This window comes from Pseudocoprococcus catus (genome assembly GCF_019734885.1).
Taxonomy (GTDB): Bacteria; Bacillota; Clostridia; order Lachnospirales; family Lachnospiraceae; genus Coprococcus_A; species Coprococcus_A catus.
On record NZ_JAAXCM010000047.1, the window covers coordinates 57672 to 115342 of the forward strand.

General features: G+C 42.5%; 55 protein-coding genes and 1 riboswitch (2 of these 56 cut by a window edge). Of the genes, 32 read left to right on the forward strand and 23 right to left on the reverse strand.

Annotation, left to right across the window (positions count from 1 at the left end; all coding sequences use genetic code 11):
- The 3 genes from HED67_RS13170 to HED67_RS13180 all read left to right on the forward strand — a co-directional run.
- Window positions 1-621 carry the 3' portion of an ABC transporter substrate-binding protein gene (locus HED67_RS13170; protein ID WP_178438475.1) on the forward strand. It extends 477 nt beyond the left edge of the window, so 621 of the gene's 1098 nt are visible here — the last part of the coding sequence; its start codon lies beyond the left edge, outside the window; the stop codon is at window positions 619-621.
- A 223-nt stretch (window positions 622-844) separates the two neighbouring features.
- A complete protein-coding gene (locus HED67_RS13175) occupies window positions 845-2320 on the forward strand; it encodes a lactate racemase domain-containing protein (protein WP_221718583.1) in 1476 nt (491 codons plus the stop codon).
- 20 nt (window positions 2321-2340) lie between these two features.
- Window positions 2341-3603 carry a glucose-6-phosphate isomerase gene (locus HED67_RS13180; protein WP_221718584.1) on the forward strand — a complete coding sequence of 421 codons (1263 nt, stop codon included), beginning with the start codon at window positions 2341-2343 and terminating at the stop codon, window positions 3601-3603.
- Window positions 3604-3636: 33 nt separating this feature from the next.
- Here HED67_RS13180 and HED67_RS13185 read toward each other — a convergent pair whose 3' ends face one another.
- Window positions 3637-4704, reverse strand: a complete 1068-nt coding sequence (locus tag HED67_RS13185) for a LacI family DNA-binding transcriptional regulator (RefSeq protein WP_178438481.1) — start codon at window positions 4702-4704, stop codon at window positions 3637-3639.
- Window positions 4705-4848: 144 nt separating this feature from the next.
- Between HED67_RS13185 and HED67_RS13190 the strand changes: the two genes are divergently transcribed.
- The 11 genes from HED67_RS13190 (at window position 4849) to HED67_RS13240 (ending at window position 17833) form a co-directional block, all read left to right on the forward strand.
- A complete protein-coding gene (locus HED67_RS13190; RefSeq protein ID WP_215631808.1) occupies window positions 4849-5673 on the forward strand; it encodes a sugar phosphate isomerase family in 825 nt (274 codons plus the stop codon).
- Window positions 5674-5762: 89 nt separating this feature from the next.
- A complete protein-coding gene (nagA, locus tag HED67_RS13195; RefSeq protein ID WP_221718585.1) occupies window positions 5763-6929 on the forward strand; it encodes an N-acetylglucosamine-6-phosphate deacetylase in 1167 nt (388 codons plus the stop codon).
- Window positions 6930-7516: 587 nt separating this feature from the next.
- On the forward strand, window positions 7517-8668 hold the full coding sequence (locus HED67_RS13200; RefSeq protein ID WP_178438491.1) for a class II fructose-bisphosphate aldolase: 1152 nt from the start codon (window positions 7517-7519) through the stop codon (window positions 8666-8668).
- 60 nt (window positions 8669-8728) lie between these two features.
- On the forward strand, window positions 8729-9448 hold the full coding sequence (locus HED67_RS13205; RefSeq protein ID WP_221718586.1) for a sulfite exporter TauE/SafE family protein: 720 nt from the start codon (window positions 8729-8731) through the stop codon (window positions 9446-9448).
- Between the two features lie 186 nt (window positions 9449-9634).
- The gene (gene pfkB, locus HED67_RS13210; RefSeq protein WP_221718587.1) at window positions 9635-10549 is read left to right on the forward strand and encodes a 1-phosphofructokinase; all 915 of its coding nucleotides are present in this window, start codon (window positions 9635-9637) and stop codon (window positions 10547-10549) included.
- A 3-nt stretch (window positions 10550-10552) separates the two neighbouring features.
- Window positions 10553-12457 carry a PTS fructose transporter subunit IIABC gene (locus HED67_RS13215; RefSeq protein WP_221718588.1) on the forward strand — a complete coding sequence of 635 codons (1905 nt, stop codon included), beginning with the start codon at window positions 10553-10555 and terminating at the stop codon, window positions 12455-12457.
- Window positions 12458-12539: 82 nt separating this feature from the next.
- On the forward strand, window positions 12540-12797 hold the full coding sequence (locus tag HED67_RS13220) for an HPr family phosphocarrier protein (RefSeq protein ID WP_015513702.1): 258 nt from the start codon (window positions 12540-12542) through the stop codon (window positions 12795-12797).
- A gap of 141 nt (window positions 12798-12938) precedes the next feature.
- Window positions 12939-14591, forward strand: coding sequence for a phosphoenolpyruvate--protein phosphotransferase (ptsP, locus tag HED67_RS13225; protein ID WP_221718589.1), 1653 nt, complete (start codon window positions 12939-12941; stop codon window positions 14589-14591).
- 139 nt (window positions 14592-14730) lie between these two features.
- Entirely contained in the window at window positions 14731-15471 is a 741-nt protein-coding gene (locus tag HED67_RS13230) for a DeoR/GlpR family DNA-binding transcription regulator (protein WP_178439065.1), read from the forward strand.
- A gap of 55 nt (window positions 15472-15526) precedes the next feature.
- Window positions 15527-16591: an ABC transporter substrate-binding protein gene (locus HED67_RS13235; protein WP_178439062.1), complete on the forward strand. Its 1065-nt coding sequence runs from the start codon at window positions 15527-15529 to the stop codon at window positions 16589-16591.
- Window positions 16592-16879: 288 nt separating this feature from the next.
- Window positions 16880-17833 carry an L-lactate dehydrogenase gene (locus HED67_RS13240; RefSeq protein WP_215632467.1) on the forward strand — a complete coding sequence of 318 codons (954 nt, stop codon included), beginning with the start codon at window positions 16880-16882 and terminating at the stop codon, window positions 17831-17833.
- A 122-nt stretch (window positions 17834-17955) separates the two neighbouring features.
- Here the strand turns inward: HED67_RS13240 and HED67_RS13245 are convergent, their stop codons facing one another.
- The 5 genes from HED67_RS13245 to tenA are packed head-to-tail and all read right to left on the reverse strand — an operon-like array spanning window position 17956 to window position 22533.
- Complete coding sequence (locus tag HED67_RS13245; protein ID WP_221718590.1) at window positions 17956-19056, reverse strand: ABC transporter substrate-binding protein; 1101 nt, start codon at window positions 19054-19056, stop codon at window positions 17956-17958.
- Window positions 19057-19111: 55 nt separating this feature from the next.
- Window positions 19112-20290 (reverse strand): M20/M25/M40 family metallo-hydrolase, encoded by a 1179-nt coding sequence (locus HED67_RS13250; RefSeq protein WP_221718591.1) that lies wholly within the window; start codon window positions 20288-20290, stop codon window positions 19112-19114.
- A gap of 54 nt (window positions 20291-20344) precedes the next feature.
- Window positions 20345-21088 carry an ABC transporter permease gene (locus HED67_RS13255; RefSeq protein WP_221718592.1) on the reverse strand — a complete coding sequence of 248 codons (744 nt, stop codon included), beginning with the start codon at window positions 21086-21088 and terminating at the stop codon, window positions 20345-20347.
- A complete protein-coding gene (locus HED67_RS13260) occupies window positions 21085-21837 on the reverse strand; it encodes an ABC transporter ATP-binding protein (RefSeq protein ID WP_221718593.1) in 753 nt (250 codons plus the stop codon). Before HED67_RS13260 ends, HED67_RS13255 begins: the two co-directional genes overlap by 4 nt.
- Window positions 21838-21873: 36 nt before the next feature.
- Window positions 21874-22533, reverse strand: a complete 660-nt coding sequence (tenA, locus tag HED67_RS13265; RefSeq protein WP_178439046.1) for a thiaminase II — start codon at window positions 22531-22533, stop codon at window positions 21874-21876.
- A gap of 412 nt (window positions 22534-22945) precedes the next feature.
- A riboswitch (TPP riboswitch) is annotated at window positions 22946-23042 on the reverse strand.
- Window positions 23043-23262: 220 nt separating this feature from the next.
- Here tenA and HED67_RS13270 point away from each other — a divergent pair.
- On the forward strand, window positions 23263-24174 hold the full coding sequence (locus tag HED67_RS13270) for a LysR family transcriptional regulator (protein ID WP_221718594.1): 912 nt from the start codon (window positions 23263-23265) through the stop codon (window positions 24172-24174).
- Between the two features lie 61 nt (window positions 24175-24235).
- On the opposite strand, the gene atpC is transcribed toward HED67_RS13270, so the two are convergent.
- The 10 genes from atpC to moaC form a co-directional block, all read right to left on the reverse strand.
- Window positions 24236-24661, reverse strand: a complete 426-nt coding sequence (gene atpC, locus HED67_RS13275; RefSeq protein ID WP_117528302.1) for an ATP synthase F1 subunit epsilon — start codon at window positions 24659-24661, stop codon at window positions 24236-24238.
- 17 nt (window positions 24662-24678) lie between these two features.
- Complete coding sequence (gene atpD / locus HED67_RS13280; protein ID WP_178440060.1) at window positions 24679-26079, reverse strand: F0F1 ATP synthase subunit beta; 1401 nt, start codon at window positions 26077-26079, stop codon at window positions 24679-24681.
- 15 nt (window positions 26080-26094) lie between these two features.
- Window positions 26095-26991, reverse strand: coding sequence for an ATP synthase F1 subunit gamma (atpG, locus tag HED67_RS13285; protein ID WP_221718595.1), 897 nt, complete (start codon window positions 26989-26991; stop codon window positions 26095-26097).
- Between the two features lie 23 nt (window positions 26992-27014).
- The gene (gene atpA, locus HED67_RS13290) at window positions 27015-28517 is read right to left on the reverse strand and encodes a F0F1 ATP synthase subunit alpha (protein WP_221718596.1); all 1503 of its coding nucleotides are present in this window, start codon (window positions 28515-28517) and stop codon (window positions 27015-27017) included.
- A 21-nt stretch (window positions 28518-28538) separates the two neighbouring features.
- Window positions 28539-29057, reverse strand: coding sequence for an ATP synthase F1 subunit delta (gene atpH / locus HED67_RS13295; RefSeq protein ID WP_178440054.1), 519 nt, complete (start codon window positions 29055-29057; stop codon window positions 28539-28541).
- Window positions 29035-29487, reverse strand: a complete 453-nt coding sequence (atpF, locus tag HED67_RS13300; RefSeq protein ID WP_221718597.1) for a F0F1 ATP synthase subunit B — start codon at window positions 29485-29487, stop codon at window positions 29035-29037. Before atpF ends, atpH begins: the two co-directional genes overlap by 23 nt.
- Before the next feature lie 57 nt (window positions 29488-29544).
- Window positions 29545-29775, reverse strand: a complete 231-nt coding sequence (atpE, locus tag HED67_RS13305) for an ATP synthase F0 subunit C (protein ID WP_015513717.1) — start codon at window positions 29773-29775, stop codon at window positions 29545-29547.
- Window positions 29776-29819: 44 nt separating this feature from the next.
- Window positions 29820-30506 carry a F0F1 ATP synthase subunit A gene (locus tag HED67_RS13310; RefSeq protein WP_221718598.1) on the reverse strand — a complete coding sequence of 229 codons (687 nt, stop codon included), beginning with the start codon at window positions 30504-30506 and terminating at the stop codon, window positions 29820-29822.
- Window positions 30507-30844: 338 nt separating this feature from the next.
- Window positions 30845-31285, reverse strand: coding sequence for an MOSC domain-containing protein (locus HED67_RS13315; RefSeq protein ID WP_215632475.1), 441 nt, complete (start codon window positions 31283-31285; stop codon window positions 30845-30847).
- A 27-nt stretch (window positions 31286-31312) separates the two neighbouring features.
- Complete coding sequence (moaC, locus tag HED67_RS13320) at window positions 31313-31786, reverse strand: cyclic pyranopterin monophosphate synthase MoaC (RefSeq protein WP_215632476.1); 474 nt, start codon at window positions 31784-31786, stop codon at window positions 31313-31315.
- Window positions 31787-32052: 266 nt separating this feature from the next.
- Between moaC and HED67_RS13325 the strand changes: the two genes are divergently transcribed.
- The 15 genes from HED67_RS13325 to HED67_RS13395 all read left to right on the forward strand — a co-directional run bounded on the left by HED67_RS13325 (window position 32053) and on the right by HED67_RS13395 (window position 48959).
- Window positions 32053-33216, forward strand: a complete 1164-nt coding sequence (locus HED67_RS13325; protein WP_221718599.1) for a CobW family GTP-binding protein — start codon at window positions 32053-32055, stop codon at window positions 33214-33216.
- Window positions 33217-33372: 156 nt separating this feature from the next.
- Window positions 33373-34323, forward strand: coding sequence for a TIGR03943 family putative permease subunit (locus HED67_RS13330; RefSeq protein WP_221718600.1), 951 nt, complete (start codon window positions 33373-33375; stop codon window positions 34321-34323).
- 108 nt (window positions 34324-34431) lie between these two features.
- Window positions 34432-35463 (forward strand): selenide, water dikinase SelD, encoded by a 1032-nt coding sequence (gene selD / locus HED67_RS13335; protein WP_221718613.1) that lies wholly within the window; start codon window positions 34432-34434, stop codon window positions 35461-35463.
- A 22-nt stretch (window positions 35464-35485) separates the two neighbouring features.
- Window positions 35486-36121, forward strand: coding sequence for a sulfurtransferase-like selenium metabolism protein YedF (gene yedF / locus HED67_RS13340; protein ID WP_221718601.1), 636 nt, complete (start codon window positions 35486-35488; stop codon window positions 36119-36121).
- A 45-nt stretch (window positions 36122-36166) separates the two neighbouring features.
- Window positions 36167-36403, forward strand: a complete 237-nt coding sequence (locus tag HED67_RS13345; protein ID WP_221718602.1) for a DUF3343 domain-containing protein — start codon at window positions 36167-36169, stop codon at window positions 36401-36403.
- A gap of 166 nt (window positions 36404-36569) precedes the next feature.
- Window positions 36570-36992 carry a 30S ribosomal protein S12 gene (gene rpsL, locus HED67_RS13350; RefSeq protein WP_015513728.1) on the forward strand — a complete coding sequence of 141 codons (423 nt, stop codon included), beginning with the start codon at window positions 36570-36572 and terminating at the stop codon, window positions 36990-36992.
- A gap of 157 nt (window positions 36993-37149) precedes the next feature.
- Window positions 37150-37620: a 30S ribosomal protein S7 gene (gene rpsG, locus HED67_RS13355; RefSeq protein ID WP_178440010.1), complete on the forward strand. Its 471-nt coding sequence runs from the start codon at window positions 37150-37152 to the stop codon at window positions 37618-37620.
- A gap of 44 nt (window positions 37621-37664) precedes the next feature.
- Window positions 37665-39782 (forward strand): elongation factor G, encoded by a 2118-nt coding sequence (gene fusA / locus HED67_RS13360; RefSeq protein ID WP_221718603.1) that lies wholly within the window; start codon window positions 37665-37667, stop codon window positions 39780-39782.
- Window positions 39783-39952: 170 nt separating this feature from the next.
- A complete protein-coding gene (tuf, locus tag HED67_RS13365; protein WP_221718604.1) occupies window positions 39953-41140 on the forward strand; it encodes an elongation factor Tu in 1188 nt (395 codons plus the stop codon).
- Window positions 41141-41478: 338 nt separating this feature from the next.
- A complete protein-coding gene (locus HED67_RS13370) occupies window positions 41479-41955 on the forward strand; it encodes a very short patch repair endonuclease (protein ID WP_221718605.1) in 477 nt (158 codons plus the stop codon).
- Window positions 41952-43382, forward strand: a complete 1431-nt coding sequence (locus tag HED67_RS13375; RefSeq protein ID WP_330656575.1) for a Sau3AI family type II restriction endonuclease — start codon at window positions 41952-41954, stop codon at window positions 43380-43382. Before HED67_RS13370 ends, HED67_RS13375 begins: the two co-directional genes overlap by 4 nt.
- 2 nt (window positions 43383-43384) lie before the next feature.
- Window positions 43385-44893, forward strand: a complete 1509-nt coding sequence (locus tag HED67_RS13380) for a Sau3AI family type II restriction endonuclease (RefSeq protein ID WP_221718606.1) — start codon at window positions 43385-43387, stop codon at window positions 44891-44893.
- A gap of 90 nt (window positions 44894-44983) precedes the next feature.
- Entirely contained in the window at window positions 44984-46369 is a 1386-nt protein-coding gene (gene dcm, locus HED67_RS13385) for a DNA (cytosine-5-)-methyltransferase (RefSeq protein WP_221718607.1), read from the forward strand.
- A gap of 48 nt (window positions 46370-46417) precedes the next feature.
- Window positions 46418-48067 carry a DUF262 domain-containing protein gene (locus tag HED67_RS13390; protein WP_221718608.1) on the forward strand — a complete coding sequence of 550 codons (1650 nt, stop codon included), beginning with the start codon at window positions 46418-46420 and terminating at the stop codon, window positions 48065-48067.
- A complete protein-coding gene (locus HED67_RS13395) occupies window positions 48051-48959 on the forward strand; it encodes a DNA adenine methylase (protein WP_221718609.1) in 909 nt (302 codons plus the stop codon). The genes HED67_RS13390 and HED67_RS13395 overlap by 17 nt, the downstream gene beginning before the upstream one ends.
- A gap of 962 nt (window positions 48960-49921) precedes the next feature.
- On the opposite strand, the gene istB is transcribed toward HED67_RS13395, so the two are convergent.
- Window positions 49922-50698, reverse strand: coding sequence for an IS21-like element helper ATPase IstB (gene istB, locus HED67_RS13400; protein WP_221718610.1), 777 nt, complete (start codon window positions 50696-50698; stop codon window positions 49922-49924).
- Window positions 50699-50704: 6 nt separating this feature from the next.
- Window positions 50705-52243 (reverse strand): IS21 family transposase, encoded by a 1539-nt coding sequence (istA, locus tag HED67_RS13405; RefSeq protein ID WP_221718611.1) that lies wholly within the window; start codon window positions 52241-52243, stop codon window positions 50705-50707.
- 410 nt (window positions 52244-52653) lie between these two features.
- Here istA and HED67_RS13410 point away from each other — a divergent pair, with 410 nt between their 5' ends.
- Window positions 52654-52782: a helix-turn-helix transcriptional regulator gene (locus HED67_RS13410; protein WP_330656576.1), complete on the forward strand. Its 129-nt coding sequence runs from the start codon at window positions 52654-52656 to the stop codon at window positions 52780-52782.
- Window positions 52783-53380: 598 nt separating this feature from the next.
- Here the strand turns inward: HED67_RS13410 and HED67_RS13415 are convergent.
- The 5 genes from HED67_RS13415 to HED67_RS13435 form a co-directional block, all read right to left on the reverse strand.
- The gene (locus HED67_RS13415; RefSeq protein WP_001255868.1) at window positions 53381-54247 is read right to left on the reverse strand and encodes an aminoglycoside 6-adenylyltransferase AadE; all 867 of its coding nucleotides are present in this window, start codon (window positions 54245-54247) and stop codon (window positions 53381-53383) included.
- 174 nt (window positions 54248-54421) lie between these two features.
- A complete protein-coding gene (locus tag HED67_RS13420) occupies window positions 54422-54967 on the reverse strand; it encodes an AAA family ATPase (protein ID WP_087178791.1) in 546 nt (181 codons plus the stop codon).
- A gap of 232 nt (window positions 54968-55199) precedes the next feature.
- On the reverse strand, window positions 55200-55769 hold the full coding sequence (locus tag HED67_RS13425) for a DNA-3-methyladenine glycosylase I (protein ID WP_005934810.1): 570 nt from the start codon (window positions 55767-55769) through the stop codon (window positions 55200-55202).
- Between the two features lie 39 nt (window positions 55770-55808).
- Window positions 55809-56609 carry a helix-turn-helix domain-containing protein gene (locus HED67_RS13430; protein ID WP_087178790.1) on the reverse strand — a complete coding sequence of 267 codons (801 nt, stop codon included), beginning with the start codon at window positions 56607-56609 and terminating at the stop codon, window positions 55809-55811.
- Between the two features lie 34 nt (window positions 56610-56643).
- Window positions 56644-57156 carry a GNAT family N-acetyltransferase gene (locus tag HED67_RS13435; RefSeq protein ID WP_087178789.1) on the reverse strand — a complete coding sequence of 171 codons (513 nt, stop codon included), beginning with the start codon at window positions 57154-57156 and terminating at the stop codon, window positions 56644-56646.
- A 374-nt stretch (window positions 57157-57530) separates the two neighbouring features.
- Between HED67_RS13435 and HED67_RS13440 the strand changes: the two genes are divergently transcribed.
- A protein-coding gene (locus HED67_RS13440) for a cysteine-rich VLP domain-containing protein (protein ID WP_058722955.1) crosses the window boundary here: on the forward strand, window positions 57531-57671 show its start. Its footprint extends 273 nt past the window's final position; only the first 141 of its 414 coding nucleotides appear in the window; the start codon lies at window positions 57531-57533; its stop codon lies beyond the right edge, outside the window.

The following is a 57671-nucleotide window of genomic DNA, read 5'->3' on the forward strand; positions in this document are numbered from 1 at the left end:
GAAGATCTGAAGGGTAAGAAAGTTGCTTATGCATCCGGTACATCTTCAGAAACAATCTTAAAGAGAGCACTTAATTCCGTTGGCCTGACAATGGATGATATTGAAGCATATGATATGGAAGTCAGCAACATGGTAAGTGCAATCGTTTCCGGTTCTATCGACGCTTGTGCTCCTTGGTCTCCAAGCTCAACAACAATTGCGAACGAACTTGGCGATGATGTTCAGACATTCTGTACAAATACAACATTCTCTGATATCGCAGCTGACTGTGCAAGCTGGATCTGCATGCCAAGCTACGCAGAAACAAACAAAGACGTTCTTGTGAAATTTACAAAGGCTCTTTACAAAGCAATGGATTTCGGTTCAAACCCAGACAACTATGATGAAGTTGCAGGTTATGTTGCTCAGGAATGCGGTACAGACAAAGAAAGCGCACTTGCTCAGACAGGCGACGGTGCTTGGCTTGACAGCGCAACACTTCTTAAATATGTAGGCGATGGTACAATCAAAGGTTACTATGAAGTACAGCAGAAGAACTTCATCGACAATGGTGATGTTGAATCTGAAGTGCCTGTAGAAGACTATGTATTATTCGACGTTATGGAAGAAGCAGGTAAGTAATCTGAATTTTTAATTCTTTACTGCAGGGCAGTATCTGCCATCTTTAACAGTAAAATGGCAGATAAAAGCAGGTGCCTTGTGGCTCATTACCATGAGGCACCTTTTGTATGCCGAAAAATGTCAAATTTCGGTGTACCGGGTGGCGGCCTATCCGCCGGTTTTCCAATTTTCTGGAAACAGACGACTTATAACTCAGATAATATTATAATCGGGAGGAAATAACATGAAACTTGATTTTGAATATGGATTAGGCACAATGCAGGCAGAACTGCCGGATAATACAGATGTATTTATTTCTGGTGAAACAGTGAAGGATCCTGCATGTATTCCGGAGGACCAGTTAGAGGCTGCATATCTTGAAAGCCTGGCACATCCGATCGGCATGCCGACATTAACAGAGCTTGCACACAAAGGTACAACAGTTACGATCATTGTTCCGGACCGTGTTAAAGGCGGCGAGCAGCCAACAAGCCATAGAAAATTAAGCATTAAATATATTTTAAAAGAACTTTATGCAGCAGGCGTAGAAAAGAAAGATATCCTGTTTATCATTTCCAATGGCCTTCATCCGAGAAGTAAAGCATCCGATGCCAAGGCAATTTTCGGGGAGGAACTGTTCAATGAATTCTGGCATTCGGGTCAGATCATCAGCCATGACAGCGAAGATCAGGAACATATGATCTATCTTGGTACAACAAAGCGCGGTGATCCTGTTTATATGAACAAATATGTTTATGATTCAGATCTGCCGATCCTCATCGGTCACGTACAGGGCAACCCTTACGGCGGTTATTCAGGCGGTTACAAGCACAGTGCAACAGGTATCACAAACTGGAGATGTATCGCCAGCCATCATGTGCCGTCTGTTATGCACAGAGACGACTTTACACCTGTTAACGGCGGCAGCCTAATGAGACATAAATTCGATGAGATTAGTATGCATATGGAAGAGAAGATGGGTCATCCGTTCTTCTGCTGTGATGCCGTTTTGGATACTTATTCAAGACAGATTGCGATTTATTCCGGTTACGCTAAGGAAATGATGCCGATCAGCTGGAAACTGGCAGATAAGAGAACTTATGTCCACTGGGCAGAAAAGAAATACGATGTACTGGTATTTGGTATGCCTCAGAAATTCCACTATGGCGACGGCATGGGCACAAACCCGATCATGATGATGCAGGCTTTAAGTGCACAGGTACTTCGTTTCAAGAGAATCATGAGCGATAATTGTGTCATCATCTGTTCATCTGCATGCAACGGCTATTTCCATGATGAATTATGGCCATATCTGAGAGAACAGTATGAGCTGTTCCAGCATGATCATATGAATACACTGCCGGATATCGACCGTTACGGTGAATATTTTGCAACAAATGAAGAATATATCCGCAAATATCGTTTCTGCAATGCGTTCCATCCATTCCATGGCTTCTCCATGATGTCCTGCGGTCATATTGCTGAAATGAATACAAGTGCCATTTACATTGTCGGTGCTCAGGAACCTGGCTATGCAAGAGGCATGGGCTTAAAGACAAGAGCGACATTTGAAGAAGCCCTTGAAGATGCCAAGAAGAAATTTGTTGGTCAGAATCCGAACATTCTGGCGTTGCCTCTGACATACAAGAGAGCAGCTGTTCATCTTTGCATGAAGAACCCTGAAGAGGACTGCATGGATGAATATGGTCATCGTCATTAATACGGAGGCGTTTGAACAATATGATTCAATTTCAGATGTTTGATCATCAGCCGGAGCGCTGTGAAAAATATCATCAGATGCTGACGGACAATCTGCCGGTGCTTGAGGGCATCGGCAGTGAAGCCGATTTTGAAAAATACGGGGATTCCCTCGGATGGTTTGATATCGATACATGGGCCAATGAGGCAGAATTAAGTGCCATTGAAGAACTGGCAGCAAGGGTGCGCCGGGATGCAGATGTTTTTGTTCTCATTGGTGTGGGCGGTTCCAATAATGCAGCCCGCTCAGTGATCGAAGCTTTTCCGGAATGTGATGGACCGGAGATCGTCTATGCCGGCAACTCACTGTCGCCATGGGCGTTTGAACAGGTTATGAACAAGATTCGTGGCAAGTCCGTTTATATTGACTGTATCGCCAAGAACTTCCAGACACTGGAGCCGGGATCGGCATTCAGGGTGCTGAGAGAATATCTCTATGAAACATATGGGGAGAAGGCCAATGAGCGTATTATCGCAACTGGCTCCCGCAATAGTCTGCTGGAAACTATCTGTAAAGAGCAGGGATACAGCTTTGTAGAATTTCCCCAGACAGTGGGCGGCAGATATACAGCGGTAACAGCTGTGGGACTTTTGCCTATGGCTGTGGCCGGCATTGATATCCGTGCCCTTGTTAAGGGGGCAGCCGATATGGCAGCTGAGTTAAAAGGCTGCAGAGACATCACACAGTCTGCTTACCGCTATGCGGTGGCAAGAAATCTCTATTATAACGAAGGATACAGAATGGAAATGCTGGCATCCTTTGAACCGCAGCTTCACTGGTTCTATAAATGGTGGATCCAGTTATTTGCGGAGAGTGAAGGAAAAGAAGATCAGGGAGTTTATCCGATCAGTGGTGAGTATTCAGAGGAACTGCACTCTGTCGGACAGTTCCTTCAGGATGGCAGCCCAGTGATCTTTGAGACATTTTTACATGTGAAAGATCCGCAGGCTTCCATGATCGTTCATCCGGATGGCTGTGTGAAGGATGATTTTGATTATTTGAATGGCAAAGACTTCAGAGAAATCAATGAAGCCGCTTATGGAGCCACACTTCGTGCTCACAGTGAAAAGATGCCATGTATGGTGCTTGAGGTTGAGAAATTAACACCCTACAGTTTCGGAGAGATCTTTTATTTCTTTATGTATACATGCTATGTATCAGCGGGAATTCTGGGCGTGAATCCCTTTGACCAGGAAGGTGTGGAAGCCTACAAACAGCGCATGTTCAAAGCCCTTGGCAAGTAGAGGTACTTGGGCGTTAAAAAGAACAGGCTTCTCTTAATGATGAGCCTGCTGACGTAAGGTTGAGAAAAGTCTGTGGTCACGGTTGATGGGACAGCAGCTGTCACGTTTGGCAATATAATAAGGCAGAAAGGTTTTAAGCGGCATCCGGTGGCCGCCGTTTACACGGTCAAAGAGCATCTTGAAGGCCATTTTGCCCAGTTCATCTGTCGGAATATGAACGGTTGTGAGCATCGGAGACATATATTGTGCAATATCGATATCATCGATACTGATGACAGAAATATCTTCAGGTACACGGAAGTTCAGCTTTTTCAGGGCATGAAGAACACCGATGGCTGTACGGTCATTGGCACAGAGGATGGCGGAAAGGTCATCACATGTTTTGGCCAGCATTTTCATACCTTCGTAACCGCCTTCGGATGTCTGATGGACATTGGCGGTGTTGCGCTGGGCAAATGGAAGATCAAGTTTGGACAGGGCTTCCTTGTAGCCGTTGAAGCGGGGTTCTTTATCCTGTTCACCGATATAGCCGATGGCGGTATGTCCCAGGGATTTCAGGTAGGAAATTGCCGTATAGACAATTTCACTGCCGTCACAGACAACCTGATCGAACTGGAAATCCATTGGGATCAGGCCGGTGTAGACCACATTCTTGCTGAGATTGCTGACCAGAGAAGCGATCCGCTGGTCGTAACGGCCGAGAACAACAATACCGTCAGCGGGAAACTGGGTGAGCTGAGCGGCAGTTTCAGGTCGGCCAAGGTCCTGGGAAGTAAAAGAGTAGCGAATGAAATAGCGACTTTTGATGGCTTCCAGTTCCAAAGCCTTTACGATCTGTGAGAAGAAAGGATCCGACATATCTGTATGGGTTCTGGCATAAACACAGGCAATGGACTTGGGATCCGGATCGCGAAGCTCTGCAGACTGTCCGAGCTTCAGATTGCGGGCTGTTTTATTCGGTGAATAGCCGGTACGACGGATAATCTCCCATATACGGGCCTGCACTTCGGGACTGGCTGCTTTTGTATTTTCCTGATTGATGACACGGGAGACTGTGGATACAGAAACCCCCGCTTCCTTTGCGATTTCTTTAAGTGTCATAAAATAACCTCACTGACTGATGGTGATGCAAGAATCATAGTGTTGTATACTTTGGATATCATATTTGCATGATATTTGACAAAGCGTCTATCTAGTAGTATAGTACAAAATGTTTTTTTTTACAATAAAAGGTGGTAGCATAACATGAAACATGAATATTACCAGTATAATGCAGAGGAGATCCTGTCAAAAGGACCAAAGTTCCCTCTGATTATTATGAAAGACAATGCAGAAGTTTTTAAATCCATGGCAGATGAGATGGCAGATACGATCATCGAGCATAATGCCAAGGGTGAGAAGACGGTATTTATTTGTCCTGTAGGTCCTGTGGGACAGTATCCTTATTTTGTTGAGAGAGTCAACAGCGAAAAGATCAGCCTGAAAAATGTTTGGTTCATCAATATGGATGAATATCTGGATGATAACAAAGAATGGGTCAGCATCGATCATCCGTTAAGTTTCAGAGGTTTTATGAAACGTACGGTTTATGACAAAGTCAATCCTGAACTGGTGATGCCGGAAGAGCAGAGAATCTTTCCTGATCCGAAGAATCCGGGTCACATTCCGGAAGTGATTGGGCAGCTTGGTGGCGTGGATATCTGCTTCGGCGGTATCGGTATCAATGGCCATGTTGCTTTCAATGAAGCAGACGCAAGTCTGAGCAATGAAGAATTCCTGGCACAGCAGACCCGTGTTTTAAAGATCACGCCTGAGACAAGAACAGCCAATGCGATTGGTGATTTCAACGGTGCCCTTGAGGATATGCCGCATTACTGCATCACAATCGGTATTAATGAAATTTCCCATGCACGTAAGATCCGTCTGGGCTGCTTCAGAAACTGGCATCGTGCCGTTGTAAGACGTGCTGTTTACGGTGAACAGACATCTGAATTCCCAGTCAGCTTATTACAGAATCATCCGGATATTAACCTGAAGATTACTGAATTTGTAGCAAGCCTTACAGATTAATATGTTTATCATAGGCGGGGCGTTCAGCAAATGGAAGTATGATTCCCTGCATTTACAGCAGTGTTAAAACAGACAGAGGCGATAACAAAATGAAAACATTAATTAAAAATGGACAGGTTTATATGAACCGCCATTTTGAGAAGAAAGATTTATTGTTGGATGACAGAAGGATTGCCGTGATCGGAGATTTTCCTGAGCCGGAAGATGCTGATACAGCAGTATATGATGCGGAAGGTTGTTATGTCACACCGGGATTTATCGATGTGCATACACATGGCGGTTTTGGCGTGGATGTCAATGCAGCCACACAGGAAGATTACGAGAAAATAGGTCATTTCTTTGCGAAGGAAGGCACCACATCCTGGCATTGTTCAATTTTGACAGATACCGAAGAGCAGACAGACTGGTGTATCAAAGAAGCTGTGAAGCATCATGAAGCCAATACAGAAGCAGGACAGCCGCATGGTAATTGTGCAGATCTGATGGGAATCCATTTGGAGGGACCATTTCTGGCATCGGAGTACAAAGGTGCGATGCCTGAATATCTGCTTCGTACAGCGGATATGCAGCTGTTAAAGCACTATCAGGAGACAGCAGGCGGGTTCATTCATTACATAACCGTATCACCGGAGGTTGCAGGTATTCCGGAGCATGTCAAAGACATCACTGAGATGGGCATCAAAGTGGCTATCGGTCATTCTGGTGCGGATTATGCCACATCCTGGAAATGTATTGATGCCGGTGCAGCAGCTGCAACTCATACATTTAATGCGATGCGCCTGTTCCATCAGCATGAGCCGGCCATCATGGGCGCGGTTCTTGAATCGGATGTATACTGCGAAGCTATTTGCGATGGCCGACATCTTCATCCGGGTTCAGTCCGTTTCCTTTTGAAAATGAAGGGTTATGACAGAGTCATTGCTATCACAGATTCCATCATGGCTGCAGGACTTCCGGACGGCAACTACAAACTGGGAGTCAACGATGTCATCGTTGAAGAGGGCGATGCCAAACTTAAAGACGGTACAAGAGCCGGCAGTACACTGACAACGGGACAGGCCTTCAGAAACCTGATGAAATTCACTGGCGAAAGCCCTGAGAAGATTCTTCCGTTGCTGACAGAGAATCCGGCTACTATGCTTGGCCTGCAGAACAGCATTGGCTTCATCGGCGAAGGCAGAGATGCCGATGTGCTGATCATGGACAGCGAATTCCAGATAAAAGATACATTCGTCAAAGGACGTCGAATTTCTTGATTGGCCTCTCGGACGGATCTCTTAATCTGATGTGAGCGAACAATGCAGTGTAAACAAGGCAATTTTCTCGTTTTACTGCGTCGCTTATTGCCGGCTTTTACGTGCGAACTCGCCCTTCGGGCTCAAACAGCCCTCCAAAGCCAGCGCTATGCTCGTAAAACCGCGAAAATTAGCCTAACGTTTACACTGCATTGCCGTCACATCATCATTAAGAAATCCTGCTGACAGGCAAAAAGGAAAATCCATACAGGTGAATATAAATTAAAAAAACGAATAAGAACTTTATTACTTGTTGAAAACTGCTTATAGAAAGGCACAGTCTCCTTTAACTCAGGTAGTTTTTAAAAGTACTATAGTTTATCAATAACAGCGAAACGCCCCATGAACTTTGGATAAATATATCCATTTATCAGATTCATAGCAGGTGCTTCAATCGCGGCCGGTACTTAGCTGGTGTTTTTTACCAGCTTATGTACCGCTGCCAGCGATTGGCAACGAGAGTGTGCCTGCTATGAACTGATAAAATGGATATATTTTCAAAAACCATTTGCGTTTCGCGTCAATTGAAATAGAGAGGAGTTTTAAAAATGCCATTAATTCCATTAAGACCTTTACTTGAAACTGTTGATAAATATCACTATGCGCAGGGTGCTTTCAATGTCAACGCTGTTGCGCAGGCAAAAGCGGCCATTGAAGTGCATGAAATGTTCCGTTCCGCAGCAATCCTGCAGGGTGCAGATCTGGCCAACGGATTTATGGGCGGCCGTACAGATTTCCAGAATGCAACTCTGGAAGACAAGAAGATCGGTGCTAAAAATATTGCCAATGCCGTCAAGAAATATGCTGAGGATTCGCCAATCCCTGTTGTTCTGCATCTGGATCACGGCAAGAACTTTGATTCCTGTAAAGCAGCCATCGAAGGCGGTTATACATCTGTTATGATCGACGGTTCTTCACTGCCGTTTGATGAAAATGTAGAGCTGACAAGAGAAGTTGTTAAATATGCCCATGAAAGAGGCGTTTCTGTTGAAGGTGAGCTGGGTGTATTAGCCGGTGTGGAAGATCACGTATTTTCTGCAACATCAACATACACAAACCCATTAAAAGCTGTTGAATTCTTTAAGAAGACAGGCGTAGATGCTCTGGCTATTTCTTATGGTACAATGCACGGTGCGTCTAAAGGTAAAAATGTTAAACTGAGAAAAGAAATCGTTATTGCCATCAAAGAGTGCCTGATGCATGAAGGTATCTTTGGCGTTTTAGTTTCTCACGGTTCATCGACTGTACCAAAATACATTGTTGATGAGATTAATGCCTTGGGCGGCAATATTCAGAATGCCCATGGTATTTCTGTAGATGAACTGAAAGCAGCTATTCCTTGTGGTATCGGCAAGATCAATGTTGATACAGATATCCGTCTGGCTGTTACAAGAAACATGAAAGAGTTCTTCCATAACTATCCGGAGAAACGCAACAGCCCATCCATCGGCGGTGTCTATAAACTGCTTGAAGAGAAGAAAGATCAGTTTGACCCTCGTGCATTCCTGCCTCCGATTATGGATACTGTTATGTACGGCAATATTCCTGATGAAGATGTTGCTGCTCTGGTTGCTGTCATCGAAAAAGGTGTCAAAGAAGCTATTGGTACACTGATTGTACAGTTTGGTTCATTCGGCAAAGCACCGCTTGTTGAGCAGGCAAGTCTTGATGAAATGGCTGAACGCTACAAGAAGATGTAATTGCATCAATCATATATAATTGCGTTAATATTATAGAAGGTAAAGAAGGAATTGTACAACATGGTCTGGCTGATTGTTGCGACACTTGCTGCCAGTTTTATTAAAGGTGTCTGTGGATTTGCCAATACCCTTGTATTTACCACGATATTGAGTTTTTCGTTCAATAACATTCAAATTACGCCAATGGATCTGATTATCGGCTACCCGGCCAATATGATCATTGCCTGGAAAGAGCGCAGGCAGATTAACTGGCGAATCAGCTTGCCGGTGGCGGCGCTGGTCATTCTCGGCAACATTCCCGGTATTTTTATGCTGAAGAATGTGGACACGCGAACCATCAAAGTGATTTTCGGTTTTTTCATTATTGCCATGGGCATTGAGATGCTGATGCGGGAGAGAGCCGGAAAGAAGCAGAAAGAATCCAAAATCATACTTGGATTGATCGGTGTGCTTTCAGGTCTATGCTGTGGACTTTATGGTGTCGGTGCACTGCTGGCGGCGTATATGGATCGTGTGACTGAGGACAGCCATGCATTCAAAGGCAATCTTTGTTTGGTATTCTGGATTGAATGTACATTTAGACTGATTGTCTATCCATGCATTGGCATATTGAACTGGCAGATCTTTTGTCAGGCGATATGTATGATTCCGTTTATGGTGCTGGCGCTGGTTTTTGGCATGAAATGCTGCGGACATTTGAACGAAACGGTCATCAAGAGGCTGGTCATTATCGTGCTGATATTGTCAGGTATTGCACTTGTTATCCAAAACCTTTGTTAAAATATTTTATGCCCAATCACTTTTCATTATACAAGAGGTGTCGGTTGTGACTGATTCGGTCACGCCGACATCTTTTTTTGTGCATGTTCAACCAAAATCGGTCATTAATTTTGTGAAGTAGTTTGATTGAATTTGATTGAATTTGGCGTTATAATATGAACATAATAAAGAGCAGGAGGTAACAAGATGATTTATACAGTGACTTTTAATCCATCACTGGATTATATCGTTGCAGTAGACGATTTTCAGCTGGGACTTACCAATCGAACAAGTTCAGAATTAATCCTTCCTGGAGGAAAAGGCATTAATGTTTCAACATTATTAATGAATCTTGGTATAGAAAGCACAGCGCTTGGTTTTATGGCCGGTTTCACAGGTGATGAGATTGTCCGCGAGCTGCAGGAAATGGGTGTGAAATCCGATTTCATTCGTATTGATGAAGGTATTTCAAGAATTAATCTGAAGTTGAAATCCATTGATGGCACAGAGATCAACGGCAGTGGACCGGCAATCAGTGCTGACAAAGTTGAACAGCTGATGGTTCAGCTGGATGCACTTGGTGAAGGCGATGTTCTTTTCCTGGCAGGCAGTATCCCATCATCTATGCCGGATGATATGTATCGCCGTATTATGGCAAGACTGGAAGGCAAAGGCGTGATGATCGTTGTGGATGCAACGAAAGATTTATTGCTGAATGTTTTGGAGTACCATCCATTTTTGATCAAACCGAATAATCATGAGTTGGGTGATATTTTTGGTGTAGAGTTAAAGACAAGAGAAGAAGTTGTTCCTTACGGCAAAAAGCTTCAGGAAATGGGGGCACGCAATGTGCTGATCTCCATGGCCGGCGAAGGTGCCGTTCTGATCGCAGAAGACAGACAGGTATTCGATAAACCTGCACCGAAGGGCCATCTGGTGAACGCAGTAGGCGCGGGCGATTCTATGGTCGCAGGTTTTATGGCTGGATGGATGGACAAACAGGATTATGAGCATGCCTTCTGTATGGGTATTGCATCAGGAAGTGCCAGTGCATTTTCGGAATATCTGGCTACAAAGAGCGAAATTGAAGCAATTTATAAACAGGTAAGAGTGGAGGATTAAACCATGAGAATTACAGACTTATTGGATAAGCAGAGTATTTCCCTTAATGGTGCGCCGAAAGATAAGAAAGAGGCGCTTGATCAGGTCGTAGATCTGATGGCCAAAAGCGGCAAGATCAACGATGTTGAAGCTTACAGACAGAGAGTTTATGCAAGAGAAGAAGAGAGTACAACCGGTATCGGGGAAGGTATTGCCATTCCTCATGGTAAATGCGATGCTGTTACAAAACCGGGACTGGCAGCTATGGTTGTCAAAGACGGTGTGGATTTTGATTCCCTGGATGGTGAACCGGTGCATCTGATCTTTCTTATTGCAGCTCCGAACACAGAAGATAATATCCATCTGGACGTATTGAGTAAATTATCAGTTCTTCTGATGGATGAGCAGTTTACAGCAGATCTGCTGAATGCCAAATCTGTGGATGAATTTCTTGAAATTGTGGATAAGGCTGATGACGAGAAGAGCGATATTGATGAACGTCTGGCAGATACCGGTGAAGCTGAAGGTGCACAGGCAAAACTTCTGGCAGTAACAGCCTGCCCGACAGGTATTGCGCATACGTATATGGCGGCAGAAGGCCTTGAGAAGGCTGCAAAGGCAAAGAATTGTTTCATCAAGATTGAGACAAGAGGATCTGGCGGTGCAAAGAACGTGATCACCGATCAGGAAATTGCTGAAGCAGACTGCATTATCGTTACAGCGGATACTCAGGTACCGTTGGATCGTTTTGACGGTAAGAAAGTCATTATCCGACAGGTGTCCGATGGTATCAGCAAGGCGGATGAACTGGTAGATCTGGCGCTGTCAGGCAATGTACCTGTTTACCATGCAGCTGAAGGTGCTAAGACAGAGGTTAAATCTTCCGGCGGCATCGGCCATCAGATTTATGCACAGCTGATGAATGGTGTTTCACATATGCTGCCATTTGTTATCGGCGGCGGTATCCTGATCGCCATTGCATTTCTGATTGATGGTCTTTCAATTGATATCAATTCACTGCCGGCGGATCAGAGAGCCAATTTTGGTACGATCACACCGATTGCGGCGATGTTCAAACAGATTGGTGGCGTGGCATTCGGATTTATGTTGCCTGTCCTTGCCGGATTTATTGCGATGGCGATTGGTGACAGACCGGCACTGGCCCTTGGTTTTGTGGGCGGTATGATGGCTGCAAGCGGCAAATCCGGTTTCCTGGGAGCTTTGGTTGCAGGTTTTGTTGCCGGTTATCTGATACTTGCACTGAGAAAAGCATGTGACAAACTGCCGACAGCACTTGAGAAGATTGCACCGGTTCTGATTTATCCAGTGGTGGGTATTCTGGTAATGGGACTCTTTATGCTGTTCATTGTAGAGCCGATCATGGGTGGTATCAATACAGGTCTTAACAATGCCTTGACAGGTATGGGAAGTTCAAGTAAAGTGGTATTAGGATTAGTTCTCGGCGGCATGATGGCCATCGATATGGGCGGCCCATTCAATAAGGCGGCTTATGTGTTCGGTACAGCAGCTATTGCGGCGGGCAATTATGATATCATGGCAGCGGTTATGATCGGCGGTATGACACCACCTTGTGCCATTGCACTTGCAACACTCCTGTTTAAAGATAAATTTACAAAAGAAGAAAGAGAATCCGGCCCGACAAACTTTATCATGGGTCTGGCCTTTATTACAGAAGGTGCCATTCCATATGCGGCTGCGGATCCGCTGCATGTTTTACCAGCCTGCATCGCAGGTTCAGCTGTTGCAGGTGCGATTTCAATGTTCTTCGGCTGTACACTGATGGCACCTCACGGCGGTATCTTCGTATTCCCGGTTGTGGGCAATGCATTGATGTATCTGGTTGCGCTGATTGTAGGTACGGCAGTTTCTACAGTATTACTTGGTTTGTTAAAGAAAAAGGTTGCTTAAGTTAAAGATTGAAATAATCGAAATAATAAATGATGATTGTCAATAAAGTCAACGAATAATATGAATTGAGGAGGAATTTATCATGAAGGAATTTAAGTATGTGATCACAGACAAAGAAGGTATCCACGCTCGTCCAGCCGGTGAACTGATCAAAGTTGTTAAAGGATTCAACAGCACGATCAAGATTGCCAAAGACGGCAAAGAAGCAGACTGCAAGAGAATGTTCGCTGTTATGGGTCTTGGCGTTAAGAATGGTCAGGAAGTTGTCTTTACATTTGATGGTGAAGATGAAGATGCTGCATGTGAAGCAGTCAGCAAATTCATGAAAGAAAATCTGTAATTTATAATTATTGGTAACGACGGCGTTACAAGGAGTTAAACGTGTTCCCGTATCGGCGGGGCGAATTGAAGAGACTGTTGCATGATGGGTGCCCTGTAATGGGTTATGCAGCAGTTTTTTCTTTAACGGAGGAGAATCAAGATGCAGATATATAAAGGTAAAAGTGTTTTTGGCGGTATTGCCATTGGTAAGATCAGTGTTTACAAAAAAGATGAACAGCTTGTTAAGCGTGTCAAAATTGAAGATGCAGATGCAGAAATGGAGAGATATACAGCTGCCCGTAATATTGCGGCTGCACAGCTTCAGAAGTTGTATGATAAAGCGTTAAAAGAAGTAGGAGAGGCTAACGCTGCTATTTTTGAAGTGCATCAGATGATGCTTGAAGATGAAGATTACAATGAATCTGTTGAGAATATTATTCATTCCCAGATGGTGAATGCGGAATATGCGGTTGCCTCCACAGCAGATAATTTTGCCCAGATGTTTGAGGCCATGGACGATGATTATATGCGCGGCCGTGCGGCAGATGTCAGAGATATTTCAGAACGTGTGATCACTGTTCTGGCAGGCGGTGCAGGCAGCGGAATTGATTCTGATGAACCTGTTATCATTGCGGCAGACGATCTGGCACCATCAGAAACCGTTCAGCTGGATAAGGATAAGGTTTTATCCTTCGTTACAGCCCACGGTTCAGAGAATTCCCATACGGCCATCCTTGCACGTACCATGGGTATTCCGGCATTGATCGGTACCGGTATTGATCTGGATGAGACCGTTGACGGCAAGCTTGGTATTGTAGATGGCACCAATGGTGTTGTTTATGTTGATCCGGATGCTGAACTGTTGGAAGAAATGAAGAAGAAACAGCAGGAAGAGCAGGAGAAAAAACGTCTTCTTCAGACATTAAAGGGCAAAGAAAATATTACACTTGACGGTCAGAAAGTGATGCTGTATGCTAATGTAGGTAACATCAAGGATCTCGGTATTGCGCTGCAGAATGATGCAGGCGGTATCGGACTTTTCAGAAGTGAATTTATTTATCTGGGGCAGGATCATTATCCGACAGAGGAGGAACAGTTCCAGATTTATAAGACTGTGGCAGAGACTATGGCCGGAAGAAGAGTTATCATCCGTACACTGGATATCGGTGCTGACAAGCAGTGCGATTACTTTGAATTGGACAAAGAGGACAATCCTGCAATGGGGCTCCGTGCCATCCGTATCTGTCTGACACGTCCGGAGATTTTCAAGACACAGTTGCGTGCGCTTTTCAGAGCCAGTGTTTACGGCAATATCAACATTATGTATCCGATGATTATCAGCGTTGATGAGGTCCGTCAGATTAAAGCCATTGTTGAAGAAGTGAAGGCCGAACTGGCAGAACAGGGAATTGAATACGGCAATCCGGCACAGGGGATCATGATCGAGACACCGGCCTCTGTGATGATGAGCCGGGAATTGGCAGAAGAAGTAGATTTCTTCAGTATCGGTACCAATGACCTGACACAGTATACACTGGCCATCGACCGTCAGAATTCAAAACTTGACAAGTTCTTTGATTCCCACCATCCAGCAGTCCTTCGTATGATTCAGATGACCGTTGAGAATGCTCACAAGGCAGGTATCTGGTGTGGTATCTGCGGTGAATTGGGCGCTGATCAGGCACTGACAAAGGATTTCCTGGCGATGGGTGTCGATGAGCTTTCTGTATCTCCGGGAAGTATTCTTCCGCTTCGTAAGATTATCCTTGAGACCGATGTCGAAGCGTATAAGAAGTCAAAACAGACAAAATAGGAAAACGTTTAACAATATGTGGTTTCGATTGCGTCATCTCTTGGTGGCGCAATCTTTATAACAGATGGCATATAGTTTCTATCTGTTATATGCTCCGTACCAGGACTAGGTGACGGATTCTGTAAGGGAAGGTGAAATTATGCTGACAGAGCAGCGATATGAAACAATTTTAAGAATGCTGGATGAAAGAGGAAGTGTGACTGTTACAGAGCTGAAGGATCTGCTGGATGCTTCGGAATCCACTGTACGACGGGATATCACTGCCCTTGGCAGAGCCGGCCGTCTGATCAAGGTTTTTGGTGGTGCCGTTGCAATGGAGCGTATTATGACAGGCAGTGAACCGACAGTTGCCCAGAAAGTAGAAGTCAATAAGGAAGAAAAATGCAGGATAGCAGCCTATGCAGCCGGACTGATTGAACCGGAGGATTTTATTTTCCTTGATGCGGGTACGACAACAGGATACATGCTGGATTATCTGACGGAGAAAAATGCAACATTTGTAACCAATGCTGTTGCACATGCACAGAAACTGGCAGAGATGGGAATGAAAGTGCTGCTTGTGGGAGGTGAGCTGAAGAGCTCCACAGAAGCGATTGTCGGGGCCCAGGCGACGGAGATGATTCACAAGTATCATTTTACCAAGGGTTTTTTTGGTGCCAATGGTGTAACGAAGAAAACAGGATTTACCACACCGGAAGCCAGTGAGGCGGTTGTCAAAGAAATTGCTATGGCCCACTGCCGTGACCGCTATGTTCTGGTGGATCATGACAAATTCGGCAGTGTCAGTTCCGTGACTTTCGGAGCTTTTCAGTCGGCAATCATTCTGACGGACCGCAAAGTGCCGGGACTTGAGGATACCGGGAAGGTCATTGTTGTATAGGATGTTATGTGGTATAATGAACATATCATATTGATATCTTAGGAGGAGAAGGACAATGAAAAAAAGATTTTTTGCAGCAGTATTGACTGCTGCAATGGTTATAGGTGCACTTTCTGGTTGCGGTCAGTCGAAAACACAGAAGACGGATACCGCATTAGAGACAGAGATAGCGGCGGAGGCATCCGAAGAAGAAACCGGATATAATGAAATCACGCAGGTGCGTGTGGCGTATATGCAGAATTATGCATCTTTGTGGGAAGTGGCAACAGCCATCAACAAAGGCTATTTTGAAGAACAGGGATTAGATATCAAGCTCTATGCTTTTCAGGACGGTCCGACAGAGATCAATGCCATGGAATCTGGGTCTATTGATGTGGCCTATATCGGACCTGGTGCCCATAAACTGTGTATTCAGGGACAGGCATCCATTTTCTGTTTTTCTCATTTAGGCAATGCAGATTGCGTGATGGGATTGAAGTCTCATGGGGTGAATTCTCTAAAGGATCTGAAGGGCAAGAAAGTTGCGTATGCATCAGGGACAGCATCAGAGACGATATTGAAGCGAGCATTGTCATCAGTAGGTTTGACAATGGATGATATCGAAGCTTATGATATGGAAGTCAGCAATATGGTCAGTGCTATGGTTTCGGGTTCTGTAGATGCATGTGCAGCATGGTCACCAAGCTCATCAACGATTGTCAGTGAACTGGGGGATGATGCACAGATTTTCTGTACCAATACAACATTTGCAGACGAAGCTGCAGATTGTGAAGGATGGGTATGTATGCCGGGTTATGTGGAGGCGAACAGTGATATTCTTGTAAGATTTACAAAGGCGCTTTACGAGGCCATGGATTACGGTTCACAGGAAGCAAATTATGATGAAGTAGCCGGTTATGTGGCAGAAATCTGCGGAACAGACAAAGCAGCTGCATTGGAGCAGACAGGAGACGGTGCATGGCTTGACAGTAAGACATTACTGAAATATCTGGAGGATGGTACACTGAAGCATTATTATGAAGTTCAGCAGAAGAACTTTATTGATGCCGGTGATATTGATAAAGAAGTACCGGTTGAAGATTATGTTTTATTTGACATCATGGAAGAAGCCGATAAGTAGTAAAACCTGAAATATTCAGAGAAAGAGATGAATGGATCAGAAATTGATTTGTTTGTCTCTTTTTTTGTGTGGAAGTATAACCCATTTGTAATGATTCTTATATTGAACCAGGGAATCTGTATGTGAGAGAAAAAATGTGCAAAATTGAATACATAATACAAAATACGAATACACATATTGAATACTGTATACAATAATGATATAATCAAATCATAAAAGAGATCAAGTTCGGAGCGGCAATCCACTTCGGCTGAGATAAAACAGTATTGAACATAAGGAGGTACCATTATGGGTAGAGAAATTAATCAGAGAAAAGCAGCGATTATTGGTTGTGGTTTTGTTGGTTCAGCAACAGCATTTACATTGATGCAGAGTCAGTTATTCTCAGAGCTTGTGCTGGTGGATGTTGATTTTGATAAAGCAGATGGAGAAGCAAAAGATATTGCTCATGGTATTCCTTTTGCCGGTCAGATGAAAATACATGCAGGCACATATGAGGATCTGAGTGATGCAGCGATTATTATTGTAACTGCAGGAGCAGGCCAGAAGCCGGGAGAGACAAGACTTGATCTTGTGCATAAGAACGTAGAAATTTATGAAAGCATTATTCCGAGAATAGCAGAGCAGAATAAAGATGCTATTTTATTGATCGTATCAAATCCGGTAGATATTTTGACATATACTGCATTGAAGCTCAGTGGTTATCCTGAGAATCGCGTGCTTGGTTCAGGGACTGTGCTGGATACAGCACGATTAAAATATGCCCTTGGTGAACATTTAAGTGTAGACAGCAGAAGTGTCCATTCATTTATTATCGGTGAACATGGGGACAGTGAGATCGCTGTATGGAGCAGTGCCAATGTTGCAGGTGTGCCTCTGGATCAGTTCTGTGAGATGAGAGGACATTATAATCATGAGACAGCTATGAAGGAAATTGCAGAATCTGTCAAAAACAGTGCTTATGAGATTATTGCAAAGAAGCATGCCACCTATTATGGTATTGCCATGTCTGTCAAGCGTATCTGTGAATGCATTATGCGTAATGAGAAGTCAGTGATGCCGGTATCTTCCATGATGCACGGTGAGTACGGTATTGAGGGAATGTGTCTGAGTATGCCGGCGGTTGTGGGAAGCGAAGGTGTCGAAACCCATGTGCCGATTACGATGAATGCAGAGGAGACACAGAAACTGCAGGAATCAGCAGCAACTCTGAAAGAGATTATTGAAGATATTAAGTTGTAAAAAATGTTATCGTAACTGTGAATGCAGTGAACAGCTATATAGCCGATGATAGTGTCATAAAGCAGGCCGGGAGAACACATTTTGTGAAACTCCCGGCCTGCTTTATACTAATTATAGATATTTTACTGTGGAATATCCGCCACCAGTGCATCGATATCAGCAGCTTTTGTGATGATGCCCATCTTCAGCAGCCAGTCAGCTGTATTCTGCCAGCTTTCTTTATTGATGGTCAGAAAGTCAGTGCTGTTGTCAGCCATCAGAGGCAGAAGGATTTCCATACTCTTTTCTTCAACTTCTGAATCCAGAGGATAGTTGGCTTTGTCCTGATTGTTCAGGAGAATCTGCAGGCAGCCCTGTGGATCGTCAAGGACATCCTGGAAGCCTTTTCTGGAAGCACGGATGAATTTTGCCAGTTTGTCACTTTCGTTTTTGACCTGATTTTCACCAGTGACAAGGACAAGCTCTTCATAATCCGGACAACCCTCTTTTGTAATATCGAAATAAGTCACGTCATAGCCCTCTTTCTGAAGAGCTGGATATTCGTGGTTAATGTAGGTACCGATGACAGCGTCCACATTGCCGCTGATCAGGGATGTATTGAGGTCGAAGCCCACATCCTGCATGGTAACATCATCATAGGAGAGACCATTGTGCTCCATCATCGCTTTGACAAAATATTCATTGTCAACGGTTCCCGGATAGCCGATGATTTTGCCTTTCAGGTCTTTGGCACAGGTAATGTTGCTGGATTTCATAGACATCACGATGTTCAGCGGATGCTGTACAATCGTACCGAGAATCTTGACAGGAACATCCTGATTTGTTGCAGTAGAGATGATGTTTGGCTGGTAGTAGAGACCGGCATCCGCCTGTCCGGCCGCTGTCATGGTGATGGCATCATTTGTATTGGCCGGGAACTGTACATGCACATTCAGTCCTTCTTCCGCATAATAGCCCTTCTCGATGGCAGTGTAGATAAAGGAATGAACAGCATTCGGATACCAGTCAAGGACAATATTGAAATCTTCAAGGTCACCGTTGGATGCAGTACTTTCAGCAGCTTCTGAAGATGCTGTGTCAGTTTGTGTTTCAGCAGTACTTTCTGAAGCATTTGAAGCAGCCTCAGTAGTGGATGTGCCTGCGGAAGAATTGCCGCAGGCAGCCATGGAAAGCGTCATAGCAGCAGTCAGTAAAAGTGCAGAAAATTTTTTCATCTTTTTCATAATATAACTCCTTTTTTATTAGTGATCGCTTAGAATTGACATCTAAGCCATTGAATTACTGTTCTTCTTTCATAATACCCAGCATAGCCGCAAAAAGTGCGGTTTTCTCGGTGATTGTCGGAATATAGACCTTTTCCTCGGTTGTGTGCATACCGGATTCCACAGGACCGAATGCGTCAACGGCCGGCACACCGAAGGAATAGAACCAGTTGGCATCTGTTGCTGTCGGTTCGGCAATTTCTTCCATGGTAACACCAAGGAGCTGACCTGCTTTTTCAGCAATCTGGAAAGCTTTGTGGCCCATTTCGTTCTTCTCAAGGGCAGGGAACAGAATACGGTGTGAAACAGTTGTTTCACATACAGGATCTTCGTTGGAAGCAGCCAGAGATTCGATATTGGCTTCGGCTTCAGCAAAGGAGGGACCATTGTCAGGAAGACCTGCTACACAGAATTCCATGTGGGCATCACCGGCAACGATACCATTCGGACGTCCGCCGGAGATTGGAGCTACATTATAGTAGATCTCTCTGTCATAGTCATTGAAGCTGTACAGCTTGAGAATCTTATGCGCCAGTTCTTTGACGGCACTGTGTCCTGCCATATAAGCACCGCCTGCATGGGCTTCAACACCCTTGATATCCAGAGCGCCCAGGATAACACCTTTACGCTGGCTGACAACACCGTAACCTTTGTCTGTTTTGGCTGCGCTCTCGAAGATGTAAGCACATTCTGTACCGGGTGCTTCTTTCTCGAAGACCTTGCGGCTGGTAATGGAACCGATTTCTTCATCGCAGCTGTAAAGCATAACGATTTCTTTGTTTGGCAGTAAGCCTAATTCGCTGGCGATCTTGACAGCATAGGCAGAAACGGCGAACCCGGCTTTGCAGTCACCGCTTCCCAGGCCGTGGAGCCAATTGTCTTCATCTACATAAGGCGGGAATTTGGCAGCATAGCCAACAGGGAAGACAGTATCCATATGAGAATTCAGGATGATTTTGCCTTCCGGATGTTCCGGTTTAATGCGGGCAATCAGGTGTGTGCCGCAGCCTTCAAAGAACATTTCTTCCATTGTCACACCGGGGATGGTTTCAAGGACAGCCCGGGCCATATCGATGACCTGCCTATTGCCTTCCACATAATTCGACTCACTGTCAACAGAGGTGAAGCGCATCAGCAAATCTACCTGCTCCTGCAGATAACCTTCTGCTAATTCTTTGATTTTGTTGATATCCATTTGTAAAACTCCTTTCATAGAGAGTGCTGTTCTAAAGCTGTTCAATCATTGTATTTACAGTTCTTTTCGCCATGGGATCGCAATTCTTTCTATAATACCGACAATCGCGACGATCAACATAGCCACTGCGGATAATAAGACAATCGGGGCGAAGACACCGGCACCATCTAACTGGGTCAGCATACGTTTGCTGAAATAACCAAGACCGCTCTGGGCACCCAGCCATTCTCCGATGGCCGCACCAATGATACTGATCGGAATCGCCATTTTGATGGCTGAGAAGAAATAAGGCAGTGCATTCGGCAGTTTCAATTTCATGAAAATATCCATTTTGCTGGCATTGAAACTGAGCATCAATTCCTCCATTTCACGTTTCGTGGATTGAAAACCATCATAAACTGTAATGGTGATCGGGAAAAAGGTCATCAGTACAGTTACCAGAACTTTGCTCCAGATGGAATAGCCGAACCAGAGAACAAACAGCGGTGCAATGGCTGTTGTCGGGATTGTCTGGGAGGCGATGACCAGCGGGTAAAGGGTACGGCGGACGCCTTCATGCATATCCATGGCAATAGCCAGTGCCAGACCCAGGACGATGGAGATGCCGAGACCGATGAAGGTAACGGACATGGTAGCCGGCAGATGCACCGTGAACAGCGGTTCACGCAGTTCCCATAACTTCTGGATAACCTGTATCGGTGTGGGAAGAATGTAGGCAGCATTGATGCCAAGCGCTAATGCTTGCCAGCCGATTAAAAGAAGAAAGAAGAGAATCAGCGGCGGTAAATATTTTCTCATATAATCACCTGCTTTCTCAACTGATCGATCAGATATTCTTTTAATTCGACAATCTCCGGTCGTCCCATATCATTGCGGTTTCTAGGATAATCCATAGGAACATTCAGAACTTCCAGCTCATGGATCGGTGTCTGCTTGACCAGGTAAATTTTGCTGGACATAAAGATGGCTTCTTCTACATCATGGGTGATGAACATAATTGTTTTGTGGAAATGCTGCCATTGCTTCAGCAGCCATTCCTGCATGCTGATTCGGGTTAATGCATCCAATGCACTGAAGGGCTCATCTAAGAGCAGAAGATCAGCATCTGTTAAAAGTGTTCGGGCAAAAGAGATACGTTGACGCATACCGCCAGACAAATCCTTTGGATACTTGGCGGCATAATCAGAAAGTCCGACTTCCTTCAGAATATCAGAAACACGCTGTATCTGTTCTGACTGAGGAACTTTGGCAATTTCCATAGGGAGACACAGATTCTTCTCAATGGTGCGCCATGGAAAGAGCAGGTCCTTCTGGGGCATATAGCCTGCAGCATGTTTTACAGAAGCAATATCCTGCCCGTTCAGAAGGATATTGCCGCTTTTTCTTTTCAAAAGGCCGTTGGTCAGCTTGAAGATCGTACTCTTTCCGCAGCCGCTGATACCGATAATGGAAATAAACTCCTCGGGTTCCACGGTAAAGGAAAGATCGTCAATGATATTGAAATCTTCGCTGTCATATTGAAAGGTGACATGTTGAAATTCTAACATTTTAGAATACTCCTTGGTAAAAGTTTTGCGTGCGGTCTAAAGCGTCATATTCCAGGCCATATCCCAGAAAAGTGATTCAAAACGGCTGCATGTCCTGAAGATATCTTTGAGGTGGGCGATATCCGCTTCGGAACAGTGTTCACCGAGACGATCAACTGTATTCAGGATGCTCTGGTTGCAGGCCACATATTCTTCAGAAACATAGCCTTTGATCCAGTCACCATAGAATGGATGGTCAGCGGCCCCCGGAATTTGATTCAGTGCTTCTCCGATCATCTGATAGCTCCATGAGCAGGAGAGAATGGAAATAAGCAGTTCCAGAATGCCTTCATTGTATCCGACTTCCAGCATGTAATGAGTGTAGGAGGTGTTCATAATGGAAGGTTTGACAGCAGCAACTTCTTCCGGTGAAATGCCAAGGCGGGCCATATAACCGCGGTGGATGTCCATTTCTCCGTTTAATGTGTCGTTCACAAGCTGTGAGAAAAACTGCATCATTTCAGGTTCACGGGATTTGACAATGCCCAGGGCATAAACTCTGGCATAGTCATAGAGATAAAGATAGTCCTGAAGCATATAAAAACGAAAACGCTCTATGGAGAGACTGCCGTCACCGATGCCGGAGACAAATGGGTGCTTCAGATAGCCGTCCCAGATATCTTTGACGTCTTCGTATAAGATTTCTGTTAATTTCATAAATTTCCTCCTTAAAGGTTTAACGAGATAATTGCGAAACAGAAAGTTTTTGGGGCCTGCATCAATGCATAAGTCAACGCAGGCACACTTGCGTTGCCCAATGCTGGCAACGGTACATAAAGTGGTAAAAGACACCACTTAAGTACCGGCCGCATTGGAAGCACCTGTGTTAACTTATGCATTGATGCAGGCACTTCTCAAAGCTGGTGTTAGTTTCGCAATTATCATCAAGTGCTTAGAAATAGTATGTTATGAAACATTTGATGAGTGGTTATCAGCTGCAAAAAAATAAAAAGAGCTCTGCTAAGAAATGAAGCAGAACTCCCGATTAGATACATGTGTATTCATTACTTATGGTTGCTTATAAAAAGATAATTGAGGCAATCAATCATCATAGCATATAACCATAAATAGTTCATTTACATTGCTTTCCTGCGTTGGGATTATCCACATCAAGTTCAAAGGGTCGGCACAGGCCTCTCAGCAATTAAGCACCCCTAGCAAATTCAGTTTTATTATACAGTATTTGTATACAAAAGTAAATAAAAAAATGAATTGTATTTCATCAGTACATTGAATGGAATACATCTGTTTGGGTAATTGACGAAAAAAGGTGTTGTCTGTTTTGAAATTTTGTTTTATACTTTGCGTTATGAGAAGGTTAAGGGAAAATAGATCAAAGCAATATAACATCAAGCAAGGCTTGAACGTTAGAGAGGAATTGACAGAATGAATCTTGATTATTATAAAACCTTTTATTATGTGGCTTTGAGTAAAAATTTTACGAAAGCGGCAGAGCTTCTTGGCAATAATCAGCCGAATGTAACCCGTTCGATGAATAATCTGGAGGCGGAGCTTGGATGCCGGCTGTTTGCGAGAAGCAACAGAGGGGTATCATTGACACCGATTGGAGAACAACTATTTCAGTATGTGTCGGCAGCTATGAATAATCTGGAACAGGGAGAAGAGGAGATTAAGAAGACGCTGAATATTGAGAATGGGCTTGTGACTATCGGAAGTAGTGAGACGGCTTTAAGGTTAATGCTTTTGGAGCGATTAGGCAGTTTTCATGAAGAACATCCGAAAATCCATTTTCGAATTTCCAGTTATTCTACACCGCAGACTATACAGGCACTAAAAGAAGGCAAAATTGATTTTGCTGTGATTTCCACACCGGTGGACATAAAGAAACCGCTTCATAAAACACCGCTGGTGACTTTTCAGGATGTTTTAATCGGCGGCTCGAAGTACAGAGAGCTGGCATCGAAGACGCGCAGTCTCAATGAATTGATGAGCTATCCCTTTGTCTCACTTCCACCGGAGACTGGGACAAGAATGTTTTATACACAGTATTTTATGAATCAGCATTTATCTTTTCATCCGGAGATTGAGGTGGCAGCCACAGACCAGATTCGCCTGATGGTTCGATATAATCTGGGTATCGGTTTTTGCCCGGATGACCTGGCAGCAGATTACATTGCAAGGGGAGAGGTGTGCCAGATCCATCTTCAGGAAGAAATCCCAAAACGCCAGATTTGTCTGGTGACGGATGAATCAAAGGTATTAAGCTCTGCAGCCCAAAAGCTGAGAGATGCACTGGCAGAGGATGCCAGCTACAGGCCTTTTTTCTGTGATTGCTGAAGCGAAAGAACGTGTATAATACAAAGAAAGTGTATATAGCTATTGAAGAGACAGCCGCCGGTTAAATACGGATCTTGCCGGCTGTCTGCCTTGATGTTTTCAAACGAGCCATGGCTCTGGCCAGTGAAGCGCTGGAATGGTAGTATTCCTGAATACTCTGTTTCTGACGCAGCTGTTCCAGAGCCCTTTCTTTGGCTTCTTCGGCACGGCGAACGTCGATTTCTTCCGGCTTTTCTGCACTTTCTGTCAGCAAAATGACACGGTTGTTGGCAATCTGGACGAAACCGCGGCCAACATAACCGATATGCCAGGTACCATCTTCCGTTTTATAACGCATTTCTCCGTCCGTGACGGCAATAACCATGGCTTCATGGTGGGCCAAAACCTCTTTCTCACCGTCAAAAGCGGGAACAATCAGAGAGAGGCAGGGACCTTCATAGAAGACCCTGTCTGCTGCGATGATTCGCAGATTATACATATCACTCATTAGAAACGCCTGCCTTTCTATTTGACAGAAGCCTGCATTTTTTCAGCTGCACGTTTCACATCATCGATGGTGCCAACGTTAAAGAACGCATTTTCAGGGTAATCATCCATTTCACCGCTGATAATGGCTTTAAAACCACGAATGGTTTCTTCAATAGGTACATAAACACCTTTGATGCCTGTGAAGTTTTCTGCCACGTGGAATGGCTGAGAAAGGAATTTCTGGATCTTACGGGCACGATAAACGGTAATCTTGTCTTCATCGGACAATTCTTCCATACCAAGGATAGCGATGATATCCTGAAGGTCTTTGTAGCTCTGAAGAATTTCCTGTACCTTTCTGGCAACTTCGTAATGCTCTTCACCGACGATGTCCGGTTCAAGAATTCGTGAGGAGGATTCAAGAGGATCGACGGCCGGATAGATACCCTGTTCAACAATTTTTCTTGAAAGAACAGTTGTTGCATCCAGATGGGCAAATGTTGTTGCAGGTGCAGGGTCCGTTAAGTCATCGGCAGGTACATAAACAGCCTGTACAGAGGTAACAGCACCGTTTTTGGTGGAAGCGATTCGTTCCTGAAGTTCACCCATTTCAGTAGCCAGTGTCGGCTGATAACCAACGGCAGAAGGCATACGGCCAAGCAGCGCGGACACCTCGGAACCTGCTTGGGAGAAACGGAAGATATTATCGATGAACAGAAGGACATTTCGGTGCTCCTGATCACGGAAATATTCAGCCATTGTCAGACCGGTTTCAGCGACACGCATTCTGGCACCAGGCGGCTCATTCATCTGACCAAACACCAGGGCTGTTTTTTCGAGAACACCTGAAGCTTTCATTTCGGACCAAAGGTCGTTGCCTTCACGGGAACGTTCACCAACACCGGTGAAGATAGAGTAGCCACCCTGTTCAGCTGCGATATTGCGGATCAGCTCCTGGATCAGGACTGTTTTACCAACACCGGCACCGCCGAACAGACCGATTTTACCACCTCTGGCATATGGTGCCAGAAGATCGATAACTTTGATACCTGTTTCAAGCACTTCAGCTACAGGATTCTGATCTTCGAAAGCAGGAGGATCTCTGTGAATAGACCATTTCTCAACATCTTTTAATTCTTCGCCGCCATCAATGGTTTCACCTGTGACATTGAAAAGACGGCCAAGGGTCTGTTCGCCGACAGGAACTTTGATTCCGCCGCCGGGAGCAATAACTTCCATATCACGGTAAAGACCTTCACTGGCGGAGAGCATAACACAGCGGACTGTGTGATTACCGATATGCTGTGAGACTTCCATGATACATTTCTGGCCATTATTATCAACTTCAAGGGCATCTTTGATATATGGAAGATCATCATCTTCGAATTCTACATCGACAACAGGTCCCATGACCTGTACAATTTTTCCTTTTTTCATATCGGACACCTCCTTTTAATTTTTTCCTTTTTTCTGAGCCTTGGCACCGGCAATGACCTCAGTGATTTCCTGAGTAATAGCGGCCTGACGGGCTCTGTTATAAAGTGTTCCAAGCTCCTGAAGAATAGCAGATGCGTTATCAGCGGCAGCCTGCATAGCCATCAGACGGGCATTCTGCTCGCTGGCATAAGCCTCTACAAGGGCACTGTAAATATAACCGACGATATAATCCGGTACGATCTGTCCCATGACGGCTTCCGGTGACGGTTTCATGGCGATGTGTTCCATCGGAAGATCGACGGGGATATCTTTGATCATGAAATCCGGACGTTCAAGGGGAAGAAGACGCATGAACTGTGCTTCCTCTGTCATGGCATTTTTCATGCTTGTGTAGATCAGATAGATTTCATCTACCTTTTTCGTACGATAAGCATCGATCAGTGTCTCAGAAATATTTCTGGCACGGCTTAATGTCGGATTCTGAATGGTATAGTGGAACTGGTGAGCAATCGGTATTTTCTTCTGCTGGAAATAATGTCTGCCGATTTCACCAATGACATATAATTTTGCGTTTTTATCGTTTTGAATATGCTCTTCAGCCAGCTTGAGGATATTGTGGTTGTAGGCACCGGCCATACCTTTATCCGCAGTGACAACCACATAGGCACGGCGAATGGGAGTCTCATCTATGACAGCATTCGGATCACGGAAGTATTCTGAATGCATTTCGGGAAGATGACGAAGGATTCGGCTCATGGTGGACTGAAGGGTATAGAAATACGGTTCTGTATTTGCTAACGCTTTTTTTGCTCTTCTCAGTTTCGACGAGGAAATCATATACATGGCATTGGTGATTTTCATTGTGTCCTGTATACTTCTCATTCTGTCTCTGATTTCTCTGGCATTTGCCATATCAGATACGCCTCCTTCCTGTCTTACTGCTGTTTGAAGGCTTCAGCGGCTTCATCAATCTGCTTTTTCAGCTCATCTGTCAGCTGACCGCCTGTCTGAATGGCTTCACATATATCTGCATGCTGCAGATCAAACCATGCCAGAAGATCATTCTGGAATTTCTTGACAGATTTAAGTTCCACATCATCAAAATAACCTTTGTTAGCCAGATGAAGGGTAATAACCTGCTGGTTCAGCTGAAGCGGTTTGCCGAGGGGCTGTTTCAAAAGCTCAAGAAGGGCATGGCCGTGTTTTAACTGTTGCTTTGTAATATCATCCAGATCAGATGCGAACTGGGTGAAAACTTCCATCTCACGATACTGCGCCAGATCGATACGGATACTGCCGGAAGCTTTCTTCATAGCGCTTGTCTGAGCAGCACCGCCGACACGGGATACAGACAGACCAACGCTGACGGCAGGACGCATACCTGAGAAAAACAGATGGCTTTCAAGGAAAATCTGACCATCTGTAATGGAAATAACATTGGTTGGAATATAAGCGGATAAGTCACCGGCCTGTGTCTCAATAATAGGGAGGGCTGTTAATGATCCGCCACCAAGTTTTTTACTGAGTCTGCTGGCACGTTCCAGAAGACGGGAATGCAGATAGAACACATCACCGGGATAAGCTTCACGTCCAGGAGAACGTTCCAGCAGAAGGGAGATGGCTCTGTATGCAACGGCATGTTTGCTCAGATCATCATAGACGATCAGGGCATCCTGACCTTTGTACATAAAGTATTCTGCCAGTGCTGTACCTGCGTATGGTGCGATGTACTGAAGTGAAGATGAGTCGCTGGCCATGGAAGCCAGGACGATGGTATATTCCATGGCACCATGTTTTTCAAGGTTGTTGACAACTCTTGCAACGGTAGAAGCTTTCTGACCGATGGCAACGTACACACAAACAACGCCTTTGCCTTTCTGGTTGATGATTGTATCTTCTGCAATAGAAGTTTTACCTGTCTGACGGTCACCGATGATCAATTCACGCTGACCACGGCCGATTGGGAACATGGAGTCAATGGAAAGGATACCTGTTTCCAATGGTGTATCAACAGGCTGACGATCAATGATCGCCGGTGCCGGTTCCTCGATGGCACGATATTCAGTGGAAGCAATATCACCTTTGCCGTCGATAGGTTCACCCAGGGCGTTGACAACCCTTCCTTTAAAGGCATCACCGACGGGAATGCCGGCTCTTTTGCCTGTACGGATGACCTTGCAGCCTTCACGAATGGATTCGTCGTGGCCAAAAAGGATACAACCGATTTCATTTCGACGGATATTCTGTACCATACCTTTGACGCCGCCATCGAAGACAACGATTTCGCCGTACATCGCATGGTCGATACCGTAAACTGTGGCAATACCATCGCCGACCCAGATGACTTCACCGGTCTCTTTGGCTTCATTGTCCCAGTCGTAATTTTCTATTTCATTTTTTATAATCGATATAATATCGTCTGCACTAATGACACTCACATTATCACCTCTTTCAGAGTTTTAAATCTGTCCAACGGCATCCTTCAGCTGACGGATGCGTGCTGCAAATGTCCAATCGTATTCTTCGTTGCCGATACGGATGCGCACACCGCCCAGGAGAGAAGGATTTATGCTGATCTGATAAATCAGTTTTTTGCTGGGATACTTCCGTGAGAGGAAAGCTTTTATTTCATTTTCTTTTTCAGGGGATGGTGTTTCGGCAAAAACACATTCAACCCGTACACGGTTATGAGAAGTATCCCAGATTTTCTGCCATTCAGCATAGATGTCTGCCAGTTCTTCAATTCCGCCGTCATTGCACATGACCTTGTAAAAGTTGATCAGATGGCGGGGGAGACCAGAGCCGTCGAAGACGCGTTCAATCAGATGATGTTTTTTCTCAGATGTCACAAGGGGACTCCGAAGAACGTTCAAAAGTGCAGGAACTTTTTCTGTGATCTCACGGGCAGTCTGAAGTTCTTCAGACGTAATACCCAGCTCATACAGAACAATTGCATTATTTACCGCTCTTTGCGTCATACTGATCACCTGTCATAATAATTTTCTTTGCAGCCAGCATGGCAATATCCATGATCTGTGACTGCAGTTCTTTCTTGGCATTTGCCTGTTCTTTTTCAATATCTTCACGGGCCTGTGTGAGCATTTTGACTCTTTCAGCCTCTGTATCAGCAATCGCCTTGCTGTGTTCTTTTTCGGAACGTGCACGGGCAGCTGCGATAATATCGGCGGCCTGTTCTTTAGCAGTGTCAAGCTGCTGCTCATAGTCGGCTTTCATTTTGTTGGCTTCATCCTGCGTTTTCTGTGCAGCATCAAATTGCTGCCTGATCATTTCGTTTCGCTGCTCGATCACACCCATAACCGGCTTGATCAGAAAATGCCGAAGTGCAACAAAAAGGATAAGGACATTGACGACGGTCCAGAAGATTGTCCAGGGTTCCAAACTTAACATAGCTGCACCTGCCTCTCATTCTTACTGTTCCATAAGTTCTATTAAATATCGCAATAATTATTTCAGGAAAAGAATGATCAACAGGGCAATAACGAAACCGTAAATAGCCGTTGCCTCGGCAAGGGCACAACCAAGAAGCAAAGATTTACTGATTTTGCTTTCTGCTTCAGGCTGTCTTGCGATAGCGTCTACTGCGGAAGAAGTTGCTTTACCGATACCAACACCGGCACCAATACCTGTTAATACTGCAATACCTGCACCAATTGCTACGAATAATGTTGCTGACATAATAACTCGCTCCTTTTCTTTTAAAATTGACGGATCATTGAGGATCAGTCGATAGCTTCTTTAATAAATAATGCGGTCAGGAATACAAAAACGTATGCCTGGATCAGCCCGTCGAATATATCGAAGTAGCAGCTGAATACCGCCGGCAGGATGGCCGGGACGACCATCTTCAGCAATTCCATAATGACAAACGAGCCAAGAACGTTGCCGAATAATCGCATACATAATGAAAGCGGTCTGATGAAAATCTCAAGGATGTTGATCGGTAAAATGACAACCATCGGTTCTGCAAAGCTTTTCAGCCAGCCGCGGCCGCCTTTAGCCAAAACATCAGACAGCTCGATCAAAATGATGCTGAGAATTGCCAGTGAAGCCGTTACATTGATATCCTTTGTCGGTGGTTTGAAACCGAGAATGCCGATGAGATTGGCAATACCGATATAAATTCCCACACTCATTAAATAAGGAATAAAACCTTTGCCTTTCTCGCCAAGGATATCTTCGAAGAAGCTATAAATACCACTGACAGCCGTTTCAAGAAGCAGCTGTCCTTTACCTGGGTTTGTGACCTTCAGGTTTCTGACAAAAATCGCACACAGGAGAATCACAACAGCCATGATTAACCATGTTACAAAAACTGATTCAGCCACCGGTATGCCGCCGAAAATCGGAATCGTAAAAGCTGTATCACAGTTTAATTCTTCCATGAGATTTTTTACCAGCTCATCCATATTTATTCACTTCCTTTTCACTTCCCTCTCGGGCTGTTCACAATTTTAGTCTCGTCAAAGGCAAATGTCAAATGTCGAAAAAAGAATGAAAATTCACAAATTGAACACAGCTTTGTAAATATTATGCCCTAAAAGTGTGTTTGAGTTGCATTTAAAATTGGTAAAATTTGAATAGAACAGAAAAGCAGAAGATTTATTTTCTCCTATTTGGCGTATGTTAGAATTGTAAAACTTTATGGAATATAATCACGATACTTCTTTGATATATCAGATATGCATATGTGTTATTGGACAGATTAAAAAAGAGTGTCGAAAAAAAGACACTCTTTGATAGTCAATTATTCAAGAACGGTAATAGGGTCACCCACATGAAGGGTTCCCTCTTTGATAACTTTGGTGAAGATACCCTGGGTAGGCATAATGCATTTGCCGACTTTCTGCTGAATGGCACAGCCTTTGTGACATTCCTTGCCAATCTGGGTGACTTCCTGAATGGTTTCCCCAATCTGAAGGCGTGTGCCCACAGGAAGTTCGTAGAGGCAGATACCTTCTGTAGTCAGGTTCTCGGCGAATTGTCCAGGAGTCAGATCGTCAATGCCCATTTCAGTCATGATGTCAATACTTTCCTGGGCCAGAAGGCTGATCTGACGGTGCCAGTTGCCGGCATGGGCATCACCGACAATGCCATGATCGCATTTGCATACAGCAGAGTCAACAGGTGTTTTAATCACGCCTTTTTCTTTGGATATGTTGATAGATGTAATTGTTCCTTTGATCATAGATTGATAACTCCATTCTAGTGTTTCTTAGTCCTGCACGAAGTGCCCGGATTTACCACCGTCCTTTTCGATGACGCGCAGATTTGTGATATGCATGCTTCGGTCAATAGCTTTGCACATATCATATATTGTCAGTGCAGCAGCGGAAACAGCATGAAGCGCTTCCATCTCAACACCGGTCTGTCCGGTTGTCTTGACATAGGCTTTGATGTGGACAGCATTCTCTTTGGTATCTGTTTCGAAATGAATATCGATTCCGGACAGCATTAGCGGGTGACACATAGGGATGATGGAGGAAGTCTGCTTGGCAGCCATAATGCCGGCTACCTGGGCAACTGCCAGGACATCTCCTTTCCTGATCTGTCCGTCGGTGATAGCCTGTAAAGTCGCAGGCTGCATATAGATACTTCCGGCGGCTGCAGCAATTCTGTGAGTGATGGCTTTCTCAGAAACGTCCACCATCCGGGCCCGGCCCTGGTCATTGATATGTGTAAGAGGCATAAAAACCTTCTCCTTTCAGTATTTGTTTAGGTATGCAGTCATCAGAGGCTATTTGCGGCCGGGGCTGCAGCATAGAATCATTATAGCTGAAATGAGAAGAAAAATCAAAAAAATTCATAAACTTTAGTGCAATGGTATTGATTTTATAAAAGGGACGCTTTAAAATAGGAAGATGCGGGATGAGATGTCTTGTTATCAGGACAGAAGCCTGTATGTTTTTGAAGTTGACTGATTATGATGGATAGATGAAGAAGGAGGCATGCCGCATGGCAAAGATTGATATTATTTCTGGTTTCCTTGGAGCTGGAAAGACAACACTTATTAAGAAGCTTCTGGGAGAAGCATTAAAGGGACAGCAGGTTGTCCTGATTGAGAATGAATTTGGTGAAATCGGCATTGACGGTGGATTTTTGAAGGATGCAGGCGTGAACATCACAGAGATGAACTCAGGCTGTATCTGCTGTTCACTGGTTGGTGATTTTGGTACAGCATTGAAAGATGTTATTACAAAGTTTAATCCTGACAGAATTATCATAGAGCCATCAGGTGTAGGCAAGTTATCAGACGTTATCAAGGCCGTTCAGGGTGTCGCTGAAGATGCACCAATCGAACTGAACAGTCTTGTAACAGTTGCAGATGCCAACAAATGCAAGATGTATATGAAGAACTTCGGCGAGTTCTACAACAATCAGGTTGAGAGTGCACATACGATTGTACTCAGCCGTACACAGAATATGAAGCAGGATAAGCTTGAAGCCTGTGTTGCTATGATCAGAGAACACAACAAGGAGGCTGCAGTCATCACAACACCTTGGGATGAACTGACAGGTGAACAGCTTTTAGCTGCCATGGAGAAACCAGTATCTCTGGCGGACATGGTGATGGCTGAAGAAGAAATCTGTCCTGTATGCGGCGGACATCATGACCATGACGATCATGAGCATGAACATCATCATGACCACGATCATGATGATCACTGTGGATGCGACCATGACCACGATCATGAGCATGAACACCATCATGACCACGATCATGATGATCACTGCGGATGCGACCACGATCACAATCATGAGCATGAACACCATCATGATCACGATCATGATGATCACTGCGGATGTGGCCATGACCATGATCATCATCACCATCATGCAGATGAAGTCTTCACAAGCTGGGGCAAAGAGACACCGCGTAAGTATACAAAGGAAGAAGTTGAGACAATTCTCAAGGCACTTGCAGCGGAGAACAATGAATACGGCATTATCCTTCGTGCAAAAGGTATGCTGCCAAGCCCGGACGGTACATGGATCTACTTTGATATGGTTCCGGAAGAATATGAAATCCGTGAAGGACAGCCGGAATACACTGGTCGTCTTTGCGTGATCGGTTCCAAGATTGATGAAGCAAAACTTGAGAAATTATTTATGCTGTAATGGTTGAGCATTCATAGGAATGGAATGAAAATGGAAGCTTTTGGGGTGATGATTCCGGGGCTTCCGTTTTTTTATGTTGTTGCTTTTAATTGATTTATTTGATATGATAATGAATAGCAAAAGAAATATGAATAAATAGAAAGTTGGGTGATAGAGATGGATAAATTAGAAGTACCTGTATATCTGATTACGGGTTTCCTGGAGAGCGGCAAGACATCTTTTCTGCAGGAGATTTTAGAAAGCGGAGAGTTTGCTGATGGTGAGAGAGGACTCCTGATTTCATGCGAAGAAGGCGAAGTAGAGCTGGATGAGAAGGCAACAATGGCCTGCAAGATTGATACAGTAACTCTGGATGACGAGGAAGAGCTGACAGCAGATTTCCTTGAAAACTGCAAGAATGTTTATAAGCCGAAGAGAGTTTTTGTAGAATACAACGGAATGTGGGATCCGGATACGATCCTCAGCGTGGATATGCCAAGAGGCTGGGAAATCTATCAGATTGTGACAATGATCGATGCAAGTACCTTTGCAGTGTATCTGAACAATATGAAATCCATTATCGGTAATATGATCAAGTGTACAGAGCTGGTTATTTTCAACAGATGTTCTGAAGAACAGGATTTGCCGATGTTCAGAAGAAATCTGAAGGCATTGAATTCCAATGTCCAGATGATGTTTGAACACAAAGACGGAAGAATGATCGAACTGGGAAAGGATATTCCACCATACGACCTGAATGCGCCTGTTATTGATATCACAGATGATGATTACGGCATCTGGTATATGGATGCGGCTGATGACAAGGATCGTTATGAAGGCAAGACCGTTCGCTTTACAGCAAGGATCATGAAGAATCGTAAATTGCCGAAGAATTTCTGTGTACCAGGCCGTAAAGCCATGACATGCTGTGCGGAGGATATCCGTTTTATCGGCTTTTTGTGTAAATACCCGGAACTTGACAATTTAAAGAATGGTGATTGGGTGACACTTACAGCCAATATGCACTATGAGAGAAGAAGAGAATACGGCGGCGTAGGTCCTGTACTTTATGCAACAGAGGTTGTAGAGTGTGCAGCACCGGAAGACGAATTAGTATATTTTAATTAAGACAACATGGGGCTGCAGTATGTGGCCCTTTTGTTTTATTTTGTGCATTCGGATAAACTGAAGGCATGTAGAAAGATACAAAAGAGGAAGAAGGTGTTTATGTATAATATGGAAGAAAAAATTGTTTTCTGTAAAGGCGGTGGTTGTACCGCCAAGCTTGGTGCAGGGGTGCTGAGCCGTGTACTGGAAAAACTTCCGAGGGGAGAACAGGATCCGTCATTGCTTGTGGGGTATGACAGCAGGGATGATGCAGCAGTGTATAAGATCTCCGATGATATGGCCATTGTGCAGACATTGGATTTCTTTCCGCCCATGGTGGATGACCCTTATACATTCGGTCAGATTGCTGCGGCCAATGCACTCAGCGATATTTATGCCATGGGCGGGGAGGTCAAGACAGCGTTGAATATTGTCTGTTTCCCGGAGAAAATGGATCTGAATATTCTTGGAGAGATTATGAGGGGAGGATCGGAGAAGGTCATAGAAGCCGGCGGTACATTGGCTGGTGGACATTCCATTGCAGACAGTGATGTGAAATACGGCTTGTCTGTTATGGGAGTGGTTCATCCGGACAGAGTATTGGCGAATAATCATGGACAGCCCGGGGATAAACTGATTCTGACAAAGAAGCTGGGAGTTGGCATTATCTGTACGGCAAATCGTGTGGGGGAAGCTTCAGAGGCTGCCATGGAGGAAGCGATTGCGTCCATGACAACGCTGAACAAATATGCAGCAGAGATATGCAGAAAGTATGAAGTGCATGCTTGTACAGATGTTACCGGTTTTAGTTTTCTGGGGCATCTGCATGAAATGCTGGATGATAAATTAAACTGTCATATCAATGCTTCAAAAGTACCGGTCATAGAAGAAGCCCATCGTCATGCGGACGAATTTCTACTGACAGCGGCCGGTCAGCGCAACAGAAATCATACAGGCCCGTTTGTCGAATTCAGGAAAATTCCCTTTTCTATGGAAGAAATACTGTTTGACCCGCAGACATCCGGAGGCCTTCTGGTAGCAGTCAAAGCCGAACAGGCCGAGGCACTGGAAGCTGAATTGCAAAATGCAGGTCTCCCTGCAAAAATCGTTGGAACATTATTAGAAAAGAATGCTAATGAGGCCGAAATTATAGTAGGGTAAATAGTCAAGGAGGAAAACTATTATGTTAAAAGTCGTTAATGCTATGGGTGATGCATGCCCGATCCCTGTTGTTAAGACAAAAAATGCCATTAAAGAATTAATTGGTGCCGGCATGGTGGAAACGCTGGTGGACAATGAGATCGCTGTTCAGAATCTGACAAAGATGGCACAGCAGAAGAACTACGGTGTACGTTCAGAAAAACTCGGAGAGAATCAGTACAGAGTGATTATGACGATTGGAGAATCTGCTGATGAAGCAGGTGCAGAAGCCGTAGAGGAAGAGACGACTGCAGAGGAAACCTGTATGCCGGATGGCAGAAGAGGCAATAAAGTTGTTGTTATTTCTTCATCATATATGGGAACCGGGGATGATGAACTGGGGGCAGTTCTGATGAAAGGATTCATTTATGCACTGTCACAGCAGGATGAACTTCCAAAGACTATCCTCTTCTATAATAGCGGAGCAAAATTGACATGTGAGATGTCTCCGACACTGGAAGATCTGATGTCTCTTGAAGCCAATGGTGTGGAAATCCTGACATGCGGGACATGCCTGAACCATTATGGATTGACAGAGAAGCTCAAAGTCGGCGGTGTGACAAATATGTATGTGATCACAGAGAAGATGATGCAGGCAGATCTCATTGTTAAACCATAATTTCTGAACAATATAGAATATGGAAGAACAGGATGGTAGAGTATTGTGCGGCAAAAGAAGAATTATATGATATTGACATTTAAGACCACCACTGCTGCCATGGCTATGGAGAAAAAATGTGGTGAAGATAAAATCCCGGGACGGCTGATTCCTCTGCCGGGAGAAATCAGTGCCGGATGCGGACTGTCCTGGCGGATTTTGCCGGAGGAATATGAGATGTACAGAGAGAAGATTATGTCATATGATATTCCGATCCAGCAGGCTGTCGAAGTTAATATATAATATGGTAAGAATAAAGGCAATCGTCGGATGTTGAGAAAATTTAAAGAAAAATTCTTGACAAGGATGATTGCTTTTGATATAATATGCAAGTGTGCGCAATAGGCGTGCATACACCGTTATGTAAATGACGGCAACCAGTTCATTTTATTACCAGGAGGTGAAAATAATGCCAACATTTAACCAGTTAGTAAGAAAAGGAAGACAGACTGTTGAGAAGAAATCTACAGCTCCTGCTCTGCAGAAGAGCTACAACTCTCTTCACAAGAAAGCCACAGACTTATCATCACCACAGAAGAGAGGTGTATGTACAGCTGTTAAGACAGCTACTCCTAAAAAACCTAACTCAGCTCTTAGAAAGATCGCCAGAGTTCGTTTGTCAAACGGAATCGAAGTAACAAGCTACATTCCAGGTGAAGGTCATAACCTTCAGGAGCATAGCGTTGTACTTATCAGAGGTGGTCGTGTAAAGGACTTACCAGGTACAAGATACCATATCATCAGAGGTACACTTGATACTGCAGGTGTTGCTAAGAGAAGACAGGCTCGTTCCAAATACGGTGCTAAGAGACCAAAGGACGCTAAGAAATAAGAGTTTCACAGGTTTATACTATTTGCGACGAATGTAGCATTATTTTACCGCAATGATATAAGGTTGCGATTAAAGATAGATATACAATTCGAGCGCGAACACATAGTCAGACTACGTGAGTACCCAAGATTGAATAATCTATAAGGAGGGAAGTAACGTGCCAAGAAAAGGACATATCCAGAAAAGAGACGTATTGGCTGATCCGATTTACAACAGCAAAGTCGTAACAAAGCTTGTCAACAACATCATGCTTGACGGTAAGAAAGGCGTTGCTCAGAAGATCGTATACGGCGCATTTAATAGAATTTCTGAAAAGACAGGCAAGGAAGCTCTCGAAGTTTTCGAAGAAGCTATGAATAATATCATGCCTGTTCTTGAAGTAAAAGCTAGACGTATCGGTGGTGCCACATATCAGGTACCTATCGAAGTTAGACCGGAGAGAAGACAGGCTCTTGCTCTCAGATGGTTAACAGTATATTCTCGTAAGAGAGGCGAAAAGACTCAGGAAGAGAGACTTGCCAACGAGATTATGGATGCTGCAAACAACACTGGTGCAGCAGTTAAGAAAAAAGAAGACATGCACAAAATGGCAGAAGCAAACAAAGCTTTCGCTCATTACAGATGGTAATCTGTTTTTAGCGGTTGCTTAGCTGAGAAAAGGAGGAATTATCCTTGGCTGGAAGAGAATATCCATTAGAGAGAACCAGAAATATTGGTATTATGGCTCATATTGATGCTGGTAAAACAACAACAACTGAGCGTATCTTATATTACACTGGTATTAACTACAAGATTGGTGATACTCATGACGGTACTGCAACTATGGACTGGATGGCCCAGGAGCAGGAACGTGGTATCACAATTACTTCCGCTGCTACAACATGTCACTGGACACTTCAGGATCACTGCAGACCAAAGGAAGGTGCTTTAGAGCATCGTATCAACATCATTGATACACCAGGACACGTAGACTTTACAGTTGAAGTTGAACGTTCCCTTCGTGTACTTGATGGTGCTGTTGGTGTCTTCTGTGCCAAAGGTGGTGTTGAACCTCAGTCCGAAAATGTATGGCGTCAGGCTGACACATACAACGTACCTAGAATGGCTTTCATCAATAAGATGGATATTCTTGGTGCTGATTTTTACAGTGCTGTTGAGCAGATCAAGACAAGATTAGGTAAGAATGCTATCTGCATTCAGCTCCCAATCGGTAAGGAAGATGAATTCAAAGGTATCATTGACCTTTTTGAAATGCAGGCTTATATCTACAATGATGAAAAGGGTGACGATATTTCTATCGTTGATATCCCAGAAGATATGGCTGATGATGCAGAACTTTATCATACAGAATTAGTTGAGAAGATCTGCGAATTAGATGACGATCTGATGATGGCTTACCTTGAAGGTGAAGAACCATCTAACGATCAGTTAAAAGCTGTATTAAGAAAAGCAACATGCGAGTGTACAGCTGTTCCTGTTTGCTGTGGTACAGCTTACAGAAACAAAGGTGTTCAGAAGCTGCTTGATGCAATCATCGAGTACATGCCATCTCCGTTAGACATCCCACCAATCAAGGGTGTTGACTTAGATGGTAACGATGTTGTAAGACATTCTTCTGATGATGAACCTTTCTCTGCTCTTGCATTCAAGATTATGACAGACCCATTCGTTGGTAAGCTGGCATTCTTCCGTGTATACTCTGGTACTTTGAATTCCGGTTCTTATACACTGAATGCAACAAAAGACAAGAAAGAACGTGTTGGTCGTATCCTTCAGATGCATGCCAACAAGAGAAAAGAGCTGGATAAGGTTTACTCCGGTGATATCGCAGCTGCTGTAGGTTTCAAATTTACAACAACTGGTGATACAATCTGTGATGAACAGCATCCGGTTATTCTGGAATCCATGGAATTCCCAGAACCTGTTATCGAGCTTGCTATTGAGCCTAAGACAAAAGCAGGCCAGGGCAAGATGGGTGAAGCTTTAGCTAAACTTGCTGAAGAAGACCCTACATTCAGAGCTCATACAGATCAGGAAACAGGCCAGACAATCATTGCCGGTATGGGCGAGCTCCATCTGGAAATCATTGTTGACCGTCTGCTTCGTGAATTTAAAGTAGAGGCAAACGTTGGTGCACCTCAGGTTGCATACAAAGAAACATTTACAAAAGCCGTTGATGTAGACAGCAAGTATGCTAAACAGTCCGGTGGTCGTGGTCAGTATGGTCACTGTAAAGTTCACTTTGAGCCAATGGATGCCAATGGTGAAGAACTCTTCAAGTTCGATTCTACAGTCGTAGGTGGTGCTATTCCTAAGGAATACATCCCAGCTGTCGGCGAAGGTATTGAAGAAGCTGCTAAAGCTGGTATCCTCGGCGGATTCCCTGTACTTGGTATCCATGCTACAGTATATGATGGTTCTTACCATGAAGTCGATTCAAGTGAAATGGCATTCCACATTGCTGGTTCCATGGCTTTCAAGGAAGCTATGCACAAAGCAGGTGCTGTTCTTCTTGAGCCGATCATGAAAGTTGAAGTTACAATGCCTGAAGAATACATGGGCGATATCATCGGCGACCTGAATTCACGTCGTGGTCGTATCGAAGGTATGGAAGATATCGGTGGTGGTAAGATGGTTAAAGCATATGTACCACTTGCTGAAATGTTCGGTTATTCTACAGACCTGCGTTCAAGAACACAGGGCCGTGGTAACTACTCCATGTTCTTTGAGAAATACGAGCCAGTTCCGAAGTCAATTCAGGAAAAGGTATTAAACAACAAAGATAAATAAATTATCCTTGCTGTGTACAGGTAATGTACAGCTTTTAAATACGAAAATATTTTAAAATAGGCTTGAATATATGTTGTAAATGCAATATAATCGTAATTAGCCGAGCAAAAATAATAAAAATCTGCCTCTCCCGAACGGGGGAGGGGCGCCTATAAAAGGAGGACGTTAAAATGGCTAAAGCTAAGTTTGACAGAAGCAAACCACATTGTAATATCGGTACAATTGGACACGTTGACCACGGTAAAACAACTTTAACAGCTGCTATCACAAGAGTATTAGCAGAAAGAGTACCTGGTAACGAAAAAGTAGATTTCGAAAACATCGATAAAGCTCCAGAAGAAAGAGAACGTGGTATCACAATCTCTACAGCTCACGTTGAGTACCAGACAGCAAAACGTCATTACGCTCACGTAGACTGCCCAGGACATGCCGATTATGTAAAGAACATGATCACAGGTGCTGCTCAGATGGATGGTGCTATCCTTGTTGTAGCTGCTACTGATGGTGTTATGGCTCAGACAAAAGAGCATATCCTTCTTTCCCGTCAGGTAGGCGTACCTTACATCGTTGTATTCATGAACAAATGTGATATGGTAGACGATGAAGAACTCCTTGAATTAGTAGAAATGGAAATCACAGAAGTTCTTGAAGAGTATGACTTCAATGATTGCCCAATCATCAAAGGTTCCGCTCTTAAAGCTCTTGAAGATCCAAACGGCGAATGGGGCGACAAGATCATGGAACTTATGGATACAGTAGATAGCTATATCCCAGATCCACAGCGTGATACAGATAAGCCATTCCTTATGCCAGTCGAAGACGTATTCTCTATCACAGGTCGTGGTACAGTTGCTACAGGCCGTGTAGAAAGAGGTGTTCTGCATCTTTCTGATGAAGTAGAAATCGTTGGTGTTAAAGAAGAAACACGTAAAGTAGTTGTAACTGGTATCGAAATGTTCCGTAAACTCCTTGACGAAGCTCAGGCTGGTGATAACATCGGTTGTCTTCTTCGTGGTGTTCAGAGAAATGAAATCGAAAGAGGACAGGTTCTCGCTAAACCAGGTTCAGTACACCCACACAAGAAATTCACAGCTCAGGTTTACGTACTGACAAAAGACGAAGGTGGTCGTCATACACCATTCTTCAACAACTATCGTCCACAGTTCTACTTCAGAACAACAGATATCACAGGCGTTATCTCCCTTCCAGAAGGTACAGAAATGTGCATGCCTGGTGATAACGTAGAAATGACAATCGAACTGATCCACCCAATCGCTATGGAACAGGGTCTTACATTCGCTATCCGTGAAGGTGGCCGTACTGTAGGTTCAGGTCGTGTTGCTACAATCATCGAATAATATTCGCTAAGCAATGAGCAATGCAAATCCAACGAAGTTTGTATTACTCATATCGTGAAATGTATAAATGAGTGTCAGGAGTACACTCTGTGTCCAAACGTAAGATACCCGTAGAACTTCGGTTCTACGGGTTTTTCTGTTGCCTGAAAATATATAAAAGAGCAGAAAATAATAACGAACAGTATAGAAAAACGGTTGCCGGGAGAGTATCCTGATAACCGGCTGTGATAACAGAAGGTGATTGAAAAACGTCTCTTTTTTCTGTTTGCAGGGAATTGAATAGTGGTTGTTAGTTTGATACAATAAAATGGATTATACAGTATTGAGGGTGGAGAAGTATGCCGACAAAAGAACCACGTTTTCATGGCGAAGTTACAGAAGAAAGTCATAAAAACATGAGCAAGATACGTGGAAAAGATACAAGTATAGAGGTTGTGATGAGAAAGGCACTATGGCATAGGGGATTTCGTTATCGAAAAAATTACAAGGGATTGCCAGGAAGACCGGATATTGTCCTGACAAAGTATCGTATTGCAATTTTTTGTGACAGTGAATTTTTTCATGGAAAAGATTGGGAAATATTGAAACCACGGTTAGAAAAAGGAAAAAATCCAGATTATTGGGTTAAGAAAATAGAGCGGAATATCCAGAGGGATGGAGAAAAGGACCAGCAATTAAATTTTATGGGGTGGACCGTGATACATTTCTGGGGAAAAGACATTTTGAAAGATACAGAACAGTGCGTTAGAGTGATAGAAGAGACGATATTTGATCAGAAACTGGGAGAAGTAGACGGTGAAGAGGAAATGCAATGATGAATTATTTGGAAGAATACGATGAAACGGATCCTATTTCAATTGAAACATATTCAAAAAGGTTGATTGGAAAAACATTTGCCGATGTGTGTAAGCAAGATGATATCATCAAGGCTATGGTTGTCAGGGAGACTGCAAATTATGAAGTAAAACATGAGAACAAGAAGCGAAAAGGCGGTTTAGGAGAACTGATAGAAGAGAGATTCTTTCATTATCAGACGAATAATGATGCACGTCCGGATTTTGATAAAGCAGGTGTAGAACTAAAAGTAACACCGTATAAACAGAATAAGAATGGGACACTGGTAGCCAAGGAAAGACTGATATTAACCATGATTGATTATTTTTCAGTTGTTGATGAAACATTTGAAGATAGTCACATGTGGCAAAAGGCCCGATTGATTTTATTGGTGTATTATCTGTATCAACAAGAGATAAAAAATCGGTTGGATTATCGTATTGGATATGTGAAGCTGTTTGCACCGCCGGAGCAAGATATAAAAATAATAGCACATGATTTTGCGGTTATTGTTGAGAAAATAAGAAACGGAAAAGCACATGAATTATCTGAGGGGGATACTCTGTATCTGGGAGCAGCACCAAAGGCAGCAACGTCAAAGGACCGGAGAAAGCAGCCATTTAGTGATGAATTGGCAAAACCACGAGCATTTGCATTTAAAAATTCTTACATGACATATGTTCTGAACAATTATATTATTCCGGGAAAAAATACATATGAACCGATTATCCAGGGTACAGCAGAGGAATCTTTTGAAGATTATGTTGTGCATAAAATAGATGCGTATTGTGATCAGTCGGTTACTGATTTATGCAATACATTCCATATAGAATATCAAAAGAAACCGAAAAGCCTGGAGGCAATGTTAGCATATCGGATGTTAGGCATAAAAGGAAACCATGCGGAAGAATTTGAAAAAGCAAATGTGGTAGTTAAGACGATACGTATTGAGAAAAATAATAAGATAAAGGAAAATATGTCATTTCCAACTTTTAAATTTAAAGAGTTAGTAGAGGAAGACTGGGAAGATTCTACATTTGGAAATTATTTACGTGAAACTAGATTTTTGTTTGTAGTTTATAAGTTTAATCAACAAGATGAATTAAGGTTAAAGGGCTGCCAGTTTTGGAATATTCCATATGATGATTTGGAAGGTAGTGTGAAGGCAGTTTGGGAAAAGACGCAGAGAGTGCTTCTCGAAGGCCTTCAGATAGAAAAGAGAAATGGAAAGAATTATAATAATTTTCCGAAATCATCAGAAAATCCTGTGTGCCATGTGAGACCACATGCACAAAATTCAAAAGATACTTACGAACTTCCAGACGGAAGGCAGTATCCAAAGCAATGTTTCTGGTTGAATAATAGTTATATTTTGTCGCAGTTGGATAAGAACTTTATAGAGGATTGATAATGAGTAATAAAGAATATAAAACTTCAGAGGAAGTAAAACAGAGAGCGGAAGAAGCGATAGGACATTCATTTAAAGAAATTTTTGAATTAGCTCAGAAATTTCAACAAGAAAATGGATTAAAAGAGAAGCATGGAAAGGGAGACATTGGGCAAGCCTATGAAGAAGGCTGGTTTAATTATGCGTGCAATGAAGAAGCTGAACCAGATTTTAAAGATGCGGACATTGAATTGAAAGTAACTCCATTTTTAATCAATAGTAGGGGATATAGAGCAAAAGAAAGATTATCACTTGGAAAAATCAACTATAGAGACGAAAATTGGAACGAGTATGAAGGGAGCAGATTTTGGACAAAAAATCATCATCTGCTGGTCATGTATTATCAGTATATCAAAGGTGTAAAACGTGAAAAGTTCAGTGTAGAGAAAGTAGACGAGATTCTTCTGGAAGAATTACCAGAAAGAGATCAGATGATTATCCAACATGATTGGGAAAAAATCGCACATTATGTAAAAGCGGGAAAGGCACATGAATTGTCAGAACGAGACTTTATGTATCTCAGTCCGGCTAGAAAGGGTAGTGGCGGAGATGAGAAAGTAAAATATAATGACAAATATCCGAAAGCAAAACCAAGAGCGTATTCATTTAAAAAGTCGTATATGACAAAATTGTTTAATGAGAGAATGCTTACCCCAGAGGAAATATCTTATATTTTGCCAGGTACGGTATTGCCAAAGGAAAAAGAATTTGACGATATTCTGATTGAAACTTTGAAACCATATTTTGGAAGAACAGTTGAATCATTGAAAAAAGAATTCCCTAATTATCGTAACGGATATAGTGAAAAGAACGATATTGTTAAGCAGATATACAAGAGTGAAAATGATTTAGAAGAAACGGATGAATTCCAAAAAGCTAATTATAGATTAAGAACCATTACAGTTGGCGAAAAAGGAACACCAACGCAGGATATGTCATTTTCGGCGTTTGATTTTGACGGATTACTGAAAGAAAAGAACTGGACAGAATCCATTGTTTATGATGAGATGGTAGATTCGAAGTTTTTGCTTGTAATATTTTCAAAGAATGCAGAGGGACAAGAAATCTTGAACAATGCGCTTATATGGTATATTCCGAAAAAAGATGTGAATAAAGTAAAGGACGTGTGGAAAGAAGCAAGAAAAGTTATTAAAAATGGAATAAAGTTACAACAGAAATTATCACACGATAAAGCAGGAAGGTTAATTTTTGTGTATGAAAATAACTTCCCAAAGAGTAGCTTTAATAAAGTGGCCCATGTAAGAAATAAGGCAGGAGAGAGCGAATATTTTTGTGAAAATGCAAATTCAGTAAAATTAAAAAATCCTGCAGAGGTTATCACTTTAAAAGAAATTCCAGCGGAATTGAAAGATACTCCGATACCTACTGGAGAATACATGACCAAACAGTGCTTTTGGTTCAATAAGAAATATATGAAACAGCAGATTAAAGATTTTATAAAATCATACTAAAAAATAGAAAAGGATCTTTACAAGAATATAAAAATAGGTTATTATATTTAAGAACGATCGTTCGAATAATAAAAGAAGAGGTAATATAAAGTGAAGAAAACAGTTTGCGAATTGTTTGCCGGCGTAGGTGGTTTTAGATGTGGACTTAATAATATAAAAACAACAGAGGATTACGGTAAAGAAGAAAAATGGGATACAGTTTGGTTTAGTCAATGGGAGCCGGCAGAGAAGAATACACAGTACGCACATGACTGTTATGTATATCGGTTTGGAACACGATTAGATAATAATGGTAAAGATACTACGAATTATAATATTGAAGATGTAGATAAAACAACACTGCCTGATTTTAACCTATTAGTCGGCGGATTTCCGTGCCAGGACTATTCAGTAGCATCTTCATTAGCTACTTCTAAAGGACTTGAAGGAAAAAAAGGAATTTTATGGTGGTCAATACGTGAGACTTTAGAAGCAAAGAAACCACCATTCGTATTATTAGAAAATGTTGATAGATTATTAAAATCTCCTGCAAAACAAAGAGGTAGAGATTTTGGTGTGATTCTTGCATGTTTTCGTGATGAAGGATATACAGTGGAATGGCGTGTGATAAATGCTGCGGAATATGGGTATCAGCAGAGACGTCGTAGAACATTTATTTTTGCTTACAAAAATAATACGAAATATGCAGAAAGAATTCTAAATACAATTGGATATACAGATACATTGGAAGAGGAACATAAACAAGAATGCATGGAAAAGGTAGTCTTAAAAGAAGGTTTTTTTGCAGAAACATTTTTGGTAAATAAAGCAGAATCTACTAAGATTAAAATTAAAGAACTTCCGATAGAAGTGGGTGAAGTATCTGAAACATTCCAATGTGCATTTGAGAATTCTGGAATAATGAAAGACGGAATAATATATACAATGAAGACTGTTCCGAATTATCATGGAAAGCAGATAACTCTTGGCGATGTTATGGAAACAGGACAAGTAGAAGAACAGTATTTTATTCCGGCAGAAAAGTTATATTATACAGATCCAACGGTTACACACAGTGATGAAACAGAGCAGCGTCTTCCAAAGGAAGATAGACAGACCTGGCAGTATCTGAAAGGTGCAAAAAAATTGTTACGTACAAGTTCAACAGGTCATGAATATGTATTCTCAGAAGGTGCTATTTCTATGATTGATCAGGAAGATAAACCGGCACGTACAATGCTTACATCTGAAGGTGGGTTCAGCAGAACAACTCATATTGTGAAAGATAAGATGACTGGAAGAGTGAGATTACTTACTGCAACAGAAGCAGAACGAATCCAGGGATTTCCTACAAATCATACAAAGTATTGTTTGGTTAAGGGAGAAACAGTGGAGATGCCATTGAGAAAACGTAGATTTATGATGGGAAATGCGTTGGTGGTTAATCTGGTGGCAGATATGGAGAAGACGTTGGATAACATATTTACTGAAGAATAGAGCGATGATTGTTTGGTAGTGCATAGCTCAGGAGGAACTGAAGAGAAGATGAAAGTTAATGATTTGAGTGCTAAAGATTATTCTATAGAAGATTATTTTGCAGAGAGTAAAACGTTTCTTATACCACGTTATCAGAGAAGTTATGCTTGGGAAAAGAAAAATATAGTACAATTATTAGAGGATGTAAGTAAGGAAGAAGGATATTATATAGGGAACGTCATTGTAAATACCTCACAAAATGATGAAAAAGAAATTATTGATGGTCAACAGCGGATTATAAGTATTTTTTTGATTTTGATTGCACTGCATCATGTTGCGGGAATGAACACATTAGAATATGTGTTAGATAATGGAAATTTAAAAATCAATATAGAAAAGAGAATAGAAGATTCAGGTGTATCGGTAATGAGTTCTATTTTAGACGATAATATAGCTAGTACAATGAAAAAATATAATGAGGTTGCTAGATATAAAGATATTGCTTCTATATTGAAAAAATATGAAGAAAATCAACTTGAGACGCTTAGAAAAAATCTTCTTAAGGCTAAAATAGTAGAAATTAAGTTTTTGAATGGAGAAAAACGTGCACATGAGATGTTTGTTAACTTGAATACAAAAGGAAAGCCGCTTGAAGAAATTGAAATTATAAAAAGTCATTTATTCAAATATTTGATTGAAGGAGAAAATTCAGATCAATATAAGGAAGAATGGTATGAGATGTTAGATGACATCGGTGATAAATATCATGGAAAATATTTACAAAATATTAGTTTGTTTAAATCGTTGACGAAGAAAAAACAAACAGCAAAAGAATCACTTAATTATTTGTTGGGCGAAATAAGTAATGAGGAAACAGCGAGTAGTGTGTTTGGATTTATGGCTGGTGATGAAAATGCCAGTCTATTTCGCGTTTATTCTGCTGTTAAGAATCATGATTTATTGAGATTAAAAACATATATAGGTCATGAGGCAGAAATATCTATTGATATGTTGGATCAAATATGGAAGATGTATGGTCAAGTTAAATTTGAACAGTTTGATGTTGTAATGGTTGCCTTATTATATATTCCATCAAAAGAAAAAAAGAATTTATTTAGTAAAAACTATTTGGATATTATTAAGTTCTTGAAATTGGTTTTGCTTTTTCAGATACATAATACAGTACATCGAGTGAGTCCTTCTACATATACAAATAGATTTGAAACAGCTGCGATAGAATTATACTCTAATCAGAAAAAAATAGATGCAATGATATCTGATTTAGTAAATGATTTGAAAATCAATGAAGTTACTAAAGAGCATATGATATCTGGAATAAAAAGTTTAAAATGTAGTGGAAAAAATAAAAACAATAGAGATTTAAAAATTGCCAAATTCATTATACAGATGGTGGATGGATATTATGCTGTTGATTTAAAAGCGGAGCATATAATATGTGAAAAGAACCAGGATGATGAATTGGTTTATGAAATTGGAAATATATTACCAGTAGTTAAAGATAGATATAAGGATAAAGAGATTGATAAGAAGTTACAGATGTATAAAGAAGATGCAATGGTTAATGTCTCAATTAAGAAGTTTTTAGATCAAGGTGTTACGGAAGATAACTACAGAGAAATTATTAAAGAACGAACGAATAAAATAGCAGAGGAATTTTGGCAATTGTTCGAAGGATTGAGAAATGAAAAAAATAGATAGTAAGGTTATTAATGCACCAATACGGTGGGCCGGTTCAAAAAAGAAATTATTAAATGAAATGTTACATGCTTTTGAAACAGACAAAGATGTATATATAGAACCTTTTTTGGGGTCGGGGATTGTATTGCTAAACGTATTAGAAAATCAAATGTACAGAAAATATTATGTTAATGATATAAATAATAATTTGATATTATTTTATAATACATTAAAAAATGATTCTGCTCAATTGATTAGAAGAATTGAAATATTATGCCGTGAGTATAATAGTTTTTCAAATGATGAAGAAAAATGGGAGTATTTTTATAAAAAAAGGGATAGTTTTAATAAAAACCAAATTCGTTGTGTGACACGTTCTGCCTTATTTTGGTTTTTAATGAAAGCTGGATATAACGGAGTTTATAGAGTTAATTCTAAGGGCAAATTCAACGTTCCATGTGGTAAACGAGATAAGATAGTTTGTAATAAAGAAAAAATGGAAGAGATTTCTAAGAAAATTCAAAATGTGGAATTTTTTTGTATGGACTATAATTTATTCATAGATATGATTTTGGAGAAAGAAAAGAAAAAATCTATATTTATGTATTGTGATCCCCCATATATGCCGGAAACAGAATCATCTCAAAAACATATTCTATATACTCAAAATGGATTTGAACATGAAAGATTTATAGAATATATGGATGAAAAATGTAGCAAGGAGGATATTTCAGTAATGATATCTATGGCTGAAACAAAGAACGTAGAACAGTTGTATAAAGAACATGTGAATTTTAATAAGGTTAAAATAGAAGAAATAGTTAGAAAAGTAAATCCTACAAAAAAAATGAAGTCGAAAGAAGTAGCCTTTGTTAACTATGAGGTTGATGAAAATTCAATGATAACACCATGATAACAAAAATCTCCAAAAACCACACGGACACAGCGGAAAATTCGGATTTTCCCCCACAAATCACACGGAAAAACACCATTTGCACACCGCAATACACCGGTCTGATATCGTGAAGGTGGCCGTACTGTAGGTTAAGGTCGTGTTGCTACAATCATCGAATAATATTCGCTAAACAATGAGCAATGCAAATCCAACGAATGATGACTGGTGGGAGTTCACTCTCACCAGGGCATTGTTCGGTGGATTTATGAGGCGAATGCCTCGACTGAGATGAAGCGTAACGGAATCGAAGTTGTGCATTGCGAGTATAACGCGCATATCGTATATAAATGAGTGTCAGGAGTACACTCTGTGTCCAAACGTAAGATACCCCGGAACCGTAAGGTTTCCGGGGTTTTTCTGTTATATTGAGGATAAAATTATCGTTTGTTTTATGGAAAAATAATGTTAACTTCTTGTCGAGCTTCATCGTCAAGCTGATAGAAAGAAGTGAGCAGATTATCCACATCAGGCATGCTATTCTTGCCAAACAGGTACATTAGTGGATACATAGAATTTTTTAAATAAGTTTTTACTCGGCTTGCGTCTAATGCACCATTCAGACCATCACGAAATACTAACATTAATATAAATACATGATATTATCACTTTACGAAAGCCGTACAGATATAAAAATACAGTAAACGTATTCACATCTCAGAATGAGGAAGAACCGACATATGGTAAATATGGAATGCTGCGAAAACAATTTCTGAAAGAGATTGTGTATATGTGAGTAGAAAAGAGTGGTCGTAAGGCTGCTCTTTGATAATCTAAGAATAGAGTTTTGGGGTAGAATATGATAGAATGTAAGAGAAAAATCGGTATTTCACGGTGAATATTCTTGTGCGATGAAATCGCACTTCCGGAAATTTGGGAATCAGATGTCCGGAAGTGGAAATCACCTATGTAATTATGTGAGTTTACTCGCGTAGTGCTTTATCCAAACCATATACCTCACGCATTGATCTATCATGTTCAGCATCAATGCTTGTGATATTTATTCGATAGCTGTCGTGGGCAATACGGTCAATGATTGCATCTGCCAGAGGACTGTCACCACCACCGAGCTGCTCATACCATTCCTCGAATGCATACTGAGAACAGAAAATCGTTGAAGATTTCTTACGTCTCCTATGAAGTAGTTCGAAGATGTCCCTTTGTTCTGAATTCGTTGGTTTCAATAGAAGCCACTCATCCAGGATCAGAACAACTGGATTGGCATACTTCGCCATGACTTTTTTGTAGTTACCATCTGTCCGTGCTGTCTCCAGATCAATAAGCAGATCAGGGAGCCGGACATACTTGGTATTGAAATACTGCTTACAAGCCTCCATGCCAAAGGCACAGGCCATGTATGTTTTACCACAGCCTGTAGCGCCGGTGATAAAAAGATTTCGGTGTTCAGATATATATTCGCAAGTTGCAAGTCGGTTAATGAGATCCTTGTTAAGCTTGCGCCCGGAAGTGTAATTGATATCTATGATATTTGCTTCCGGCTGGTCGAATCCAGCATTATGGATCAGTCGTTTCAGACGGTTGTTTTTCCGATTGCTGTATTCAATGTCTACCAGCATACCAAAGCGATCCTCAAATGGTACTTCTCTAAATTTAGGATCAGCCAGCTGGTTGCGGAAAGCATCTGCCATAGTGGTAAGGCGCATTTCAATTAATTTATCGATTGTACTCTGATTTGTCATATGTGTTTACCTCCGATAGTAATCGGCACCTCTTGTGATGCCGTGTGTTTTATGTGTGGTTTTGGATTCAGTAGTTTCTGGTTTCTGTTTCACAGAACCGGTTACAAGGATGTTTTTAATACTCTTGTAACTGGGCGAAGATGTATAGGACAATGCCTTTTTACAGGCCACTTCAAGCAATGCATCTGAGTATTTCTCAGCAAGCTTCAGAAGCCCCATACAACTTCGGTAGGTCTGTTGTTCCCCACGTTTGGAAGTCAGTATTGCATTGACCACAGTGTACGTATTTATGCCAATCCGCTCAGCCCATTTGCGGAACCGGTCGCCGTTCCATTCCAGATATTTCTGGTGGTCTTCCGGCATATGTTCCGTGACCGTGCTGTACTGCCCAGGGCGTCCTTTCAGACGACGGTGGGAAGCAATGCGGTTATGGTTGTAGAAAATTTCAATAGTGGTATCTGTTACCTTTACATCCACTTTCTTTTTGATGTATTCATAAGGAACTGAGTATAGCATTCCATCCACAGATATGTGATAATTGAACTGGACGGTGGCTGTCTTCCAGTCGCTCAGTTCAAAACGGGTAGAAGGTAATGGTGCCAGCAATGGTTTTTCTTCCTCAAGAAATAAGCTTCGCCGACTACCCTCTTTCTTTTGAAAGAGCCTTTGGTTGAACAGTTCGAGCTTGTCTCTGATTGCAAGATTTAATTCGACAAGGGAGAAGAACTGTTCATCCCGAAGTGCTGCTGTAATCCAGGTAGAGATATTTCCTACCGTCCCTTCAGCATTCGGCTTATCCTTGGGAGCCCTGACACGCGCCGGAATAATAGCAGTGCCATAATGCTCAACCAGTTCCTGATAGGTCTCATTGATCTGCTGGTTTTTCCATCCGCCATTATGAACAACTGCAGTTTTGCAGTTATCCGGTACGAGAATTCTGGCGACACCGCCAAAATATTCGTACATATGGACATGTGCATTGATCCATGACTTCTGTTTCATGTCCAGAAATGCTTCCACGTATGCATACTGGCTGTAAGTCATTACACCAACAAATACGTATGCCTTGATGATTTCGCCGGTATCAGGATCAAGGATTGTTGCAGGATCACCTGCCCAGTCAACTTCAACCTGTTCACCGGGTTTACGGTTGATATGCATGGTAGCACGATGCTTCTGCTCATTCTGTTGGATGTGATAGCAGAACTGTGAATACATGAGTGGTTCTTCACCATTGGCACGGCAATCCTCCATGTATTCCGTCCATAGGAGTTTTTTGCTTACGCCGTTGCGAAGCAGCTCCTTACGGATGTAATCATAATCCGGCATCCGCTTGTTGGCAGATACCTTGCTCTCTTTAGAGAACATGAGCCTTTGAAGCTCTGTGTCGGTCATTGATTCATCAAGAGGCCAAGAGATATTTAATTCTCTGGCACGTTTTTGAACTTTGACAACAGTTTTTTGTGAAACACCACAGCTTGCCATGATGTTGCGTTGTGAGAATCCCAACCCAGTAAGCCGGATGATTTCTCGATATTTGGTCATAATCGTGACCTCCTCATAATGAATTTACACTATAAAGTGCATAACATCATTATAAGGTTTTAGGAAAAATACGATTCCCTTTTTGCCGGAATCGTGATTCCGTAAAAAACGGAATATTGATTTCCATACGCCGGACAGGTGATGGATTTCACCCCGGATTATTCACACGGTATGTAAAATACTTTTGACAGATGCAAAACAAGCATCATGTTCTTGATTATTGCTGTTGATATGGTTTGAAAAACAGAAAAAAGTAACTTCTAATTGGTTTAATTGAAAAATTTCAAAGAAAGTGCACTTGGACAACTGTGTCTATTAACGAAAATACGGCATGTCTCGCTTTGTGTCGTGTTGTTCGAATACAACAGATTCTATAATTGGTGATGGAAGGAGGATTTGATGTGGATCAAATGAAGATCGGAAATTTTTTAAAAGAGCTGCGTAAAGAAAAAGGTATTACACAGGCGCAGCTGGCGGAAACGTTAAATGTTTCTGCCAGAACAGTATCCAGATGGGAAACCGGGATATCACTTAGATAAAGATACCACATCAATCCCACGCTGACTTTTGCTCAACCGATACAGCCGGAGGGCTGGATAACAAGAAAAGGCGGTATGCGCCCCGTGGAGGGGTAGCGTACCGCCTTTTCTTGTGGGGGTTTCCAAAGGGGGCAACGCCCCCATTTGGCACACGACTTTGCGAAGCAAAGTGTAGTGTGTTATACGCTCTGCTGGCGTTGCCGTGAAAATGCCGTTGCCGCCGGGGAGGGCAAGGGCATTTGAAGCGGCAGGAAAACAGGGCTGTGCTTGCGTGGCGTAGAGCCGTAAGCACAGGTCTGGTTTCAACAGCAGACTGGGCGTATATGAAAGCCCCCGTCCCTCGTCCTACGCTCCGACTTGTGGACAAAGTGTCCCGAAGTTGTGGCCACACTCCCGGAAAAGTAGCAGGACAGCGGGCAACCGTCAAGGCTGAAATGAACGGGGTTACACCCGGCCTTGACCGCCGCCCGCCGCCCCGCTGGATGGGTGGACAAGGCGGCCAATCCCTCAAAGTGCTTGTCCGCGCTCTTTCTGATTTTGAGGTATTCAGTTTTTCAAAATTGAATAATCAAAATAAATTTTTTCGATTGAAAAAATTTTATTTGTTATCATCTTCAATGCCATATTTTTTCTTTTGCCGAATCACATAATTACTGATTTTTTCATCATATAGTGGATACTGGTAATCCAACTGGCATGCCACTTCTGACGAAACCTCCCGGAACAATGCCATACATTGTTCAAAGGATTCCCACATATGAGGATAGGAATCCATATTATAAGTGGACATAAGTCGTTCCCACAATTCCTCTGGGACATATTGCTTCATAAATTTATAGTTTTTTCCCAAACTGAAATGAAATCCCTGTTTGATACCAATCAGCCAGGAAATCATGCGAAGCAATTCTTTTCGTACTATATCATTCATATGGTCAATAGCAAAAAGAATTTCTTTGCGGCATAAGCCCTTTACTACATATGTTGTAGTATTCCAAAATTCATTACAGCAATCGTCAAACATTCTTTGAGTAGGCTTCTGCAAGTGGTAGTCTATATCCGTTGGTATTGGCGGCTTTACGATACGGTTGTCTTTATCCAACAGTAACTTTACCAGTTTATCCCATGTAAAATACTCGTCTATCAGTTCCAGCGGCAGCAAAGTTAAATCTATCTTAACATCATCAGTAAACAGCATTAAATATGAAAATCCCTTTTCTACAGCTGGAAATAATTCCATATCTTCCGGCTTTTGCAGAATCAACCTTTCACCAAATATATCTAGCCATTTATCATCACTTGTGAAGCTGTCCATATCCGTAACAAAAAAAGTAATATCAAAATCCTGAAAATCATCAGGCGGAATATTTGTATTTGTTCTAGATCCTTCCAAAGTAACCATGCGAATGCGTTTGTCTGTTTTTGCAAAATTCAAAACAATATCATAAACTTCCTTTTCTGATCTCATTTTTATCTCCTCCAATTATTGAAATAGGTGTGAAGCCATTTTAGGGCTTTCCCGCCTTGATTGCCCATCAGCAAAGACGGGCGGGACTGTCAACGGCGGCGCATTTATGCGCCGTTCATCTTGACCGTTGACTGGCTCGGCTGGCTTTGCTATCTTCCTGACAAATGGGAATGTCTAAGATAGTAAAGACGTCCCACATGCAACTCTTTCTTTTATTGCGGAAACCGTATCTTTAATTGTGAATGTAGTTGTGTCTATGACATTTGATTCATATACTCCCAAACCGGAAAATTGCTCCCACATTGTTTCTACTAATTCAACATTTGTTTTTCTGTCTAATTTTGAACGTTCCACAGCTCGTTTCATAGTTTCTTCTTTACTGGCTCTTAAAACAATATAGTGTACTTCATAATCTTCTCGAACAAGGGCTCTCCATGGTTCTAAAAACCACGGCCCGACAATTCCATCTACAATTACATCATATCCGCCGCGGGCATAGCGCTTTGCAGCTTCTAAAAAGGCTTCAATGACAACTAAATTTTGTTCGTTGGACTCTGGTAAATGCGGCGGTATTGCTCCTTTGCTTAAATAATGAAAAAAGTCGTCTGTGTGCATATGCACAGATTTATCCATGTTCGATTCTTTTGCGACAATCGACGCAGTTGTTGTCTTTCCTGTTCCCGGCGAACCTGTAATCACAATAATTCTTCCTTGATTCATCTACATTCTCCCTCGCAATTCAGATTTACCGCTCTCTTTCTGATTTTGCAGCGTTTCTTCTCTCAAGATTGAAATGGGCGGGAAGCCATTTTAGGGCTTTTCCGCCTTGACTACCCATCAGCAAAGCCAGGCGGGACTGTCAACGGCGGCGCATTTATGCGCCGTTCATCTTGACCGTTGACTGGCTCGGCTGGCTTTGCTATCTCTCGATAAATTGTACCGAAATATTGAATTATTCTGGTACATACAAATAGCAACCTTTCACATGGTCATTTACAATTCCGATTGCCTGCATATACGCATATATAATCGTGCTGCCTACAAACTTAAAGCCTCGTTTTTTTAAGTCTTTACTGATTCTATCTGAAAGTGGCGTTGTTGCAGGAATGTCCGCTTCCGATTTGAAATGATTATGAATCGGTCTATTCTTAACATAAGACCAAATAAACTTATCAAAACTTCCGTATTCTTCTTGGATTTTGATAAATTGCTGTGCGTTTGTGATTGTCGACTTAATTTTTAATCTATTGCGAACAATATTGGGATTTTGCATTAACTCATCAATTTTAGTTTCGTCATAGAGAGCAATTTTTTGATAATCAAACTCGTTGAAGGCTTCCTTAAATGCAGCTCTTTTATTTAATATCGTCAGCCATGATAATCCGGCTTGCATACCTTCAAGAACCAACATTTCAAATAGTTTTCTATCATCATGAACGGGCTTTCCCCATTCCTCATCATGGTATTCTTTATAGAGTTCTGTGGTTGCCCACGAACATCTTTCTCTATCGTCTTTCTTCATGGTATCCTCCGTTTTGTAAAATTTGTTTTTGTCGCCCACTTATTTTCTCCCCCGCTGCGGCTTTGGATTTTTCAGCAAGTCCGACTTTTGTGCAATTCTTTTTAGCCACTTTCTTTCTTCCTCTGACAGCTTCCCATAGTTCAGCTTGAGCCGCTTACAGATAAATGCCATAGCCGCCTGCTCCGGGTCGCTGTCCTCTCTGGTGGTTTCCTCTGCGGTCTGCAAGAAATCTTCCAGTGGGTTGTCCTCTGAGACACTGAAAAAATCGTCCTTATGGGCTTCCCGCAGGTCGAGGGCTATCTTGTTTATGTCCTGCTGTATCACATAGCGGCAAAAGCTGTCATCGTCAATATGGGCGGCGATAAGCTGCCTTAACTGCGGGTCAGTCAAGCCGGGATTGTGTTGTTTCATAATCGTTGCACTCACGGCGTCCACAATGGCGTTTGCACTCTGTACCTGTTTTCCCGCCACGCCGTTCACATAGATTTCAAGGTCGGCCATGAGCCGGGGAAAATCCGGGTGGGTCGCCAGTTCACACAAAAGGGAATTGTCCACCAGCCCGCTTTTCAATAGTTCAATCATATCATCACTCAAATGCAGGTCTGCAAGATCGGCGTTTGGGTGATTTCTTGTTTGAGAACGGCCCAGCAGATAATCAACAGTCACTTCATAGAACTTTGCCAGTTCAATAAGGGCATAGTGGCTGATGTCCTTGAAGTTGTCCCCCTCATAACTGCCTAAAGCGGACTTGGAGAGATGGGTTTTCTCCGCAAGCTGTTCCAGCGTCAGTCCGCGCTCCACACGCAGGTCTTTCAATCGTTCTTGTATGGATAGTTCCATGCTCCCCCTCCCTGTCTGCCCGATAAATGGGAAGTTACAGTTCCGTATTCAGTATGGAATACATTTTCATATCAATAACTTTTCCATTTTTTACAGCATTGTTTCTCAATGTCCCTTCGTATTGAAAACCTGCTTTTTCAAGCGCCCTACACGATGCTATGTTGTAAGCAAAAGGTTCTGCATAGATGCGAATAATATCACTCTTTTGAAAAACATGTTGGCAAATTTGTTTTATGGCTTCGGTCATAATTCCTTTGCCCCAGTATTCTTCTGCAATATAATATCCTAACTCGGCAGTTTGTCTATGTATATTTTCCTGACGATAAACGCCAATACTGCCGATTGCTTTTTCATCTACCGTAATAGCAAAAGCAAAGGTGTCATTTTCATCAGCAGAAAGCATAGCAGAAATAAAATTTATTCCATCTTGTACTGTATAAGGATATGGTATGCCATCTCGAAGATTGTCTTGAACTTTTTTATTGGATATAGCCACGGTCAAATCTTCCGCATCTGACAATAACCATTTTCTTATTTTACAAATCATATTTTCCTCCGCAACTTCCGATTTGTCTCTTCGTACTTATCATTTTACCACAATTCCAAGAGCGTGGAAATAGCCTGTTTTTTAAGCCGATTTCCTACCTTTCGGATATACGGGACGGACGGTCATTTAGGTGTAGACTTATGGTAGTTCATCGATGGACAGCACCTTGAAAACAGAATGACCGTCCGAAAAAGGATGCCCCGGCTGGGGAAGCACCGCAAGGAGCCGACTTCTGGACACTTTGTCCAGAGGTCACTTTGGGACAAGTTGTCCCGAAGTTATGGGGAGCGTGCCAACGCCGGAACATGCCGCAGGAATGGGGCAGGAAAACTTTTCGGGGGGAACGGCAACGGAAAGCAAAATGGAGGGAACGCATGAGAGATAACCCCTATAAAGACTTGCCGCCGCTGGAACGCAGGCCGGACGGTTCCCTTTACCGCATGACACCGGCGCAGAGAAAACAGGCGGCCAGCCTGATACGCCGGGAGTGTTGTTGCTGTGAGGACGGCAACTGC

Coding starts and splice junctions, on each gene's coding strand:
- HED67_RS13175 (WP_221718583.1), top strand. CDS start 845: ATGAAACTTGATTTTGAATATGGATTAGGCACAATGCAGGCAGAACTG.
- HED67_RS13180 (WP_221718584.1), top strand. CDS start 2,341: ATGATTCAATTTCAGATGTTTGATCATCAGCCGGAGCGCTGTGAAAAA.
- HED67_RS13185 (WP_178438481.1), bottom strand. CDS start 4,704: ATGACACTTAAAGAAATCGCAAAGGAAGCGGGGGTTTCTGTATCCACA.
- HED67_RS13190 (WP_215631808.1), top strand. CDS start 4,849: ATGAAACATGAATATTACCAGTATAATGCAGAGGAGATCCTGTCAAAA.
- nagA (WP_221718585.1), top strand. CDS start 5,763: ATGAAAACATTAATTAAAAATGGACAGGTTTATATGAACCGCCATTTT.
- HED67_RS13200 (WP_178438491.1), top strand. CDS start 7,517: ATGCCATTAATTCCATTAAGACCTTTACTTGAAACTGTTGATAAATAT.
- HED67_RS13205 (WP_221718586.1), top strand. CDS start 8,729: ATGGTCTGGCTGATTGTTGCGACACTTGCTGCCAGTTTTATTAAAGGT.
- pfkB (WP_221718587.1), top strand. CDS start 9,635: ATGATTTATACAGTGACTTTTAATCCATCACTGGATTATATCGTTGCA.
- HED67_RS13215 (WP_221718588.1), top strand. CDS start 10,553: ATGAGAATTACAGACTTATTGGATAAGCAGAGTATTTCCCTTAATGGT.
- HED67_RS13220 (WP_015513702.1), top strand. CDS start 12,540: ATGAAGGAATTTAAGTATGTGATCACAGACAAAGAAGGTATCCACGCT.
- ptsP (WP_221718589.1), top strand. CDS start 12,939: ATGCAGATATATAAAGGTAAAAGTGTTTTTGGCGGTATTGCCATTGGT.
- HED67_RS13230 (WP_178439065.1), top strand. CDS start 14,731: ATGCTGACAGAGCAGCGATATGAAACAATTTTAAGAATGCTGGATGAA.
- HED67_RS13235 (WP_178439062.1), top strand. CDS start 15,527: ATGAAAAAAAGATTTTTTGCAGCAGTATTGACTGCTGCAATGGTTATA.
- HED67_RS13240 (WP_215632467.1), top strand. CDS start 16,880: ATGGGTAGAGAAATTAATCAGAGAAAAGCAGCGATTATTGGTTGTGGT.
- HED67_RS13245 (WP_221718590.1), bottom strand. CDS start 19,056: ATGAAAAAGATGAAAAAATTTTCTGCACTTTTACTGACTGCTGCTATG.
- HED67_RS13250 (WP_221718591.1), bottom strand. CDS start 20,290: ATGGATATCAACAAAATCAAAGAATTAGCAGAAGGTTATCTGCAGGAG.
- HED67_RS13255 (WP_221718592.1), bottom strand. CDS start 21,088: ATGAGAAAATATTTACCGCCGCTGATTCTCTTCTTTCTTCTTTTAATC.
- HED67_RS13260 (WP_221718593.1), bottom strand. CDS start 21,837: ATGTTAGAATTTCAACATGTCACCTTTCAATATGACAGCGAAGATTTC.
- tenA (WP_178439046.1), bottom strand. CDS start 22,533: ATGAAATTAACAGAAATCTTATACGAAGACGTCAAAGATATCTGGGAC.
- HED67_RS13270 (WP_221718594.1), top strand. CDS start 23,263: ATGAATCTTGATTATTATAAAACCTTTTATTATGTGGCTTTGAGTAAA.
- atpC (WP_117528302.1), bottom strand. CDS start 24,661: ATGAGTGATATGTATAATCTGCGAATCATCGCAGCAGACAGGGTCTTC.
- atpD (WP_178440060.1), bottom strand. CDS start 26,079: ATGAAAAAAGGAAAAATTGTACAGGTCATGGGACCTGTTGTCGATGTA.
- atpG (WP_221718595.1), bottom strand. CDS start 26,991: ATGGCAAATGCCAGAGAAATCAGAGACAGAATGAGAAGTATACAGGAC.
- atpH (WP_178440054.1), bottom strand. CDS start 29,057: ATGACGCAAAGAGCGGTAAATAATGCAATTGTTCTGTATGAGCTGGGT.
- atpF (WP_221718597.1), bottom strand. CDS start 29,487: ATGTTAAGTTTGGAACCCTGGACAATCTTCTGGACCGTCGTCAATGTC.
- atpE (WP_015513717.1), bottom strand. CDS start 29,775: ATGTCAGCAACATTATTCGTAGCAATTGGTGCAGGTATTGCAGTATTA.
- HED67_RS13310 (WP_221718598.1), bottom strand. CDS start 30,506: ATGGATGAGCTGGTAAAAAATCTCATGGAAGAATTAAACTGTGATACA.
- HED67_RS13315 (WP_215632475.1), bottom strand. CDS start 31,285: ATGATCAAAGGAACAATTACATCTATCAACATATCCAAAGAAAAAGGC.
- moaC (WP_215632476.1), bottom strand. CDS start 31,786: ATGCCTCTTACACATATCAATGACCAGGGCCGGGCCCGGATGGTGGAC.
- HED67_RS13325 (WP_221718599.1), top strand. CDS start 32,053: ATGGCAAAGATTGATATTATTTCTGGTTTCCTTGGAGCTGGAAAGACA.
- HED67_RS13330 (WP_221718600.1), top strand. CDS start 33,373: ATGGATAAATTAGAAGTACCTGTATATCTGATTACGGGTTTCCTGGAG.
- selD (WP_221718613.1), top strand. CDS start 34,432: ATGGAAGAAAAAATTGTTTTCTGTAAAGGCGGTGGTTGTACCGCCAAG.
- yedF (WP_221718601.1), top strand. CDS start 35,486: ATGTTAAAAGTCGTTAATGCTATGGGTGATGCATGCCCGATCCCTGTT.
- rpsL (WP_015513728.1), top strand. CDS start 36,570: ATGCCAACATTTAACCAGTTAGTAAGAAAAGGAAGACAGACTGTTGAG.
- tuf (WP_221718604.1), top strand. CDS start 39,953: ATGGCTAAAGCTAAGTTTGACAGAAGCAAACCACATTGTAATATCGGT.
- HED67_RS13370 (WP_221718605.1), top strand. CDS start 41,479: ATGCCGACAAAAGAACCACGTTTTCATGGCGAAGTTACAGAAGAAAGT.
- HED67_RS13375 (WP_330656575.1), top strand. CDS start 41,952: ATGATGAATTATTTGGAAGAATACGATGAAACGGATCCTATTTCAATT.
- HED67_RS13380 (WP_221718606.1), top strand. CDS start 43,385: ATGAGTAATAAAGAATATAAAACTTCAGAGGAAGTAAAACAGAGAGCG.
- HED67_RS13390 (WP_221718608.1), top strand. CDS start 46,418: ATGAAAGTTAATGATTTGAGTGCTAAAGATTATTCTATAGAAGATTAT.
- HED67_RS13395 (WP_221718609.1), top strand. CDS start 48,051: ATGAAAAAAATAGATAGTAAGGTTATTAATGCACCAATACGGTGGGCC.
- istB (WP_221718610.1), bottom strand. CDS start 50,698: ATGACAAATCAGAGTACAATCGATAAATTAATTGAAATGCGCCTTACC.
- istA (WP_221718611.1), bottom strand. CDS start 52,243: ATGACCAAATATCGAGAAATCATCCGGCTTACTGGGTTGGGATTCTCA.
- HED67_RS13410 (WP_330656576.1), top strand. CDS start 52,654: ATGAAGATCGGAAATTTTTTAAAAGAGCTGCGTAAAGAAAAAGGTATT.
- HED67_RS13415 (WP_001255868.1), bottom strand. CDS start 54,247: ATGAGATCAGAAAAGGAAGTTTATGATATTGTTTTGAATTTTGCAAAA.
- HED67_RS13420 (WP_087178791.1), bottom strand. CDS start 54,967: ATGAATCAAGGAAGAATTATTGTGATTACAGGTTCGCCGGGAACAGGA.
- HED67_RS13425 (WP_005934810.1), bottom strand. CDS start 55,769: ATGAAGAAAGACGATAGAGAAAGATGTTCGTGGGCAACCACAGAACTC.
- HED67_RS13430 (WP_087178790.1), bottom strand. CDS start 56,609: ATGGAACTATCCATACAAGAACGATTGAAAGACCTGCGTGTGGAGCGC.
- HED67_RS13435 (WP_087178789.1), bottom strand. CDS start 57,156: ATGATTTGTAAAATAAGAAAATGGTTATTGTCAGATGCGGAAGATTTG.